Origin of the sequence: Desulfovibrio sp. DV (assembly GCF_001936595.1) — a bacterium.
In the GTDB taxonomy this organism is placed as follows: Bacteria; Desulfobacterota; Desulfovibrionia; order Desulfovibrionales; family Desulfovibrionaceae; genus Solidesulfovibrio.
The window spans coordinates 1-56,576 of the sequence record NZ_MLBG01000009.1 but is presented as its reverse complement, the minus strand read 5'-3'; the positions used below and the strand labels follow the sequence as shown (position 1 = coordinate 56,576).

56 protein-coding genes (1 of these 56 running past the window's edge) are annotated in these 56,576 nt (G+C 58.9%); 29 read left to right on the top strand and 27 right to left on the bottom strand.

Annotated features, from left to right (window positions below; all coding sequences use genetic code 11):
* The 14 genes in view from DVDV_RS04115 to DVDV_RS04055 are tightly spaced (at most 34 nt apart) and all read left to right on the top strand, a layout consistent with a single transcriptional unit that may run on beyond the window.
* Positions 1–988, top strand: the 3' portion of a protein-coding gene (locus tag DVDV_RS04115) for a type II secretion system F family protein (RefSeq protein WP_075353441.1). 80 nt of this gene lie to the left of the window's left edge; 988 of the gene's 1,068 nt are visible here — the last part of the coding sequence; the start codon falls outside the window, past its left edge; it ends in the stop codon at positions 986–988.
* Position 989: 1 nt separating this feature from the next.
* Positions 990–1,469 (top strand): type 4 pilus major pilin, encoded by a 480-nt coding sequence (locus DVDV_RS04110; protein ID WP_075353440.1) that lies wholly within the window; start codon positions 990–992, stop codon positions 1,467–1,469.
* A complete protein-coding gene (locus tag DVDV_RS04105) occupies positions 1,430–2,491 on the top strand; it encodes an ATPase, T2SS/T4P/T4SS family (RefSeq protein ID WP_254845238.1) in 1,062 nt (353 codons plus the stop codon). The genes DVDV_RS04110 and DVDV_RS04105 overlap by 40 nt, the downstream gene beginning before the upstream one ends.
* Positions 2,488–2,916, top strand: coding sequence for a type IV pilus biogenesis protein PilM (pilM, locus tag DVDV_RS04100; protein ID WP_075353439.1), 429 nt, complete (start codon positions 2,488–2,490; stop codon positions 2,914–2,916). The genes DVDV_RS04105 and pilM overlap by 4 nt, the downstream gene beginning before the upstream one ends.
* A gap of 4 nt (positions 2,917–2,920) precedes the next feature.
* Entirely contained in the window at positions 2,921–4,033 is a 1,113-nt protein-coding gene (gene pilV, locus DVDV_RS04095) for a shufflon system plasmid conjugative transfer pilus tip adhesin PilV (protein ID WP_075353438.1), read from the top strand.
* Positions 4,034–4,035: 2 nt separating this feature from the next.
* Positions 4,036–5,250: a TrbI/VirB10 family protein gene (locus DVDV_RS04090; RefSeq protein WP_075353437.1), complete on the top strand. Its 1,215-nt coding sequence runs from the start codon at positions 4,036–4,038 to the stop codon at positions 5,248–5,250.
* Positions 5,240–7,258, top strand: a complete 2,019-nt coding sequence (locus DVDV_RS04085) for a type IV secretory system conjugative DNA transfer family protein (RefSeq protein ID WP_075353436.1) — start codon at positions 5,240–5,242, stop codon at positions 7,256–7,258. The genes DVDV_RS04090 and DVDV_RS04085 overlap by 11 nt, the downstream gene beginning before the upstream one ends.
* Positions 7,255–7,788: a conjugative transfer signal peptidase TraF gene (gene traF, locus DVDV_RS04080; RefSeq protein WP_075353435.1), complete on the top strand. Its 534-nt coding sequence runs from the start codon at positions 7,255–7,257 to the stop codon at positions 7,786–7,788. The genes DVDV_RS04085 and traF overlap by 4 nt, the downstream gene beginning before the upstream one ends.
* Positions 7,789–7,974, top strand: coding sequence for a hypothetical protein (locus tag DVDV_RS04075; protein WP_075353434.1), 186 nt, complete (start codon positions 7,789–7,791; stop codon positions 7,972–7,974).
* Positions 7,964–10,207, top strand: a complete 2,244-nt coding sequence (locus DVDV_RS04070; RefSeq protein WP_075353433.1) for a zincin-like metallopeptidase domain-containing protein — start codon at positions 7,964–7,966, stop codon at positions 10,205–10,207. The genes DVDV_RS04075 and DVDV_RS04070 overlap by 11 nt, the downstream gene beginning before the upstream one ends.
* Positions 10,204–10,824 carry a lytic transglycosylase domain-containing protein gene (locus DVDV_RS04065; RefSeq protein WP_075353432.1) on the top strand — a complete coding sequence of 207 codons (621 nt, stop codon included), beginning with the start codon at positions 10,204–10,206 and terminating at the stop codon, positions 10,822–10,824. Before DVDV_RS04070 ends, DVDV_RS04065 begins: the two co-directional genes overlap by 4 nt.
* 8 nt (positions 10,825–10,832) lie before the next feature.
* Positions 10,833–12,839 (top strand): type I DNA topoisomerase, encoded by a 2,007-nt coding sequence (gene topA, locus DVDV_RS04060; protein WP_075353431.1) that lies wholly within the window; start codon positions 10,833–10,835, stop codon positions 12,837–12,839.
* A 1-nt stretch (position 12,840) separates the two neighbouring features.
* The gene (locus DVDV_RS21805) at positions 12,841–13,530 is read left to right on the top strand and encodes a tail fiber protein (RefSeq protein ID WP_254845237.1); all 690 of its coding nucleotides are present in this window, start codon (positions 12,841–12,843) and stop codon (positions 13,528–13,530) included.
* Positions 13,531–13,564: 34 nt separating this feature from the next.
* Positions 13,565–14,362, top strand: a complete 798-nt coding sequence (locus DVDV_RS04055) for a family 16 glycoside hydrolase (RefSeq protein ID WP_075353430.1) — start codon at positions 13,565–13,567, stop codon at positions 14,360–14,362.
* Between the two features lie 63 nt (positions 14,363–14,425).
* Here the strand turns inward: DVDV_RS04055 and DVDV_RS04050 are convergent, their stop codons facing one another.
* The 8 genes from DVDV_RS04050 to DVDV_RS22660 all read right to left on the bottom strand — a co-directional run bounded on the left by DVDV_RS04050 (position 14,426) and on the right by DVDV_RS22660 (position 19,795).
* Positions 14,426–15,667, bottom strand: a complete 1,242-nt coding sequence (locus DVDV_RS04050; RefSeq protein ID WP_075353429.1) for an ISL3 family transposase — start codon at positions 15,665–15,667, stop codon at positions 14,426–14,428.
* A gap of 74 nt (positions 15,668–15,741) precedes the next feature.
* A complete protein-coding gene (locus DVDV_RS23190) occupies positions 15,742–15,981 on the bottom strand; it encodes a hypothetical protein (protein WP_254845244.1) in 240 nt (79 codons plus the stop codon).
* A gap of 240 nt (positions 15,982–16,221) precedes the next feature.
* The gene (locus DVDV_RS22095) at positions 16,222–16,848 is read right to left on the bottom strand and encodes an AsnC family protein (RefSeq protein WP_139311516.1); all 627 of its coding nucleotides are present in this window, start codon (positions 16,846–16,848) and stop codon (positions 16,222–16,224) included.
* Between the two features lie 150 nt (positions 16,849–16,998).
* Positions 16,999–17,271, bottom strand: coding sequence for a hypothetical protein (locus tag DVDV_RS04040; protein WP_075353428.1), 273 nt, complete (start codon positions 17,269–17,271; stop codon positions 16,999–17,001).
* 15 nt (positions 17,272–17,286) lie between these two features.
* Positions 17,287–17,922: a ParA family protein gene (locus DVDV_RS04035; protein ID WP_075353427.1), complete on the bottom strand. Its 636-nt coding sequence runs from the start codon at positions 17,920–17,922 to the stop codon at positions 17,287–17,289.
* Between the two features lie 18 nt (positions 17,923–17,940).
* Complete coding sequence (locus tag DVDV_RS04030) at positions 17,941–18,153, bottom strand: hypothetical protein (protein WP_075353426.1); 213 nt, start codon at positions 18,151–18,153, stop codon at positions 17,941–17,943.
* A gap of 344 nt (positions 18,154–18,497) precedes the next feature.
* Complete coding sequence (locus DVDV_RS04025; protein WP_075353425.1) at positions 18,498–19,052, bottom strand: recombinase family protein; 555 nt, start codon at positions 19,050–19,052, stop codon at positions 18,498–18,500.
* Entirely contained in the window at positions 19,052–19,795 is a 744-nt protein-coding gene (locus DVDV_RS22660) for a hypothetical protein (protein WP_175577058.1), read from the bottom strand. The genes DVDV_RS04025 and DVDV_RS22660 overlap by 1 nt, the downstream gene beginning before the upstream one ends.
* A 1,370-nt stretch (positions 19,796–21,165) precedes the next feature.
* On the opposite strand from DVDV_RS22660, the gene DVDV_RS23750 reads away from it, so the two are divergent.
* The 7 genes from DVDV_RS23750 (at position 21,166) to DVDV_RS03995 (ending at position 27,132) form a co-directional block, all read left to right on the top strand.
* Complete coding sequence (locus tag DVDV_RS23750; RefSeq protein WP_303046323.1) at positions 21,166–21,297, top strand: hypothetical protein; 132 nt, start codon at positions 21,166–21,168, stop codon at positions 21,295–21,297.
* A gap of 166 nt (positions 21,298–21,463) precedes the next feature.
* A complete protein-coding gene (locus tag DVDV_RS23745; RefSeq protein WP_303046322.1) occupies positions 21,464–21,598 on the top strand; it encodes a hypothetical protein in 135 nt (44 codons plus the stop codon).
* Complete coding sequence (locus tag DVDV_RS04015) at positions 21,570–21,962, top strand: zf-TFIIB domain-containing protein (protein ID WP_368482906.1); 393 nt, start codon at positions 21,570–21,572, stop codon at positions 21,960–21,962. The genes DVDV_RS23745 and DVDV_RS04015 overlap by 29 nt, the downstream gene beginning before the upstream one ends.
* A gap of 67 nt (positions 21,963–22,029) precedes the next feature.
* Entirely contained in the window at positions 22,030–24,039 is a 2,010-nt protein-coding gene (locus tag DVDV_RS04010; RefSeq protein ID WP_075353423.1) for a methyl-accepting chemotaxis protein, read from the top strand.
* Positions 24,040–24,063: 24 nt separating this feature from the next.
* Positions 24,064–25,977, top strand: a complete 1,914-nt coding sequence (locus DVDV_RS04005) for a heme lyase CcmF/NrfE family subunit (protein ID WP_368482905.1) — start codon at positions 24,064–24,066, stop codon at positions 25,975–25,977.
* Positions 25,974–26,549 carry a tetratricopeptide repeat protein gene (locus DVDV_RS04000; RefSeq protein ID WP_075353421.1) on the top strand — a complete coding sequence of 192 codons (576 nt, stop codon included), beginning with the start codon at positions 25,974–25,976 and terminating at the stop codon, positions 26,547–26,549. Before DVDV_RS04005 ends, DVDV_RS04000 begins: the two co-directional genes overlap by 4 nt.
* 13 nt (positions 26,550–26,562) lie before the next feature.
* Positions 26,563–27,132: a M23 family metallopeptidase gene (locus DVDV_RS03995; RefSeq protein ID WP_083634611.1), complete on the top strand. Its 570-nt coding sequence runs from the start codon at positions 26,563–26,565 to the stop codon at positions 27,130–27,132.
* A 159-nt stretch (positions 27,133–27,291) separates the two neighbouring features.
* Here the strand turns inward: DVDV_RS03995 and DVDV_RS23870 are convergent, their stop codons facing one another.
* The 14 genes from DVDV_RS23870 to DVDV_RS03940 form a co-directional block, all read right to left on the bottom strand.
* Entirely contained in the window at positions 27,292–27,399 is a 108-nt protein-coding gene (locus DVDV_RS23870; RefSeq protein WP_368482908.1) for a hypothetical protein, read from the bottom strand.
* A gap of 22 nt (positions 27,400–27,421) precedes the next feature.
* Entirely contained in the window at positions 27,422–27,508 is an 87-nt protein-coding gene (locus DVDV_RS23865) for a hypothetical protein (RefSeq protein ID WP_368482907.1), read from the bottom strand.
* 147 nt (positions 27,509–27,655) lie between these two features.
* Positions 27,656–28,405, bottom strand: a complete 750-nt coding sequence (locus tag DVDV_RS03990; RefSeq protein ID WP_075353419.1) for a PP2C family serine/threonine-protein phosphatase — start codon at positions 28,403–28,405, stop codon at positions 27,656–27,658.
* A 13-nt stretch (positions 28,406–28,418) separates the two neighbouring features.
* Positions 28,419–30,383, bottom strand: a complete 1,965-nt coding sequence (locus tag DVDV_RS03985; RefSeq protein WP_075353418.1) for a bifunctional serine/threonine-protein kinase/formylglycine-generating enzyme family protein — start codon at positions 30,381–30,383, stop codon at positions 28,419–28,421.
* A gap of 71 nt (positions 30,384–30,454) precedes the next feature.
* Positions 30,455–31,468 (bottom strand): ATP-binding protein, encoded by a 1,014-nt coding sequence (locus tag DVDV_RS03980; protein ID WP_075353417.1) that lies wholly within the window; start codon positions 31,466–31,468, stop codon positions 30,455–30,457.
* A 182-nt stretch (positions 31,469–31,650) separates the two neighbouring features.
* Entirely contained in the window at positions 31,651–31,800 is a 150-nt protein-coding gene (locus DVDV_RS23185) for a hypothetical protein (protein ID WP_254845236.1), read from the bottom strand.
* A gap of 639 nt (positions 31,801–32,439) precedes the next feature.
* The gene (gene feoB / locus DVDV_RS03970; protein WP_075353415.1) at positions 32,440–34,629 is read right to left on the bottom strand and encodes a ferrous iron transport protein B; all 2,190 of its coding nucleotides are present in this window, start codon (positions 34,627–34,629) and stop codon (positions 32,440–32,442) included.
* A 1-nt stretch (position 34,630) separates the two neighbouring features.
* Positions 34,631–34,873: a FeoA family protein gene (locus DVDV_RS03965; protein ID WP_075353414.1), complete on the bottom strand. Its 243-nt coding sequence runs from the start codon at positions 34,871–34,873 to the stop codon at positions 34,631–34,633.
* Positions 34,874–35,134: 261 nt separating this feature from the next.
* Positions 35,135–35,629 (bottom strand): MotA/TolQ/ExbB proton channel family protein, encoded by a 495-nt coding sequence (locus DVDV_RS23180; protein ID WP_254845235.1) that lies wholly within the window; start codon positions 35,627–35,629, stop codon positions 35,135–35,137.
* A gap of 202 nt (positions 35,630–35,831) precedes the next feature.
* Positions 35,832–35,999 carry a motility-associated protein gene (locus DVDV_RS23175; protein ID WP_254845234.1) on the bottom strand — a complete coding sequence of 56 codons (168 nt, stop codon included), beginning with the start codon at positions 35,997–35,999 and terminating at the stop codon, positions 35,832–35,834.
* Positions 36,000–36,768: 769 nt separating this feature from the next.
* On the bottom strand, positions 36,769–37,218 hold the full coding sequence (locus tag DVDV_RS03955; RefSeq protein WP_139311515.1) for a periplasmic heavy metal sensor: 450 nt from the start codon (positions 37,216–37,218) through the stop codon (positions 36,769–36,771).
* 268 nt (positions 37,219–37,486) lie between these two features.
* A complete protein-coding gene (locus DVDV_RS03950) occupies positions 37,487–37,759 on the bottom strand; it encodes a hypothetical protein (RefSeq protein WP_075353412.1) in 273 nt (90 codons plus the stop codon).
* A gap of 83 nt (positions 37,760–37,842) precedes the next feature.
* Positions 37,843–38,172, bottom strand: coding sequence for a hypothetical protein (locus DVDV_RS03945; RefSeq protein ID WP_075353411.1), 330 nt, complete (start codon positions 38,170–38,172; stop codon positions 37,843–37,845).
* 42 nt (positions 38,173–38,214) lie between these two features.
* Positions 38,215–38,460, bottom strand: coding sequence for an SHOCT domain-containing protein (locus DVDV_RS03940; RefSeq protein WP_075353410.1), 246 nt, complete (start codon positions 38,458–38,460; stop codon positions 38,215–38,217).
* A gap of 295 nt (positions 38,461–38,755) precedes the next feature.
* Between DVDV_RS03940 and DVDV_RS03935 the strand changes: the two genes are divergently transcribed.
* The gene (locus tag DVDV_RS03935) at positions 38,756–40,522 is read left to right on the top strand and encodes an ATP-binding protein (RefSeq protein WP_254845233.1); all 1,767 of its coding nucleotides are present in this window, start codon (positions 38,756–38,758) and stop codon (positions 40,520–40,522) included.
* Entirely contained in the window at positions 40,506–41,876 is a 1,371-nt protein-coding gene (locus DVDV_RS03930) for a sigma 54-interacting transcriptional regulator (protein WP_075353408.1), read from the top strand. The genes DVDV_RS03935 and DVDV_RS03930 overlap by 17 nt, the downstream gene beginning before the upstream one ends.
* 307 nt (positions 41,877–42,183) lie before the next feature.
* On the opposite strand, the gene traI is transcribed toward DVDV_RS03930, so the two are convergent.
* Entirely contained in the window at positions 42,184–43,815 is a 1,632-nt protein-coding gene (gene traI, locus DVDV_RS03925) for a TraI/MobA(P) family conjugative relaxase (protein ID WP_075353407.1), read from the bottom strand.
* A gap of 18 nt (positions 43,816–43,833) precedes the next feature.
* Positions 43,834–44,292, bottom strand: coding sequence for a pirin (locus DVDV_RS03920; protein WP_254845232.1), 459 nt, complete (start codon positions 44,290–44,292; stop codon positions 43,834–43,836).
* Between the two features lie 368 nt (positions 44,293–44,660).
* Between DVDV_RS03920 and DVDV_RS22080 the strand changes: the two genes are divergently transcribed.
* The gene (locus DVDV_RS22080) at positions 44,661–45,005 is read left to right on the top strand and encodes a hypothetical protein (protein ID WP_139311514.1); all 345 of its coding nucleotides are present in this window, start codon (positions 44,661–44,663) and stop codon (positions 45,003–45,005) included.
* 77 nt (positions 45,006–45,082) lie between these two features.
* On the opposite strand, the gene DVDV_RS03915 is transcribed toward DVDV_RS22080, so the two are convergent.
* Positions 45,083–45,985: a site-specific integrase gene (locus tag DVDV_RS03915; RefSeq protein WP_075353406.1), complete on the bottom strand. Its 903-nt coding sequence runs from the start codon at positions 45,983–45,985 to the stop codon at positions 45,083–45,085.
* Here DVDV_RS03915 and DVDV_RS22075 point away from each other — a divergent pair.
* From DVDV_RS22075 to DVDV_RS03895, 5 genes are all read left to right on the top strand, one after another.
* The gene (locus DVDV_RS22075; protein WP_139311513.1) at positions 45,975–46,385 is read left to right on the top strand and encodes a hypothetical protein; all 411 of its coding nucleotides are present in this window, start codon (positions 45,975–45,977) and stop codon (positions 46,383–46,385) included. The two genes, DVDV_RS03915 and DVDV_RS22075, sit on opposite strands and share 11 nt — an antisense overlap.
* Before the next feature lie 245 nt (positions 46,386–46,630).
* The gene (locus tag DVDV_RS03910; RefSeq protein ID WP_303046321.1) at positions 46,631–48,316 is read left to right on the top strand and encodes a sulfatase-like hydrolase/transferase; all 1,686 of its coding nucleotides are present in this window, start codon (positions 46,631–46,633) and stop codon (positions 48,314–48,316) included.
* A gap of 194 nt (positions 48,317–48,510) precedes the next feature.
* The gene (locus DVDV_RS23740) at positions 48,511–50,514 is read left to right on the top strand and encodes an ammonia-forming cytochrome c nitrite reductase subunit c552 (RefSeq protein ID WP_175577057.1); all 2,004 of its coding nucleotides are present in this window, start codon (positions 48,511–48,513) and stop codon (positions 50,512–50,514) included.
* A 122-nt stretch (positions 50,515–50,636) separates the two neighbouring features.
* Positions 50,637–51,515 carry a hypothetical protein gene (locus DVDV_RS22655; protein ID WP_075353404.1) on the top strand — a complete coding sequence of 293 codons (879 nt, stop codon included), beginning with the start codon at positions 50,637–50,639 and terminating at the stop codon, positions 51,513–51,515.
* 142 nt (positions 51,516–51,657) lie between these two features.
* Positions 51,658–53,346 (top strand): SulP family inorganic anion transporter, encoded by a 1,689-nt coding sequence (locus DVDV_RS03895; RefSeq protein WP_175577056.1) that lies wholly within the window; start codon positions 51,658–51,660, stop codon positions 53,344–53,346.
* Here the strand turns inward: DVDV_RS03895 and DVDV_RS03890 are convergent.
* A complete protein-coding gene (locus DVDV_RS03890; protein WP_075353403.1) occupies positions 53,343–54,302 on the bottom strand; it encodes a glycyl-radical enzyme activating protein in 960 nt (319 codons plus the stop codon). The two genes, DVDV_RS03895 and DVDV_RS03890, sit on opposite strands and share 4 nt — an antisense overlap.
* Positions 54,303–54,360: 58 nt before the next feature.
* Positions 54,361–56,576: choline trimethylamine-lyase (gene cutC, locus DVDV_RS03885; RefSeq protein ID WP_075353402.1), on the bottom strand; the 2,216-nt coding region annotated here is incomplete at its 5' end.

Here is a 56,576-nt window from a genome sequence, read left to right as displayed (position 1 = left end):
AGCCCAGGCCCGACATGGCATGAGCTTGGACCAAAGTCTGCGCCAGATGCAACTCCGGGCGACAAGTCGTCGATCCCCTGCGGCATTGGTGTTCGCCCGAGTGCTGGAGCACTTGGGTTTGGGACACAATTTGGGAGCGAGCCTGAGCGACTTCGTCACTCCGGAAGAGGTCATGCTCATCTCCAGTGGTCAGCGCTCGGGTCGATTTCCTGAAGGGCTGGAGCTGGCGGCCGGCCTGCTGGCTGCCCGTCAGAAGATCCTTGGGGCCGTGGTGAGCGCGTTGGCTTATCCCGTGTTTCTCTTTGGTATTTGTATCCTGCTTTTGGGTGTCGTCTCCGTCATGGTGATGCCGAAGTTCGCCATGCTTTCCGATCCCGCCAAATGGCATGGCGCGGCGGCGGCATTCTACAAGATGACCTCATTTGTGGCTTCGTTTGCCGGTGCGGTCACATTGCTTGTTATTCTCGGCCTCATTGCTACGGCGCTGCTGACTCTACCAATCTGGACAGGTCGGTTACGTCTCTATGTGGAAAGCTTGCCTCCGTGGTCAATATACCGCCTGACGGTGGGCTCGGTCTGGCTCTACACACTGTCCACATTGATGCATTCTGGCGTACAGCTCTCGCATATTCTGGAATCAATGATCAACTCTGAGACAGTAAGCCCTTATTTGCGAGAACGCATTTTAGCAATCTCCATTGAAAACGGTCATGGAAAAAACCTTGGCGATTCGATGTATGATTGCCGAATGAATTTTCCAGATCAAGAGCTTATTGATGACTTGCGTGTTTATGCCGTTCTTCCGGGATTTCACCGTCAGATGCACGAATTAGCAACAGAATGGATGCATGAAGGCGTGGAGTTGGTGAAGCAGCAATCCAGGATAATGAATTTGGTTGGAATTGTCCTGATTACAGTTTTGATTTGCATTTTGGCAATGGCGATAGGTTCCTTGCAATCTCAACTCTTACAATCTGGAGGATACTAGGATGACGCTTCTTGAAACTCTTGGCGCTATTTTAGTTGGGTTGATTGTCTTAGCCGGGGCCGCCTTGGGTCTCAGCGGAGCATTTTCCTCGTCCAAGCTGGGTGAGACAGAACAAAATCTCGTCACCCTGCGTATGCAGGTGCAGCATATGTTCTCCGGTTCGGCAGATTACACTGGCCTGGACAACGCGTTGGCTCTGAAAGCCGGGGTGGTGCCCAAATCATTTATTAAGGGCGAAGTGCTCAAAAATGCCTTTGGTGGCGATATTACCTTGGCCCCGGTGACTGCGGATGCGGCGTTTTCCATCGAACTCACAACCATTCCCCAGGAAGAGTGCACTAAGCTGGCAAAATTCCAGACGGATGCTTGGCTTGCCGTTGATGTGAACGGCCATGCCGTGGATCGGCTCTCGGAGTCTATTGTCACGGATATCGTGTCCTATTGCAACGACACCAACAACATCATCTTTACGGCGAGATGACCGTGTCGTTGGCGGAACTGTTCTTTTCAGACCTGATCATCTTGCCGGACGGGTCTGCGCGGCTCAAAGGCTGCCCCGAGTCAGGACAGCAGCTCATCCCCGTCCCGCCGGATTGCGCGGACGAGGTGAAGGAGCTGCCCAAGAAACTGATCGATGCCGTCTTGGCCAGACGCCAGACGGACCCGGCCACGGGGCTCCGCGTGGAGCCCCGAACGATCCGGTATTCCCATAACGGAGTGTATTACCGGGTGGCCGAAATCCAGGATGTCGATGCCGGCCAGACATGGTTCATGCGTCGGCTGCCATCAGAGGTGCCTCAGCTCTCGAAATTGGGGCTGCCGCCGTATCTCAGCGAATGGCTACTCCTCGCGGAGCAACGGCAAGGCCTCGTTTTGGTGGCCGGCGCGCAGGCCTCGGGAAAGACAACGACGGCCAGTGCTTTGGTGGCCAGCCGGCTACAGCAACATGGCGGGCACGCCGTGACGTTTGAGAACCCGGCGGAATTGCCCCTCGGCGGTAGTTGGGGAGAGCACGGCCACTGCTTTCAGACGGAGATTCAAGGGGAGCATGAGCTCCCCATGCAAATCGAACGGGCGCACCTGTACGCCTCGCCCAACGTCATCTTCATCGGAGAGATTCACACCAAGTTCGCGGCGTTGGAAGCCCTGCGCGTGGCCCTGGGCTCCAGACAACAACTGGTGGTGGCCACCATCCATGGCTTCGATGTGCTCGCAGCCTTGGAGCGACTCATTAATTGGGCGCAGGAACTCGATGGAGCGAACGCCTGCGAGAATCTTGCCAATTCCCTCCTTGCCATTCTGTTGCAGGATTTGGAAAGCGAGCCAAAGTGGCAGAAGTGTCCTCAATATCTGTTGCTCCCGTTTACTGCTTCCAATCCAGAAAACGCGATGCGCGTGAAAGGCATTCGAGCGAAATTACGTGAGCGGCAACTACAATCGCTTGGTGATGACATGAGAGATTTGCGTAACCGCATAGCAGACCATGGACTCAAAGCGATATGAAAGCATTGGCTGTCCTCATGTTTGTTTTAGGTGTTTTGGCTATGTTTCGTTTTGGAAGCATGGATTCACAAGACACCCACCGAGCAGAGTCAATAGCCGCTAACTTCGCGATCTACCGGAATGAAGTGCATCGGTATGTTTTCAACGGCCACAAAACGCCTGGAGATATTGCGACAGCATCCCTGGGCCTGCCGACAGGTTGGGTGATGCTGCGCCCGTGGCACGCCCGCATCGAGGCGGGTTGCCTCTATGTCTGGGGGGAAGCCTCGCCCGAAGAGATAGCGCTCGTCCGGGATTTATATTGGGGGAGCTACGCCATCGGCCGCGCGGCTGCTGGCCAGCTCCTCCCCAGCTACGGCGGCGTTACGCCGGTCCCGGCCTTCGTCTCCGAGGGCGACATCGTAAGCGTGGTCAGCGTGGAGTAATCGCATGAAACTAGTTGAAACTATTGGCGCGCTGCTGGTCCTTTTCATCATGATTCCGCTTCTTTTGAACTTGTGGACGTTGGGCTCAAATGAACTCGAAAAACGGCAAGCCGCTGACCAGCTCTCTGCGGTGACGAAGGCAGCTTCCGCCTATGTTCGCAAGCACCAGACCGACTTGGTGACGCAGGCCTCGGCCAATAGCGGACCAATGATCGGCACCGCTCCGCTGGTCACGGAAGGCTTTTTGGCGGCCGGCTTTCAGGGACACAACGTCTGGGGCCAGACGTATCAAATATATTTCAGGCAACCCGAAGCGAACACGTTGCAGGCGGTGGTGCTGACTACGGGTGGGCGCGGACAGGAAGCCAAGGATGTCCGGTTCGCTACTGCGGTCGTCCCCTCAGCGGCTGCGATGGCAGGTGGAGCCGGCGGATTCATTCCCACTGGGGATATTCCGGACCAGCCGTCGAGTTCGCTACGCGGAGCTTTCGGCGGGTGGACTCTCAACCTGGCCAGCGTCGGGATCACATCCCCAGGCCCTGGCCACCTTGGGGCGCTGAGCACGTTCGACAGCTCCAGCCTCGGCCAGGATTTTCTCTACCGGGTGTCCGTCCCGGGCCACCCGGAACTTAATCAGATGCAAACCGAACTGGATATGACGGATCACGCGATCCGAAATCTTTATGAGGTCCAATTTACGGAACGAACCTTTGGCAGTGAAACCTGTGATTCCTCTGCGGAAGGCAAGGTCTTTTTCGATGCGGCCCAGGGACTTTACATTTGCCGGAACAGCAACATGGAAATCCTGGCCGACACAGGAAACAGCACACTTTTTAAAAACGCCACCTTGGCCAAGGACGGGGACCTTATCAATAAACCGGCCTGCCCGCTTGGCACCGATACCACCCCACAAATTTTCGTGGCTCCAACCATCGTCGCTGCCGGCGCACAGGCTCCTCCTATTACCTCGTTTCAAGCCTGGGCGGTCAGCCGCAACGATAGGCAATGGCAGGTGCATCTGCGGCTGTTGACCACAGACGACACCTTGGGCTGGGTCAACCCTGCTTCTGATTATGGTCGTGTCATGGTCTATACAATCTGCGTCAAAGGAAGCTGATCATGTTAAATGACCCCAATGAATATATAGAAACCCAACGGATGCGGAAATGGCCGCTTTATGCTTCTATCGTAGTCGGAGCCATCTTGCTTGGCGTCCTGGTCTACTCTGTGGAGTTTACCAGCAAGGCCAAGAAGGATGTAAAAGAAAAACCGACGATAGTTGTTCGGGATGACAAGCCCCTTGTAAGTGACAACGCTGGCGGGATGGGCATGGCGACGCCTCCACCGCCGCCAACGCCGACAACGCCACCCAAGCCCATCGTGCAAGTGGTTACCAGCAACGAGCCGCCGGAATATAAACGCGAATTGGAAGAATTGCGCAGGCAGCGGCATCAAGCCGCCATGACCGCGCTTTCTTCGCCGCTGGTCATTCGCAAGGTCAAGGACGACTCGACGGCGAAGATCGGGCTCCCGGGTGAGAACAATCCGCTGAAGCCCGAAAAAGAGTCGACCGGTGACCATCTTGACCGACTTGAGCGGCTCGCGGGAGCGCCCCGGGAGGGGGACTACAACCCGGCGGCGGACAAAGACAAGGAAGCGTTCTTTGACCGAGCGAAGAAGACAGATAAGCAGTGGATTTCCCCCAACACTCGGATGGCGGGGCAGCGGTTTGAGGTCAAAACCGGTGCCGTGATCCCGGCGGTGATGATCGGCGGCATCAACTCGGATTTGCCCGGCCAAATCATCGCCCAGGTCAGCCAGAATGTCTTCGACACGGCCAATGGCCACTTCCTGCTCATTCCTCAAGGAGCCAGGCTGTACGGGGTCTATGATTCCCGGATCATCTATGGCCAATCCCGGGTGCTCGTGGCCTGGAACCGCATCATCTTTCCCGACGGTTCGGCCATCACCCTGGAATCCATGCCCGGCACGGACAGCGCCGGCTATTCGGGCTTCAACGATGAGGTGAACAATCACTATTTCCGGACTTTTGGCGGCGCGCTGCTCATGTCGCTCATCACCGGGACCACTTCTTGGGCCGTGGACAGCATGACCCCGACATCCAATAGCTCCAATTCCACAAACAGTTCCTCGACGCCGACGCTCCAGCAGGAAATGGCCTCGGCCCTGGCCACGCAGTTCGGCCAGACTACCTCCAAGCTTCTCGAAAAAAACATGAACATCAAGCCGACGCTGGAAATCCGGCCTGGCTACCGGTTCAACGTCATCGTGACCAAGGACCTGGTTTTCAAGGAGCCGTATCGTGAGCAGTGAGATCATTCAGCATGGCCTGGGCGGCATCAAGACGCGCCGTAAGCTTTTGCGATGGGGGTACCTCCTTTTCATGGTGCTCTTGGCCGGGGTCAGCTTGTCCTTGGCAACCCAGCAGGTGGCGGCTTCCTTCGGCAACCACCAATCTCTGGGCACCCCCTGGGGCTCGGCCTTCGGCATGGTCTGGTACGCGCCCTGGAAGATCCTTTCATGGCACCAGTGGAGCAACGAATACGAGGCCGTGCGCCGGGCCGAGTTCCATGGGCAGATGCTCTTTATCGTCCCCCAATTTCTGATCCTGGGATTTGCTCTGCTGTCCATGCGCAAACCCAAAGACACGTCCGATATTCATGGCTCCGCCCACTGGGCCTCGGAGGATGAGATCAAGGAGATGGGTCTTTGTGGCGGTCAAGGCATCTATGTCGGCGGTTGGCTCAAGAAATTCCATGGGTGGCAGGCCGTCAGGCAATGGCTACGGGGTCGTCGCGCGCAGACGCAACGCTATCTGCGCCATGATGGCCCCGAGCACGTGCTCCTCTATGCGCCAACCAGGTCCGGCAAAGGCGTGGGCGTCATCCTGCCGACGTTGCTTTCCTACCCCGATTCAACGGTCAACTTGGACATCAAAGGGGAAAACTGGGCGCTGACTGCGGGGTGGCGACGGTCCCAGGGGCACAAGGTCCTGCGCTTTGATCCGTCAGATGCCAGCCTTGGCGATGACAGACTCGGCACCTGCTTCAACCCCCTGGATGAGGTGCGGCTGGATACGCTCAAGGCCATCCCGGACGTGCAAAACATCGCCACCATGATCGTGGACCCCGAGGGCAAGGGACTCCAAGACTATTGGGCCAAAGCGGGTTTTGCCTTCATTGCCGGCGCGCTGCTCCATTGCTTGGTGACGGTGCGCCACAAGGCAAAAAGGACGGCCACCCTCAGCGATCTGGGCAACATGCTTGCCGACAAGGACCGCACGATTGAGGAGCTCTTTGAGGAGATGCTCAAAACCGATCATGCGGCCCTGGTCGCGGAATGCTTTCCCTCGGGAGCCATAGGCGGCCAGGACATTCATACGTTTATCGCCTCCTCGGCCCGGGAGATGCTCAACAAGAGCGCCAACGAGTGCTCGGGCGTCGTGGGAACGGCCGTTTCCAACCTGGCGCTTTACCGCGATCCCGTGGTGGCCATGAACACGGCCCGCTCGGACTTTCGGGTGCGCGATCTTCTTCATCATGAAAAGCCGGTGAGTCTTTATCTCGTTGTGAGCCCCACGGATGTGAACCGAGTGCGGCCACTGCTCCGGCTGATCCTCAACATCATCATCAGTCGTATTTGCGAACGCATGGACTTCGAGAACGGTGAGCAAAAGAAACCGCCTCGCCGTTTGCTCATGCTTATGGATGAGTTCACTTCCATCGGCAAGATGGAAGTCATTAACAAATCCATCGCCTATGCCGCTGGATACGGCATCAACTATCTGCTCGTTATTCAAAACATCGAGCAACTTAATGAGACCTACGGCAAGGAAAATGGCATCAAGGGCAACTGTCACGTCCGGATCGCCTACGCACCGAATACCCTGGAGACGGCCAAGGAACTCTCGGAAATGACAGGCAAGACGACGGTCGTGACCGAAAGAACTTCCTTGTCAGGCTCTCGCAGTGGGCACTTGAAAAACGCCTCGGTCAGCATCTCCGAGACCGCTCGGCCGCTTCTGACGCCCGACGAATGTATGCGCCTTCCGGGCCTCACGAAAACGGGCGAGAAAGCCAAAAAGCCCGGCGACATGCTCATTTTCGTTGCCGGCCAGTCTCCAATCTACGGCCATCAAATCCTGTATTTTCGAGACCCGGCATTTTCCGAACGGGTTAAAATACCGGCTCCAGTCCAATCCGATTCCCTCGGTGCGGCCACCAGCGCCAACCCTAAAGCCAATCCTAAGGCCACAACCGCCCTTGAGAAGCAAAGTGGCTACGCTGCCTACCTCAAAAAAGCGCAGGGGGCGCAAGTATGAGGCCCAGCGTCGTCTTTCTCGTGTGCGTCATGGGGTGCGCGGGAGTCGTTCTTTTTGAGGGTGGGTTTCGGTTCAACGCCACCGCCTCGATGCCCAGGGGGTTTTATCAGCTTGTCCCTGGCCAGGCTGTGGTGATCGAGCACGGCGCCCTCGTCAGCTTCTGCCTGGAAGACGCAACCTTCACGCCTTTGGCTCTGGAGCGGGGTTACCTGCGGCCCGGGTCATGTCCGGGTGGGCTCCAGCCATTGCTCAAGGTCGTAGCGGGGCTCCCTGGTGACGAGGTGAGCCTGGCTACGGACGGCATCCGAATAAACGGCCAGCTCCAGCCGGAGAGCCAGGCTCATTCGCAAGACAGCTCCGGCAGGCCGCTGCCGCTCGCACTCCGCTCTGGCCGGATTCCCCAGGGCATGGCCCTGATCCTTTCTTCTGGGCATCCAGGCGGTTTTGACGGCCGATACTTTGGCTTGGTCCCCCTCACTTCGCTTCAACTGGTGAAGCCGGTTCAACTCTTCGACACAGGAGAAAAATGAATGGAACGAGAAGCACTCAAAGCGGCGGCTCGGGCGGTGGACGTCCAGGCCTCGGAAAATCCCAGCCTTGGCATCCCGGCCGATCCCGAGGTGGCGGATTTCCTGGGCGCGTTTGAGGAACAGGCCATCGGCCTCGATGATCTGGACGAACTTCAAGAGGGCGAGGAGGGCGGCCGTGGCGCATAAAGACCGCAAACCCTTCCACGAGGAATTTGCCGCACAGCTCATTGAGGACCTCAAAAAGGGCACAGCTCCTTGGCAAAAGCCTTGGCAGCCCGGGGAACTGCACGCGCCGCTGAATCCGGTCTCCGGCACGGTCTACAGCGGCATCAATCGGGTGATGCTCTCCCGCAAAGGGTACGAGGACCCGCGCTGGATGTCGTTGAAGCAGGCCAACTCCCTGGATTGCCGGGTTCGGAAGGGCGAAAAAGCCCAGACCATCGTTTATTGGCAGTTCTCCAAGGAGGAGCCGGCCCGGGACGATGACGGGAAGCCGAAGCTTGATGGCGAGGGCAACCAGGTCATGGAAAAGGTGGAGCTGAGCCGTCCGATTGTGCGCTTCTCTTCGGTTTTCCACATCAGCCAGTTGGAGGGGAACATCCCGCCGTTGGACCCGTCCACGGTCAGCTTGGCTTGGGACCCGAATCAAAAGGCGGAGACGATCCTCGAAAACTCGGGCGCGACCATCAAACACAATCAGCGCAACCGGGCGTATTACAGCCTGCGCTCCGATGAAATCTGCCTGCCCCCCAAAGACCATTTCCCCTCTGCTGATGGCTACTACGTCACGGCGCTCCACGAACTTGGCCATTGGACCGGCCATCCTTCCCGGATGGACCGGGAGTTCGGTCCCTTCGGTTCCGAGCCCTATGCCCGCGAGGAACTGCGGGCAGAAATCGCCTCTTGGATGCTCGGCCAGGATTTGGGCATCGGCCATGATCCTGGGCAGCATCTGGCCTACGTGGATTCGTGGGTTTCGGTGCTCGAAAAGGACCCCTATGAAATCGTCCGCGCCTGCCGCGATGCGGAGAAAATCAAGCAGCACGTGCTCAATATGGAACAGAAGCAGGATCTCCCTCAGGAAGTGGCTGCCGGCATCTTCCCGGCCGAGAAGAAAGAGGCCCTCGATGACCGTGTTCATTTTTGGCACGAAAATGAGACCGGCAAATCCCTCAAAGAATTTCTGGGGCTCAATGATGGTGAATTTTCCGCCTTTCTTCGCGGCGAGGGTGTGGTTGAAAAGACGCCCTCCGCTCCAGCAAAGGAAAAAACCTTCCTGGCCGTGCCGTTTCGCGAAAAAGACAGGGCGAAAGCGGCTGGGGCCAAGTGGGATGGCAAAGCCAAGCTCTGGTATGCGCCCGAGGGAGCAGACATGACCACGCTCGGTACCTGGCTGCCGTCCAAAGAGCCGAGTCCGACCCAAACCATGGACCCCAAGGAAGAGTTCGCCCAGGCCTTGCGTGCAGCCGGCCTGGAGCTTCAGGGCGCGCCCGTCATGGATGGGAAGATTCACCGGGTCCCAATCGCCGGCCGACCGAACGCTCTGGATGGAGCCTACCAAGGTTTCCTCGATGGCCATCCCGCCGGCTGGTACCAAAACTATGTGACCGGTGAAAAAACCACGTGGAAAGCCCATGGCCACACCTTAACCGAAGATCAGAAGGCTGCTCTCAAGCTGGAAGCGGCGGAACGCGGTCAGCGCCGGGAGCGTGAACGGCTCCATGAGCAGGATCGAGTAGCCCACCAGTGCAGCCAAGCCTTTGCCGAACGCACTCTCGCATCCGCCGATCACCCTTATCTCCTGAAAAAGGGCGTACTCCCGCTTGGAATCAAAGAATCCCGGACTGACGAACGGGCAGGTGAGTTATTGCTCGTTCCCCTCTGCAATACGGACGGGGAACTGCGCAATGTCCAGGAAATCCATCCGGACGGCAGCAAGCGGTTCCAGCCTGGTGGGCAGAAAAAAGGCTGCTTCCACTTGATCGACCCTGAACGGAAGCTTGATCAAGGGGAAATCCTGTTGACCGAAGGTTACGCCACCGGTGCCAGCGTGCACATGGCCACGGAAAAGCCTGTGGCCGTGGCGTTTGACGCCGGCAATCTGGAGCCGGTGGCCCAGGCGCTGCGTGAAAAGTATCCCGCTGCCAAAATCACGATCTGCGCGGATAACGACTATCGAAATCCCAACTCCAACGTCGGGGTCGAGAAAGCCAAGCAGGCCGCCCAGAGCATTGGTGGAAATGTCGTCGTCCCTGTCTTCAACAAAGAGGAAATGGCCGTTGGGTTAAAGGATTTCAACGATCTCCATCTTTCTCGGGGGCTCAAGGAAGTGGCCGCGCAAGTGTCCAAGGCCCGGGGGGTGACCCGGGGCCACGACCAGCATCTTGGTCGTGAACTGAGCTGCGAGATGACCCGATGAGCACGATCCGCCAAGTCTGCGCCGGCATGGCCCTGATCGTGCTGCTTGCCGCGGGCTCCCCTGTCTGGGCTCAATCTTCCGAAGACCTGGTCAGCCTCTTCGATGGTCCCTGCGAACGCTACGGCGTGCCGAAGCCGTTGGCCCTGGCCATCGCTGGTCAGGAAAGCGGCGGACGGCCATGGGTCATGAACATAGCCGGCCGACCGATCCTCCACGCTTCGAAGGAGGAGGCTTTGGCGGTGGCCCGGGCCGCGCTTGCCGCCGGGCTCTCCTTCGACATCGGCCTCATGCAAATCAATGCGCAGTGGCTTCGGCGCTACCACCTCCCCCTGGAGCTGGTGTTCGAGCCTCGCGGCAACGTCCAGGTGGGCGTCTGGATACTGGCCCAAGCCATCAAGCGTTATGGCCTGACCTGGGAGGCCGTGGCCACCTATCACACCCCCTTGGAACGAAACCCTGAACGCGGGCGGGCCTACGCCGCCGCTGTCCTGGCCAGACTCGGCAGCAAAGCTCCTGCGATGGTGTCGTCTTCCTCTTCGAGTCCGCGACAGACGGTGTCACCGGCAGCTTCGCCAATGGTCGTCAAACGTCGCGAAATGGCCAGCAACGAAAAGTGAGGTAGTACATGAACCTTTTGATTGTTGAATCCCCTGGCAAGATCAAAAAAATACAAGGGTTCCTGGGTGAAGGATGGCAGGTCATGGCCAGCGTCGGCCACGTGCGCGATCTGCCCAGGGATGACATCGGCGTCAACGAGACCTCCTACCGGCCGCGCTATCTGCCCACCGAACGGGGGAGAGGCGTGATCGCCAAACTGGCCAAGGCCGTACAAGGTGCCCAGGCCGTGTATCTGGCCACGGACCCCGACCGGGAGGGAGAGGCTATCGCCTGGCATCTGGCCGACGCCTTGCAGCTCAAAGACCCGAAGCGCGTCACCTACGCCGAAATAACCGAACAGGCGGTCAAAAAGGCGCTGGCAAGCCCGCGTGGCCTGGACATGAACTTGGTTGCGGCCCAGGAAGGTCGGCGCGTCCTGGACCGCCTTGTGGGCTACAAGGTCTCCGGCCCCCTTTCGCGCGTTGTGGGCGGCAAAAAGTCGGCCGGGCGCGTCCAGAGCCCGGCTCTGCGTCTGGTCGTGGATCGTGAGCGCGAAATTCGAGCGTTTACGGTCACGACACATTACGGGGTCGATCTCATTTTTGACCATGTCGAAAACATCACCCCCGGCTGGGTGGCCACCTGGTTGGTCAAGGATTGGCTGGAACCAGGTCAAAGCTACTTGCTGGACAAGGAACTGGCCACCCGGGTCGCCACCGAGACTCGTAAAGTCACGGTCCTGAGCTGCGAGGAAACGGAGAGCCGGTCCGCGCCGCCGGCTCCGTTCACCACATCGACGCTCCAGCAGGCGGCTTCGGCGGCCCTCAAGATATCCCCGAAGGAAACCATGGGACTCGCGCAGCGGCTCTATGAGGCTGGCCATATCACCTACATGCGAACGGATTCGCCAAACATCAGTGACGAAGCTGTGGCCGCTATCCAGGAGTATTGCCGCAGCCGGGATTGGCCGGTGGTGGCCAAGCCCCGGCGGTGGAAGAGCAAGGATGGCGCGCAGGAGGCCCACGAAGCCATCCGCCCCACCCACATCGAGGTCGAAGAGGTTGGAGAGAGCGATGGAGAGAAGGCCCTCTATACGCTGATCCGCCGACGTACTCTGGCCAGCCAGCTCGATGACGCGACCTATGCCGTACGCACGGTCCAATTGGCCGGCAATGTCATTTCGGATCAAGGCCCTGTCTTTCAGGCCAAAGGGCGAACCTTGGTCAAGCCGGGCTGGAAGGTGGTGCTGGAAAAAGATGATGCCATGGAAGGCGAGCCGGAAAAAGAGAATCTCGTGCCCCGTCTCCAGGTCGGCAGCCAACTGACGGTGGGAGCCGGCTTTGTGACGGTGCACAGGACCAAACCGCCGGCACGGTATACCGAGGCGTCGCTCGTCAAGGCTTTGGAGGAGCGCGGCATCGGTCGGCCGTCCACCTATGCCGCCATTTTGGAAAACATCATGGCCAGGGAGTACGTGTGCCTGGAAAAACGCAACTTGGTGCCAACGGAAGCCGGCGAGATCGTGGTGGATGCGCTACTCAGCCACTTCGGCTTTCTGGACTACTCCTATACCCAGGGCATGGAAGAAAGCCTCGATGCCCTGGCGGCCGGTAAAGCTCGCTATGTCGAGGTCATGCGCCAATTCCACACGAGCCTCGAAGGCGAGCTGAAAGGCTTCGTGTCCCTCACCTCCCATGCGTGTCCGGCCTGCGGCAAGCCTTTGCGCCGGATCACCAAGCCAGCGGGCAAGAAAGACCGAGGCTACGATTTCTGGGGATGCTCGGGCTATCCGGATTGCTCTGCGACATTCGCCAACGCAGGCGGCAAGCCTGGGGAACGCCTGGAGGCCCGTCAAAAGGCTCCTCTTAGCAACTACCTGTGTCCGAAATGCAAGAAGCCCTTGATCCATCGCATAAAGGATGGTGCCGGAGGCTACAATTTCTGGGGATGCTCGGGATATCCGAAATGCAAAGAGTCCTTTCCGGATGCCGGCGGGCAGCCTACTTTTGACGCCAAGAAGAACGGAGGCAATTAGCGTGACCGCTATCCTGCGCATCATCTTCTTACTGGCCCTGGGCCTCGTGGGCCACGGCCAGTACAGCGTGGCCGCTGATGGAACAAGTTTTAACCCCACCCCGATCACGGTAACCAGCCAGGGGACCTATCCCGTAGGGGCCGTCATCCCGTGGACGTCTAGGTCATTTCCACCCGACGCCAGCCGGTGGCTGGAGTGCAACGGCCAGGCCGTGCCGTCCGGAACGCAATATGACAAACTGCGTGCGATCGTTGGAAGCAATGTTCCTGACTATAACAATCAATTTTTACGAGGGACTACGTCAAAAACTTTCTTAGGCACTAAATTTTCGGATACCATCAAGACCCATACAGTAAATGTACCAGGACAGAATGCTCCTGTAAGTGGAAACTTAAGCTCATTAGGTGTTTCAGGATCAGCTTCGCCGCAAAGCTATTCTTATCAGGCTGTTACTGGGTCATCTACTGTTCTTACGTGGGTCGACGGCGCACCTAATATGGGACAAACGCAATCTCCAAATATGGGGTGGTCCAACGGATCGACGAGTGGCGGCAGCATTTCTGCCTCACTCAACAGCGGAGCTTTGACAGGTACAGCGTATGTGGCCGGCCAAACAGGATCGTATTTTGGTGATACGGAGACTGCCCCAGTGCATACAATGGTGCGATATTTAATCCGTGCTGTCCAATGACGATCAGAAGTGATAAGTAATAAGGGGTAGATGTATGAATATAATGCGTGTATCGTCTGGTGTGGTTTGGTTGATGCTTTTAATTGTTTCGATATTGCTGTGTTTGGTTCAACGGGCACATGGGCAGCAAGGTGGCTGTGTATCTCTTTTGACTTTGGATATTCCAGCTACTATTTGTGCTAAGGGAAACAGTAACTTTAAGTTCAATGAGCAATTTACGGCTGATTTAAGCAACTGGAATCAGGCTTATGGATCATGGTCAGTCGTTAATGGAAGCGCCTATGTGGCAGGGTCGTCTTCGCAAGCGTGGTACAGCATTGCATACAAAAATGGCTCCTACGACAATTTTGATTACAATGTGAAACTACGAACGACAGGGGCAAATGATGTAGGTCTGTATTTGCGCGGCGATACATCATCTCTTTCGAGTTCAAAAGACTGGTATTCAGGGTATTGGTTTGGATACCAAAATTCAGGAGATTTTTATATTGGTTACATGTATCATGGAAAGTGGACAAATTTATACTTTGGCAACGCAAGCTCTGTTGTTAAGCCAAATGACTGGAATATCCTTCGGGCTGTTTTTGTAGGATCGCATTTAGATTTTTACATCAACGGAACTTTAGTATATTTCACCGATGACAATACCATGTCTTCAGGGCAGGTCGGTATTGAATTTTTTGATGGAAGTGGTGGGACACTGGAGGTCGATTACGCTACCTTGAGCAATCCACCAGGTGTTCCTGCAAACGATGTGTCCCGGAATGCCGCTGTATTTAACCGGGAATCTTCTTCTGTCGACCATGTCCGGCCTGGCTACTCTGAGGACTAGGTTCGACATAAGCGCGAGATGCCCCACCGTCCAAAAGGGGTTCTTCGACGCCCGACGTGGAATTCACATGACGAAGAGGTCCCCGAGCGGGGCGGCAATTAGGTAGATCATGGTAATGAAGTTGGCGACGTTCCTGTATCCCCTCGCCCTGGCGCGGGCCGCCTGAAAGAGCCCGTTGAGCCCCTCCAGCCGGGCGTTGGTATGCCAGGATCGCCAGCGAAAGAGGATGCGGTCGAGGTGCTTCTCAAAGCTTCTCAGCGCCTTGGCCATCGGTGAGAGCAACGGCTCGCAGCCGATCTGCTCGCGGGCATAGTTCAGGAAGTTCGTGGCCCTCCACTTGGCGGCCTGGCCCGTCTCGGCGCGGCGAATCCAGCGCAGTTGTTCCTTGATGCGGTAGGCGATGCCCGTGGCAAAGGCTTCGCCCTCAAGTTCCTGCAACGCCTCGGCCTGGGTTTGCGTCTTGGCGGTCTCCCTACCTTTGAGCACTCCCCAGCGCGTCCCCTTGGGCAACGCCCGCTCCCTCGCCTCAGCCTTGCGCACTTCCTCCACGGCCTTGGTGAAGAGTTGGACCACGTGGAACCAGTCCACGGTCACCTCGGCCTTAGGGAAATGCTCTCCGACGGCGGCCACAAAGCTCCCCGACATGTCGCTTACGACCTCCAGCACCCGCTCCGGCTGGCCGCCCTTGACCAGGAGGTGGTCCCGGAAACGCCGCACCGTCTCCTTGCCTTTGCCCTCGGTGACGAAGATCACAGGGCGCTCCTCCCGGTCCAGGTCGATAAAGATGGTCACGTAGCGATGCCCGCGCTTGCAGGCCGTCTCATCCAGGCCGAACGCCTCAAGCCCGCTGATGTCCAGGCGCTGCATGGCCTCGGCCACGTAGTGGTTGATGACCCGCCACAGCCGCTTATCGGTCGTGCCCACAAAGTCAGCGATGGTGGCCACGGGCATCTCCCTGGCAAGCGTCATGACCACCTGCTCGAAGAGCAGGGTGAAGTTGCTGCCAGGCCGCGCCCAGGGCACCTCGACTCGGCGGATGCCGTGCTCGGGGCACTCGATCCTGGGCACCCGACCGGTCAGGTAGCAATGATGCTGGAAGAAATTGAGATGTCGCCAGGTGAAGTCTTGGAAGTCATGGGCCTTGCAGGTCTTGCCGCAGCGGGGGCACGGATAGCCGGTGCCCCTGTCCGCGCCGATCTCCAGATGGAGCTCGTGAGGAATCTTCTCGGTGTCGAGCCGCTGGTTCAGGAGTTTCCAAGGCTGGGCCAGCCCAAGGCCCAAGGCAAAGATGTCTTCTGTACGCATGTCAGCCCTCCCGAAAGGAGGACTACCTGTCGCTCCTCGGCTCGGTCAATTACACAGACGATGTCGAAGGACCACTAGAGCGTCACTTTAGGAGAGATTGGAGTGATACCTTTGTCACTCACCGCCTTGTCCACCACCTGGCGGACGTCGAAGAGGCATCAACGACCTTTAGGATTCATTTCCTTACATTGGCAGCCACCAGCTTTTTTCTCGTCCAAAATGCGTTCTATGATGGTAGATCTTCCATTATTAAGAATATCACGCTCAATATCAGCCGCACTGTAGCCGAAGCAGTAACAAATTAGTTCCGACACCATTCAAGCTCCCTGGGGAAATGGATTTCAGCCGAGGGGTGATGGCCCCCATCAGTTTACTACCGCTTGGACATCGCCAAGGTCAATTCCACGTCGGGCGTCGAAGAACCCCAAAAGGAAGGTGGGGCGTTTCGCATCTGCCTGGCCAGATGCGTGGCAAAACTGATTTCAAAGGAGCGGAAAAGGCGAAGCCCCGCGAGGGCGGGGCTTGAGAGGTGAGTGGGGGAGGGCGACAGGGGGCTACATCGTGGCCGCGTCCGTACCGGCCTGGGTCGGATAGTATTTATCGCCCTGAAGCTCCACCAATCCCCTGTGGCATAGGCCGTCTAATATTTTTCTCGTCCTGGATTCGGTGCCATAGACCCAACCGACTTCTCGTGATCGCCCGTAAGCCCACCCCGGACACCGGCAAAGCGTCTTGAGCACTTCTTTTGGCGACTCACCAAGAGCACGTTGAATTCCCAACTTCTTGCGTCTACGCCTTACAGCGGTTTCCGCGCACCCAATTTTTTTAGCCAAATCGCCATCATTCATTGTTCCAAGTAATTTGTCAAAATCTTGCCATTGTATTGATTCAGGACGATCCTGATATGGTTGAATACCAAATTTAACTCGCCTTTGGTGTATTGTGCAGTGTGTACATCCAGCCTTTTCCGCTAAAGCATAATCGCTCATGGTGCCTAACAGCGGATCAACTAAATCCCAGTTGGCTTTTTCCACAAGAATCGAATACGTTGCAATCGAGTTAGCACCAGGCCAATAGGCCCATTCGAGGCCGTTTTTACAAGTATATAGTTCGCAATAGCCGTCTCCCTTGTTGCCATGCCGAAGAATAAATCCGCTCTGATCTTCGCTTACTTCCGACACTACCCCTCCCGTATGCGGTATCAGGTCGCCTTGCAAACGAAGCACTACGAATTGGCCTTCACTGGGCAAGGATTCTGCGCAAAAGGGATGAAATACGATCTCATTCTTATGGATAGGCATGGGCGTTCTCTCGCGGTCATGAATCCGGATTTATTCGGTTTTTATGCCCTGTTTTTCTTCCCACGCATCCAAGGACTGGCGTAACAGCTCGTTGAGCTTCAAGTCTGCCTCTGCTGCCCGCAGCCGAAATCTTCGGCGAAATACCTCATCCACTTTGAAGTTTAATGGAGAAGAGGCCTTGGAAGGTACCCCAGCGGGCTCATTCTCAAGGTGCCTTGCAGGCGCGTTGGGGTCGACTCCGGCCTGACCTTTGACGGCAACTAACCCGGGGGACAAAGCAGCGGTTTTTTTCTTTGTGCTCATTGCGGCATCCTCTTGCTATCGTGTTTTCTTGCTTCCATTCATTCGTGTTCTAACGAAAGTCCATAGCTCGCCAATCTCCAAAGCTGAACGTCCTCGTTGATCGATTTCCATGACTGTCCGCCCGTCGATCATGGACGAGGCGAAGTCCACACGATCATGGATGATCGAAGGGGCGACCACCCCATGCTCTGATAAGGCGGCCATGGCCTGGACGGTCAGTCGTGAGTTAGCCTTGGCCTGAGTCAGGGCAAAGGCAAATTGGCGGCCTGAGCCAGAAGCCAATTCAACAGTGCTGCCCACGGCGCGTAGATCGTGGGGGCTCGGCCTGGTCGGGATTAAGACGAAATCCGCCAAGGAGACCACCGCTTGGATCGCCTCGGTGATTGCTGGAGGGGTGTCAACGAAGGCGTATCGGAACTTGGCCTTTGCCAAAGCCTCTAGTTTGCCCGAAAGTTCTTTCAAGGCTGTGGGTGCGAAGGCAGGCGCTTCCGCTTCGCGTCCGTTCCACCAGGCCGCAAGGCTCGCCTGCGGGTCTGTGTCGATCAGGACGCATGGGCCGTCTCCAGCCCGCTCTGCCATCACGGCCAGGTGTGCGGCCAGGGTGGTCTTTCCCGCGCCACCTTTCTGGCTAGCAAGAACTATGGTTTTCATGGTCGCGTCCCTCTTTTCTTAAGGTCTGGTTCCAGCTTCGGTCGAATAGACCTTGGACACCCTCTTGCCCTCGTCGTCCTCCACCCACGCCTCAAGATGTGGAACTCGATTTGGTTGCCAGGGCGCTACGCTCTTGGCCATGCGCTTGGCAGATGCTAGGGATTTATACCCGGCATAGCCTAACTTTGCCTTTTCGCCGTTCGTGCTGACCATGATGTTGTATTCGGTCATGTCTGCCTCCGGGGGGTGTGCTTTCGTTCAAGCACGAAAACACTATTGCACGAAGAAAAAAAGAACGCAAGCACGAAAAGACGAAAAAAAGAATCCAGGTATTGCCAGCGTTCTAGCCGGCCCGACGAACGAGGATATAAGCCTGTTTGAGCCGACGGAGGAAGGTGAACTGGCTGAAGCCTGTCTCCCCAACAAGGTAATCCGCGGACTCTTTTATTTTAGCCGTATGCCAATTGGTAAAATAAGCAGGAGCCTAGGGCCTGAGTGATGCGGAGGACTAAAATATGCGGGCAGGAGATTATCTACCTCAGCCGGGGGCTTACGTGCCTTCTCCCCGGCCCCATTTATTCGGATGCGACACTCTTGAGATGGCGAGATAGAGAGGAGAGGCTGATACCCACAGTCCTGGCCGCCGAAGCCTTGGAAGAGCCGCCGGCAATAAGGAGTTGTGCTTGCGTTATCTTGGCGGTTTCGATCTTAGGCCGGCCCGGCATATGGCCCTTGGCCATGGCCACGGCCAGACCGTCCCGGGTGCGTTCAGCTATGAGGCGGCGCTCAAAGTCGGTCAATGCGGCGAAGACGTGAAAGATCAGGAAGCCCGCCGCTGTGGTGGTATCCAATTGCTCTTCCAGAGAGCGGAATTCCACCTGGCGTGCTTTGAGATGGTCCATGATCTCCAGGAGTTCTTTCCTGGATCGCCCGAGGCGATCCAGGCGTACCACGCACAGGGTGTCGCCCTCGCGCGCGAAGGACATCATTTCGGAAAGGCCGGGACGGTCAAAGCGCTTCCCGCTTATGACATCAGAAAAGATTTTATCAGCGCCAGCATCTTTTAGGCGCTGTATTTGGGATTCAAGTTCTTGTTTGCTAGTGGAGACTCGCGCATAACCGAGAATCATCAAAGGCCCTTGTCTTGTTCTATTTGAATAGTTTTTTTGATTTTTTGCGATCTATCTCCAAATTCTCTATCAAGAAGATGGAATAGTTGTCTCTCCCCAGATTGACGCGTACACTTATCCACTGCTTTCATAAGATTTTTAACAACCACCTGCGGAACTTTTCTTGTGTTTCCGCACTCGGATAGGCTTTCCAGAAAGTTCCTTGCAGCGAAAATCAAGTCTTTGTCGTTGGGAGTAAGGCTATGTGTTGCTGAAATTTCTTTGATTGCAGCTTCAATTATTACTGCATCAGCTTGATCCTTCGGGCGCATTGTCCTTTTTGTTTTCAAAAGCCCTGGGAGGTCGAGAACGGGAATCATTTCGCCCTGTATTTCTTTGTATTGGCGGTGGTCCTTCAGTTCATTAAATGGAATTCCCGCCACTGAAGGCATGATGTCAATCGTGATTTCATCGTTGATCCTAATTGCGTGTAATGTATCACCTTCAAAAGGATCGTGTTCTCCTATAAGTTCTTTTGTTGCTTCTTCTGGAAGATGAGACAAAGCAAGTACCCAGCGTTTTGAATTTTCAGGACTGGGCGAGACGGCAATGTCAACATCCAGAGTGTTCCTAACTAGGTCATGTGCTGCAAGCGCATAACCGCCAACAATAAAAAAGTCGACTTCATATTGGTTTAATAATTTTACAATGCGAACAACATCGCCCCATGTGGCGGGACGGGTATATTCAGTGTTTTGAGTCATGCCGATTGCCTGTCGCCTTTACTTTGCGAGTGTTTGAGAAAGCCAATATTCCATATCGCGATTAGCTTCCTCATGGCTTTTATACCGAAATATTCCCTTGGGAACACGTGTTTCGTACTGATTCATATCATCCATCCATTTGATAGTGTCGATTGAAATGGTTCCTGGAGTAGTCCCCAAAGTTTTTCGACGGCCAATGACCCGGGAAAATTCCATATTGTTTTCAACCTCCAGGGTTCGTTAACCCTTATTTCTTGCCTCTATATCCTACCGCCTCAAAAACGACCGGTTTTGGTCTTTCTCCAATACCACCTCTGAATGCGGGTTGAGGCCGAGTCAAAAACGTATCAAAAATCTACGCTCGCATCAAAATCCCAGCAATCCTTTTTGACGCGGGAGAAGACATGCATGCTTCGCATATTTTAGCCGTTGGCCATCTAGTACAATAAGCAGTGGCGTGGAGTCTCACTACTTCGGAGGGCTAGAATATGCGGGAGATGATTCTCAACCCAGCCTGGGGGGCGAGCCTTCTCGCCGGCCCCGTTGCCCTCGGCAACCTTCCATCAAGGAGACCACTGCACAATTCTTTGAGGTTTCTGAATTCCGTCTTTCTGGTCTTTTTCGAGCGTATAATCGCCAGTTTTACGCACTTTCCACAGGTATTAGGCGATTATCCACCTCCTTTGGCAGCTTTTGCCGCCAAAGGAGGCTCTTATCCTCAGTAGGCCGCCTTTAGAACGCCTTTTTTCAGATTGAAAATTATGGTGTTGAGGAGAAACTCCAGTTCGACCTTGGCCCGTCCGAGATCCTCGCGCGGTCAAATCTATAGCCGCGCTTGAGGGTGCCGAAAGCTCGCTCGACTTTCGCCCGCGGACGCTGCTGATTTGACGGTTGTCGATTTTTTCCAAGGGAGTCAGCTCCCGGTTGCGAGCGGCCTTGTACATGATGCCGTCGGTAAGGCCTCGAACCTGATCCCCTCGACGCTTTGAAAATGGAATTGGAAGCCAGCAGTATGAAGTACCAGGGAAACCGAGAGAGCCAGGGAGGGCGTTCGCCAAAAACTGATGTCCTGGCCCGGATGGCTTCGCCATGTCTGCCTTCCTCATGGACGAATTTGAGGGAGTTTGGCCGCCCTGAAGGTTAGAATAGAACACCTGCGTAAAAAGTAAACACATCCAGAGGGGCGATTCGAGTAGAAATTACTCGCAGTTCTCTGTCTGGATTGACTCAACTCCTACGCCTTTAAACTTTAATACTTTAAAATTAGCCTGTTAACTAGGGCATCGTTTTTGGCACGCCTGTTGCGTAAGTCAAGTTCAATCGGAGCGCTGTAAACGCTGGACTATCCCACGCCGACCAGGAGGTCGTCCATGATGTGGGAATGCGAAGTCCCCGCCGTCGCTTCCTGGGGACGCTGGCATCTCTTCTGGGGACTGGGCGCGACGATGCTGCTGGCGGCCGCGCTCATGGGAGTCTTTCTGCCCGGTTCCAGGAAAGCCTAAAAGACCCGCCGGGCTGACAGGGACACGTCTTTGGGCATCATCAAAGCCCGACTGGCCGGGGGGGAGATCGACCAGGAAGAGTACCTGAAAATGGAAAAGATCCTAGAACTAACGTAAGCCAACAGGCTCCCCCGATGACAAGAAGGTCCAGCCCCTGACCAAAGACGTGTCCGACCTGAGCGCCAAGCTCTTCAAAGCCCAGGTCGATCTGCAGGGGCAGTTGACCAAGCTCGGCCTGCCGTCCGGCGCTATGGGGTGCGGCATGATGGGCGATGGCATGGGCATGCACCACACCCTCTAAGGCGGACTTAAGTCCAAGACACAGAGCGGAGCGCCAAGGCTCCGCTCCGCTTCCCGAGAAACAGTACCCACTGAGGAGAACCGCCATGCAATGTCCCAAATGCGCCATCCCCCTCCATATGGCGGAGCGATGCGGCATCGAGATCGACTACTGTCCGCAATGTCGCGGCGTCTGGCTCGACCGAGGCGAGCTGGACAAGATTATCGAACGCTCCGGCCTGCCCCCGGCCCAAGACGCCGGCCCCAGGCCCTACGATTATCAAGCTGGCCAACCCGTGCACGCATCCCGACATCACGACGGACAGCGCAGGCATAGCTACCATAAAAAGAAATCTTTCCTCGGAGAACTGTTCGATTTTGACTAAACGCCGGCCCCAGGGCGGCACGTTTCCGAAACGCTCCATCAGAGAAGACAGGATAGGCGTAAAAACGATGCAGATGAAACTTAATGCCAAGCTTTCGGCGGCCTTCGGCGTCATGGCGTTGCTCTTTATTTTCAATGGAACTCTTGGCTTCATCCTCCTTGGCAAAATAGACCGTACCCTCATGCGCTTCGTGGACGAGTTGCTGCCCAATGCCCAACATGCCGATAAGATGGGTGACAACCTCCTGCGGGCGCAGCAACTTATAAACAACCTCTCGACGCAGCACGATGATCGTGCCTCCGTAGAAGACAATATCGCCAAGCTCCGAGAGGAATTCGCGTCCAGCGTCACCCGCTTGTCCGCGATGTTCAACCAAGCGGACAACCAAGCCGGCCTGCGGCAGATGCGTGACATTGAGGTCGGGTACCGCTTCTTCATCGAAACCGGGCTCGCGGCCGCACGGGTAGGCAACGACCGGGGTGCGGAACAAAACCATGCCGCCATGCTTAAGGTCGACTCCTTACGGGAGACCCTGGAAGGGCAAGTCGGCGCGGTCAAAGAAACCCAGACCGCCCTGGCCCACTCGGCCGGCTCGGCGTCGGACGACCTCATCGACCTGATGCGCTGGACCATGGTGATCACCGGCGGCGTCATCCTGACCCTTTGCCTGCTTGTCATGTGGCTGGTCCGGCGCGGCGTGGTGCGACCCCTGGTTGAAATCGCAGCCGTGGCCGGCCGGATAGCCAACGGAGAACTGCGGTTGCGCCTGCGTCGTACCGAAACCGACGAAGTCGGCGAACTCTCCCGAGCCATCGACCACCTGCTTGATCGCATCGCCGGCAGCTTGGCTCTCAACGCCGCCGTACTCGGAGCCGTCCCGGACCCGGTGTTCATGACCGACGACGACGACATCATCCTGTTGGCCAATGACGCCGCCGCACGACTGGCCGGTATTGCTCGCGAGGAACTCACGGGGCAGCCCTGCACACAGGTTGTCAAGCCGGGGCTTTGCGGCACGGCCCTGCGCCCGGCGCGCCAATGCGGCCAGGATATCGGGCTCATTGAATACGCGACTTCGGCCGGCACGCTCGTCCTGCAACCCAGTGCCATTCCCGTCCTGGACGACCAGGGCAACGCCCTCGGCTACCTGGAACTCGCCCGAGACGTCACGGCCATGGCCCGCAAGGAACGTGAAACCATCCGCCATATGGAACAGCTTGAGCAAGTCAGCGCCGCAGTGGACCAGGCCGCTTGGCATATTGCCGAGGCTACGGACAGCATCGCCTGCCAGATGGAACAAGTCGCAGCCGGAGCCGTAGTCCAGACAGAACGCGTTGGCGAGGCCGTGGTTTCCATGGGCCAGGTCAGCGCCAGTATTGAGGAGGTGGCGACCAACGCCGCCAAGGCCGCCCGGCTGGCCGGCGACGCCCGAGAAAAAGCCCGCGACGGCGCGTCGGTGGTCGCGGACTCCGTGGCCGCCATTGGCACGGTCCAGGAACTGTCCGAGGTCCTCAAGGAAAGCCTGGGGCATCTTGGCGGACAGGCTGAAGCGATCGGACGGATTATGGGCGTCATCTCTGACATCGCCGACCAAACCAACCTGCTCGCGCTCAACGCCGCCATCGAGGCGGCCAGGGCAGGCGAGGCCGGACGCGGTTTCGCCGTCGTGGCCGACGAGGTCCGCAAGCTTGCCGAGAAGACCATGGCCGCCACAAAGGAGGTCGGCCAAGCCGTGGAGCGTATTCAGTCGGGCGTCGACACAAGCATAAGCGGCATGGATGAGGCCTCCTCGGCTGTGCGCCACGCCGCCGGACTGGCTGCCCTTTCCGGCCTAGCCTTGGAAGGCATCGTCCCCCTGGTCGAGGAGACCTCACGCCAGGTGGAGCGCATCGCCCTGGCGGCCGAGGAACAAAGCACGGCTAACGCGGCCATTAACAAACACATCCGCGACGTCGATGCCGTGTCGCGCGAAACAGCCTCGGGCGTGGAAGGCTCAAAACAGGCCTCGGCCGCCCTGGCGGCCATGGCCCGCGATCTCAAGGAACTGGCCCAGGCGGGCGTCCCGGCCGCCGCATAAAACAACCAACGTCACCTTGGAGGAATGATGTATCTGGCAGCGCACTTGGCCCTGCTCCTGGCGATGCTGGCCTCGCTTCTCGGCGGGGCCTTGGCCTGCATGGAAGCCTGGCACGGGCAACGACAGAAACTTCCCTGGCTGGAACGCTGCCAGGACGCGGCCGTTTTCCTGATGGCCTGCGCCTCGACGGCGCTTCTGGGCGGCCTGCTTTCCCGGGACTTTTCCCTGGCCTACGTCGCGGACTACACCGACAGCCTGTTGCCGGTTTTCTATACGGTCACCGCTTTTTGGGCCGGACAGGCCGGTTCCCTGCTGTTCTGGGGCCTGGCCATGGGGCTGGCCGGGGCTATCTTTGCCCGCACGGGCCGCTACAAGCGCTTGGCTCCGGCCACCAAGACGCTGTTCTGGCTTTTTTTCCTGGCGCTCCAGGGCTTTTTCCTAGTGCTCCTGACCGGCCCGAACAACCCCTTCGTCTCCCTCGCCTCGCCGCCCCCGGACGGCAAGGGGCTCAATCCGCTGCTGCGCAACGTGGGCATGATCTTCCACCCGCCCCTGCTTTTCATCGGCTATGCCGGATTTGCCGTCCCTGCCTGTCTGGCCCTGGCGGCCACGCTCTCCGGCGAGGGGCGGGCCTGGCTTGAGGCGGCCCGCAACTGGATTCTCGGCTCCTGGGCGTTTCTGACCGCCGGCATCCTCCTTGGCGGCTGGTGGTCCTACATGGAACTGGGGTGGGGCGGCTACTGGGCCTGGGACCCGGTGGAAAACGCCTCGCTCATTCCCTGGTTCGCCGCCACGGCCCTGGTGCACACCGCCCTGCTGGAGCGGCGTTTCGGCCTGCTGCCGCGCACCAATGTCTGTCTGGCCTGTCTGACGTTGATCCTGTGTCTTTTCGCCACCTACCTCGTGCGCAGCGGCGTGGTGGAATCCCTCCACGCCTTCGGCGACGGCGGCGTGGGCGGCCCGCTGCTGGCCGGCGTCCTGTTCGCCGTCGCCCTGACCGTCCTTGTGGCCGCGACCCGGCCGCGCCGCGACGATCCGCCGCTGCCGGAACTCGGCAGCCGTCCGGGACTCATAGTCGTGTCGGTCTGGTTGCTCCTGGCGTTGGGGCTGGTGGTCCTGCTCGGCACTATCTGGCCAGTGCTTAGCCAACTATGGGAAGTCAGCCCCAAAGGAGCAGAACAGGGCTTTTACAACACGGTCTGCCTACCCCTGTTTACGCTCCTCACCGTGGTCATGACCCTGGCCCCCTGGTTCGGCTGGACCGGCGGCCCCAAGCGCCGGGACGTGCCGGCCGGCCTGGCCGGCCTGTGGCTGGCCCTGACCATCATCGGCGCGTTCCAGGGCATACGGCCCATCCTGGCCGTGGCTGGGGTCTCGGCCGCCGTGGTCGCCGGCCTGTCCGTGGCCCTGCTGCTGGCCCTGGTTCCGGGGGCGTCACGAAGCCGCCGATTCTGGGCCAGCCATGGCAGCCATCTCGGCCTGGCCGTCATCGTCCTTGGCGTAGCTGTGTCCGGGCCGTTCCAGCGCAGCCACGAACAGGCCCTGTCTCCGGGAGAATCCTTCGAATTTGGCGGCTACCGCTTCACCTACCAGGATCTGGGCGCGACCGACACGCCCGGCCAGGAGATCACCCGCACGGAAGAGGCCCGCATCGCGGTCAGCCGCGACGGCAAACCCGTAGGCGTGCTTGCGCCCCAACGCTTGACCTACCGCAACTATGACCATCCCCACACCGAGGTCTCAACCCTGCCCGGCCTTGGCGATGAGCTTTACGCCACAGTCCACGACCTCGACGGCCAGCGCCTGACGCCGCTTAAGGTCAGCGTCAACCCCATGGTCAACTGGGTCTGGATCGGCAGCATCATGGTCTGTCTGCTGCCGCTTATGGCCATTCGCCGCGCAGTTGGGCCGACAAACCCCAAGGGAGGTGCGGCATGACACGCAAGCCCACAAACGCCGTTCTTGACCATCCCTTGCGTAAGCTCATCCTGGCCGTGATGGCTACGGCCCTTGCCGCCCTGTTTCTGACCTCATTTCTCGACCGCACCATGGTCCAAGGGACCAGAACGGCCCGTACCCAGGCTAAAAGCAAAGGTCCCATGGCCGTCGTGCCGGAACTCATGGCCAAGCTCCAACAGAACCCCAATGACGAGGAAACCATTCTGAAGCTGGCTGACGCCTTCATGCGCGGCAAAGACTGGCAGCGGGCCGAGCACTTCTACGGCGAGGCTCTCAAGATTGATCCCAAGAATCTGGGAGCCTTGTTCCACCGCGCCATCGTCAACCTGGAGCAGGCGCGCTTCCCCGAGGCGGTCGGGGATTTTAAGGCCGTGCTCGCTCTCAAGCCCGACGCGGCCGAAGCCCATTACTACATCGGCATGCTCTCCAAGTATGAACTCAAAGATCCACAGTCTGCCAAGGAGCATTTGGAAAAGGCCCTAGCCCTTGCGCCCAAGGGCAAGGAACTGGCCGCCGAAACGCAAAAGGAACTGGAGAATCTGCAACCGTGAAGCGAAAGGAGGCATGATGCGGCAAGGAAAGCGGACAACTTCGCTCCTGGCCAAGTCCTTGGGGCGGTGCGCCGTTGGCCTGTGCCTGGCGGCGCTGGCCCTGGGCTTAGCCGCCCCGGCCGATGCCGGCAAGCCGGGGCCGTCCATGGCTGCCGCCAAGGCCACCAAAGCCAAGAAACCACATAAACGCGTTTCCTCGGGTTTCGGCACGCGAAGCGACCCCTTGGGCAAGGCCAAGCGGTTCCACAAAGGCCTGGACATCACCGGCCAGGCCGGCCTGCCTGTGCTTTCCTACCGGGAAGGAACCGTGGTGTTCGCCGGTTGGAAGGGAGCCTACGGCCGCGTGGTGGACATCGACCACGGCCAGGGCGTCAAGTCGCGTTACGCCCACCTGCAGGCCATCGCCGTCAAACGCGGAGAGCGTGTAGGGAAGGGCTTCGTTGTCGGCCAGTTGGGGCGGACCGGACGCGCCACGGGCAACAACCTGCACTTTGAGATGCGGATCAACGGCAAGCCGGTCGACCCTGACAGCCACCTCACCGATGCCGGGGCCTTGCTGCGTAAGGGAAGCCGGGGCGGCTGAGCAATACGCATTTTGCTCAGTGCATTATCTTCCCTCTGAGATATGAGTTCCGGGGGCCAGCTCCCCCGGAAATCATATCAGGTTCTCATCTTACTCACTTTCCCAAAAGCTGGGTAATAATAACGGGTAAACCCCCGGCTTTACTCTGACCATGGGATTCTAGAGTCGCGCGAGACGACGAAGGAAGGTGGCTCGGCTGGTGCCTGCGGCCCAGGCCGCTTCTGCCTTGGGATGCCCTTCAGCTAGGAGGCGTTGAGCAAGCTTGATCTTGGCTTCGTCGATCTTGGGCCTACCAGGTATATTGCCCTTTGACTCTGGTCACGGCCAGGCCATCACGAGCACGCTCGGCTATAAGGCAGTGCTCAAAGTCGGCCAATGCGACAAAAACATGAAAGACCAAGGAACCGGCTGCTGAAGTGGTGTCGAGTGCGGATTTTGGAGCAGAGCATCGACCATGGGCATCGTCCAGAGATCTTGTGTTGGTGAGGCAGGCCGTTCGGTCGTTGCTTGTTCGAAGTGGGACTCAGAGGTTTTGCTGAACCCGTTTGCTGCGGCTGGATGACGGAGCAGATTGCATCACGATAACGGTGATGTTGTCACGCCCGCCGGCCGCCAGAGCCTGGTTGAGCAAGGTGGTCGCCGTTTTCTGCGGCGTTGCGCCCAAGGCCATGACAGCGGCGATGGCCACCTCGTGAAGCTCCTTGAATAACCCGTCGGTGCACAAAAGCAGGGCATCGCCCTCGCGCAAGGCGATGCTTCCAGTGTCCGGCTCGGACCCGTCGCAGCCCACGCACTTGTCCAATATGTTCCGGAACGGATGCGTCCTGGCTTGCTCTGGCGTGAGACTGCCATCGTCCAAAAAATCCTGGAGAAAGGTATGGTCCGTGGTGATCCTGGACAAAACGCTGTTGCGCCACAGGTAGAGGCGGCTGTCGCCGATGTGGGCGTAGACGGCAAAATTGTTTTGTACCCAAACAATGGTGGCGGTGGAACCCATGCCGGCCAGCTTCGGGTCGGACAAGATTTTTTTTTGGATATCGTTCTCAGCCGTTTTCACGGCCAAGGCCAATAGCCACTCGGGCGGGCCGTCGCTTGGCTCCAGGCGGGTAAGGGCATCTACCACCGTCTGGGCCGCTACGTCTCCCGCCGCCGCGCCGCCAAGACCATCAGCCACGGCCAGGAGTACGGAACCGTCCGGAAGTTGCCTGACCAGGAAGCGATCTTGGTTTTGGCGTCTGACTCGGCCTTGATCACTTATTCCGAATGCTTGCACGGTTGGCCTTCGTTCACAAGGAGGGTTTGAGTTGGGGCAAGGGTATGACCGTGCGAAAACCCACGTCAGCGAAACCTTCCCAGGCCTGCCGCCTGAGCGGCTCGATGAGGAATGGGCCACTCGGCGGGCCACCGGTGACAAAGTAATGCGTCTCCGTGCCGATCTCCATGGTGCTCCACTCGTTGATGCTGGTCCCAAGCCCCCTGATGCCAAGCCGGTTGGCCGGCGCTTCGGCCACCGAAATAATCTTGCGTTCCTGAATGTCCGGTTTAACCTGTTTGGGTTTGGCCGGAACGGCTGGCTTGACCTGTTTCTGCTTGGGCGGGGTTCTCTCTTGCCACCATCCGTCCATTTCCATGCCCTGGGCAAGCACGATAGGGATCGGGGAGGGTGAAAGGGAGTTGACCTTCCCGGCCTCTTCCCCCAACCGCTGCGCCAACCGCCATTCGGCCACAGTGGGTAGGCGGAAACCGTAGTACTCGGCGAAAGCCCGTGCTCCCTTGACGGAAACCCTGACCACGGGGTTCATGGACGCGGCCGGGTCCATGACGAACATGCCCTGCCGATAGGTAATGGGCTCATACCAAGGGGTAGCCTCCCCCAACAGCAGCCATATGCCATCAGCGCCAGAAACCGCGCCTTTCTCGACCGTGACGCGGTCGCGCACCAGGTTCAGGAACATGACGAACTGGTGATTGGTCACCTGGGTTTCCTGCATATAAAAGGACGGCACACGCACCGTTTCCGGCGCTCCATCGACCCCAGGGGAAGTCTTGCCGCCCGAAATTAGGATAAATGTCGAGCCGTCTCGCGCCGAAAAGCGTGGAGGCGGCGTCTCGCCCGGGGCCAGGGAAGGCTGGGGAGTGGTTTCACCCTCATGATGCCCGGCCGGGGGCTCCGCTGTTGGCGATGCTTGCGGCGCGACGGAGGCCGCAGGAGGCGACGGAGCCTTCTCCGCCTTCGCCGCTACCGGTCCATCCTGCCGCGACGGTATTTGCCAGAGGAAGTGGTAGAGCAAGCCCGCTCCAGAAAGGACAGCCAGGATGACAGCGGCGACAAGCCAGAGCGTGTGGTGCGTGGAGGCCTTTTGAGGCTCTTTTGTCGGAGCTTCGGCCACAAGTTCTTCCAGGGCTTGGCGCAGGGTTCTGACCGACGGCAAGCGCTTGGCCACATTTTTGGCCGAGGCCTGCCGGATGATCCGGTCCAGGCGCTTTTGGAAGGCGGAAGCCGGATGCTCCAGCCCTACCGTTTCAAACGGCTTGGCTTTTTTCAGGGCTTTTTTTCCGACCGTGGCCTCGAACAATACCCGGCCTAGGGAGAATACGTCAGCCCTGGTGTCGGCCAGGTTCAAGTCCAGGAACTGTTCCTCGGCCATGTAGGGCAACGTGCCGAGGATATGGTGGTCCCGAGTCACGCAGTCGCGCACATTGCCCCCGGCCAGACCGAAGTCGGCGATCTTGGGCGTCCCGTCGTCGATGAGTACATTGGCGGGTTTGACGTCGCGGTGGATGACGCCCTGGGCATGCACGGCCTCCATGCCGTTGCAGACGGGCAGGAAGTATTGCCGAATCCAACTTTTAACGGTCTCCTCGTTGTTTCCAAGGCCCTCTTCAGGCATGGTCAGGGCCAGGGTCGGGCCGGGCACGTATTCCATGACGAGATAGTTCAGGGGGGAACCGTCGATATTCACCTGGTCGTAGTCAAACACCTGGAGGATGTTGGGGTGGCGCAGCCGGGCCATGACCTGCACTTCCCGGCGAAACCGTTCCAGCTCCACCGCCACTTCGGACTCGTCGTCCGCCAGGCTTTCCAGAAAGGCCCGGGATATGATCTTCAGGGCAACCCGGCGCTCCAGGTCACGCTGCTTGGCAAGGTATACCTCGCCTTTACCGCCGGTGGCGATATGATCCAAGATCGTCCACTTGCCGTTGATTACGGCCCCCTCTGTGAGGAGGGGCTTTTTCTCGTCCTCGGCCATCCAAACCTCCCGGACGGTCCTGTCGGGTTACCACGCCAAGCTGAAGGACTGGTTCTTCCAGGCGAATCGCATCAGGCCGCAAACCCTTTGAGAGGTTCATCGCCCGCCCGTTCCCGGGGAATGTGCATGTGGAAGGCGGCCCCCTTGCCGGGCTCGCTCTCCACGGTCATATTTCCGCCGATATCCTTGAGGAATTTCTTGGTCGAGGCAAGGGTCAAACCATGTCCGCCCGGCTTGGTGCTGAAAAAAGGCAGGAAAATTTTATCCATGTGTTCCGGGTGGATGCCCGGCCCACTGTCTGACACCGTGACCAGGCAGGCCTGTCCCTGTCGCCTGGAGCTGATGATGACGGCGGTCCCGGCGGGCGAAGCCTCCACAGCGTTTTTCACCACCGCGTCGATGATGCTGCCGAAGTCCTCGGCGATGGCCCTGGTGCGGCAACCTGCAGGATCGTTCTCCACCACCAGCTTGACCCCGGCCTTGTGGGCCAAACCCTGGAGCCGAGCGGCGCTGGCGATTACCAAGTCGTTGACGTCGAGGGATATGGCGGAAAACTGATGGGATGGAATAAAGCGCATCAGGGCATACAGGAGATGATCCAGACGGTCGATCTCACCCTGGACATCGGGCTCTACACCGGGATTGCGGAACCCGCCCCCCTCGCGTACCAAGCGGCGCAAGGCCACGACGACGTCCTGGACTTCCAGACCAATGGCTGCGGCGGCCCGGCCGAGAAGGGCCATCTTCTCGGCTCCGAGTAGCCGCTCCTGCTCCCTGGCCCTGCGATCCTCCAATAGCCCCACGAGCAGGGCCACCACGTTGAACATGATAAGCTGCGCTACCACCGTGGAGGGCGTGTCGTGGAGCATCTTCCCGGCCAAAATCGGCGGGAGGTAGAGCCCTGTGATGACCAGGGAGGTGAGCATGGCCACGCGCAAGCCGAACCAAAATCCAGCCAGCAGAATAGGGATGAAATAGAGTTCGCGGTGCAGCAAATGCAAGGCGGGATGGCTGGGGGCGACGCCGTAGTGCAGGGCCGTGACCATGACGATGAGGCCCACGATCATGAGCGTCTTCAGATTCATGTTGCCTCCATAGACCAGCGAATTGTTGACTCAAGTGATCCAGCCGTTGCTACTCCGAAGATCGTGTGGGACAGCCATGGCAAGCCCCTACGACTCCCATCGTGAATCCGAGAAATACTCTGCGGTACATCTCAACTGCTCTTCGTGTCCTTTCGCAGCAGGGCGCTCGCGTCAGTGACGCGTTAGTGAGGGGCCGAGGGTTCACCGTTCACCATCACTTCAAAGTGCACGTTGTTGCCGGTGATGCGGCCGGTACGTCCCAGCAGGCCGACAGCATGATCCTTGCCCACCACGGTCCCCCGGCTTGACACGAATTGACTTGAGATGGGCATATCGTGTCTTTAGGCCATCCCCATGGTCGATGTCCACCGTGCGGCCGTAGGCCCCCATCCATCCGGAGAAAACGACGATTCCCTCCTTGTGGGCCTCCTGCGGGGCCGGATACATCTATCCCCTTGTGAAAGTTCTTGAGCTTATCGATCGGATCGCGCCGCATGCCGAAACCCGAGGGAACCCGTTCGCTGGCCTTCTTTTTTCTTGATGATTTTTTCGTGATGCCATCGACGACCTGCTGCGCGCTGACGGACACACCGGACAGGTCCAGGCTCTGCTTGCGCTGTAGAAAATCAAAGCCTAGTCGTGATTCCTGGCCACAAGGGGCAGCAGGACGCGCTTGAGGATAGCGGCCTCTTCGGCGCAATCCATGTCGTTGATACGGAGTTCTAATTTATCCAGCCGCAACCCCCTCCTTGCTTGCTTTGCCAAATGAGGCAGCCGTCCAAGCCTCCCCCCATTGAGCAGATTCAGCGTTTCAGCATGACTTTTTGGTGCCGGCGCTTCCCGATGCTGTCGCAGAGGCAACTATCGCTGCAACACCCCCGCCTAGAAGCGATGCGTCTGTAAACCATGTACAGCGACCAGACGATGATAACCGTCACGATGAAATACTCAAGCATTCCCATCCCTTCCTTCTACAAGAAAGTCTTTCCAACCTGAAACACGGCGACCGCCAATCCAAAAGCCATGACCGTATCGAAAGTCATGGCAAAGGCCGCCCACTTCCAGGAGGTCTCCCGGGCCATGGTCACAACGGAAACCAAGCACGGCGAGTACAGGAGGACGAAGACGATCAGGCTCGCGGCCACCAGCGGCGACCAAGCCGGGTCTGAGGCAAGCTTCTCTGACAGGGGTTCCGGTTCGTCGGACTTCACCTCGCCCAGGGAATAGGCCGTGCCAAGGGTGGCCACCACGACCTCTTTCGCCGCGAAACCGCCGATAAGGGCAATGTTCGTGCGCCAGTCAAAGCCCGCGAGCTTGGAAACAGGCTCAAGAGCGATGCCGAACCGGCCGGCCAGGGAATGCCGCAACGCCGCCTGAGCCTGCTCGTTCTCGATGCCCGTCGCCTTCTCCTCAAGGGCCTTGATTTCCCCCGATTCGCTGTCGCTGCCCGCCTTGTGCGAAGCAATTCGTTCCTCAATCGCCGCCTTGTCGGCTTCAAATCCCTGAAGCGTTTCGCCCGGCAGCGTCGGGAAGGTCATTGCCGCCCAGAGAAGGATTGAGATGGCCAGGATGATGGTGCCAGCCTTGCGCAGGTATTGCGAGGTTTTTTCCCAGGTGTGAATGCACATGCTGCGCAGTGTGGGTATCCGATACGGGGGAAGCTCCATCACGAAAGGGGTGGCCGGTCCTTTTATGATCGTTGAACGCAGTGCTTTGGCCACGAGGAGGGCCATGATCCAGCCGAGCATGGTGATAAGGAACATGGCCATGGCCGAATCATCGGGGAAAAACGCCGCAACGAGCAGGATGAAGACAGGGAGCTTGGCCCCGCAGGCCATGAGCGTGGAAGTGAGGATGGTGGCGAGTTTCTCCTTGGGGCTCCGAAGCGTGCGGGTGGACATAATGCCAGGCACGGCGCATCCCCCGGCGATTCCACCGGAAACAACGTAGGGCATGACCGAACTGCCGTGCAGGCCGAATATGCGGAGTACCCGGTCGAGCATATAGGCCATTCTTGCCATGTAGCCTGAATCTTCCAAAAAAGAAAGGAGGAAGAACATTATCATGATGAGTGGCACAAAGACCATGATGCCGCCCACACCATGGATCACGCCGGAAACAACCAGGGACTTGAGAAGCCCTTCCGGGATCACCGCCCCCGCGAATTGTCCCAGGGCGTCAAAGCCATCCTGAACCCAGGTCAAGGGTGTTTTCCCCAGCCCAAAGGTTATCTTGTAGACAGTGTACAGGATGAGGGCCATGAGCGGCGGACCGACATAGGGATGGGTAAGCACACGATCCAGACGGTCAGAAGCCTGAATTCCTTCGTTCGCCTTTTCCCGCGTGACAACACCATTGTTCAATGCTGACGTGATATACTGGTAACGATGGTCGGTGATGACCGCCTCGGGGTAGGTATTCAGCATTGTTTTACAGTGTCCGGTCACCCTGGCCGCCAGCTCTTCGAGCTTGGAAGCGGCCGGGCTCGCCGAACGCCCCAGACGTTGGACTTCCTCATCCCCCTCAAGGTACTTAAGCGCGACCCATCTGGCCGGGTAACGATCCGTCAGCAGGGCTTCTCGTTCGATCAGGGCGCTCATTTCCTCCAGGGCGGGATCAAGGACGGGGCCGTAGGAGAGGGCCAGCGGACGCCACTCACGCTGTTTTTCCGCCACTGCGACCGCTTTCCCGAGGAGTTCCTTTTTCCCCGCGCCGGTTCTGGCCACGGTTTCGATGACCGGCACGTTCATGAGCTTGGCCAGACGCGCACTGTCGATTGTGATGTTTCTTTTGCGCACTTCATCGATCATGTTGAGCGCGAGGATGACCGGGACTCCCAGTTCCATAAACTGGACGGCGAGATAGAGGTTGCGCTCAAGCGCCCCAGTGTTGATGATATCCACGACCACGTTCGGCCGTTGGTCCACGATGAAATTGCGCGCGACCAGTTCTTCTTGCGAATAGGCAGTCAGGGAATACGTACCTGGCAAGTCAATGACACGCACCGACTTACCATCCTCAATTTCCAAGACTCCTTCCTTCTTCTCCACGGTAATCCCAGGATAGTTTCCAACGCGTTGACGCGCACCGGTAAGGGCGTTGAACATCGTGGTCTTTCCGGAGTTTGGGTTGCCAGCCAAGGCGATGGCAATCTGTCGCATGTTATATACCTCCCATCTCGACCGTAATGTAGTCGGCCTCGTTGTTTCGCAAGGTGAGCGTAAAATCCCTGAGCCTGAGAGCAACCGGATCCTTGAGCGGTGCCCTGCCCGTCAGTTCGACCTCAACGCCGGGAACCAAGCCCATATCCCGAATCCTGCGCCCCAGCTCGCCTTCGGCTGCAACCGATACGATGCGCCCTTTCCCCTTAAGCGGCATACGCCGCAGACAAAGATGTCCTGTCATCACAAACCCCTTCGCATCAATTGATATTGAAAGCCATCATCACTGCGCTGGGTTTGGCCAATACCCGAGGAGTCTTCTTGAGTCAACGAAAATCATACTAACAAGGTCGAGTTATTGAGGGGCGCAAAACCGCTGTCTCCCAGGTCTAGGATCAGCAATGCATGCATAAGGTTGCTCAGTTCCCTTTCGTCCCCTTTTAGCCTGTCGGCGTTGGCTACCCAAGGAGGGGAACTTCATAACGGTAGGTGCGAAGAGTACGTTTTACTTGCCCTTGGCAGCCTTTATGGCTTCTTCGAGTTCCACGAACGTAGGACGTTCGTCAGGGGGGACAGCCCGCCTGCCGGCTTCCAGGGCCATGGGGGGTGGGGTGCCACCCACAAAAGCGGTCAGCGACGCTTTGGCAACCAGTAAAACAGCTTCTATTTCTTTGGCACGATGTTCAATATTGGTGGCAACAGGGCCAACAAAGCCATAGGCCAGCAAAACCCCCATAAACGTGCCGACTAGTGCCGCGCCAATGCTGTGGCCGAGAACTGCCGGCGGTTCGTTAATTTTTGACATGGTAAGGACAACGCCCAATACACAGACCACAATGCCAAGGCCTGGCAAAGCATCGGCTACCTTGGCAACGCTGTGGGCCGGCACTAGGGCCTCATGCACGGTGGCCTCGATATCGGCGTCCATGACGGCCTCAAATTCATGTGCCTCAACGTTGACTGTGGCAAAAATCCGCATCGTGTCGCAGATAAATGTCATTACCTCATGATTTTTTTGTTCTTTGCGAAGTTGCCGAAAATAAGGCTTTCTGCAGGTCTTTCAACATCCTTTTCAATGGCTACTAACCCTTCGCGACGAATCTTCATGTACAATCCTGAAAGAGTGACCAATAGCTCTGTGTAATAGGCCTTGGTGGTCTTCATGCTGCCAAATACAGAAAGTGAGCCCTTGAATGTAATTTTCAATATTTTTTTGGACAACTGATGACCAGAGCGCCGAATGCACCACCAACAATCATGAGTAGTTCTGCAGGTGCAGCTGAAATTATTATACCAAAATTTCCGTTCTCTAGCAAAAATCCGGCTAATAGGCAGCCTATAACGATAAATGCGCCAATCATTACTAGCATTGATGACTCCTATTGTATTGCTTGGCTGTGATTAAGGAACATCATGGGTAGTTCGCGTTGGGCTAAATTCATAGACTTAACACTTTTCAGCTAAAGAAAATTAGTTGTAATGCGTTTGTCAAGATATCGGCTGCGAACAGGCAAAGTCACAGCTGGTTGTTCAACATTGAAGCATTCATTGTGGCCATGCTCAGAATAAAGTTCCAGGTATTCCTTTGTTAAGCTAGGCAGCTCGCGCGGAAGCGCCAATTCACCAGGGAATATTATCTGCAGTGATTCTTGTTCGCCAGCGTAAGATCTAAAATACTATGACGAACGTTTTGTGCTTAAAGCAGGGCATGGTCTCAAAGGGTGAGAGTTTAGGCGGAGCGGGTATCAAAAGCTAAATATGGTATTTGTTTACAACTTGCCATAATATTAGAATACTTGGTAGCTTGCAAGTTTTTCGCACAAGTTCGTGGACTCGCAAGGCCAAATAGTCCTGAAGAATCTTACGGCAAGATATTGTTGCCCCCATAAAGTGATACTTGATCTTGTGCCTACTGTAACTGTGACGGCGGTAGCCCATGGTCACCCTCTTGAGGCAACTGCTCGTTGAAAGCTACTAGGCTAAAGGGCATCGACCTTTGGTGGGGCAGCGTGGCTTACTTCCTGTTCCTGAGTATGGAAGTTGGTTACGGCATCGAACCCGACAGATAGGAAGAGGCGATATGAACATTATGGGGCGGAGCTTTCTTGCTCCGCCCCATGCAGCATCAGGCTGTTTGGCTTAGTACCCCATGCCGTGGTGCATGCCCATGCCGCCACCCATCATGCCGCAGCAGCCCATGCCACCCATGCCCATACCGCCCATATTGCTGGAGGGGACGCCTTCCTTGGTCAGTCGACTCTGGAGGTTTACCTGGGCCTCGAAGAGCTTGGCGCGAAGGTCGGAGACCTCCTTGGTCAGGGTCAGGACCTTCTTGTCGTCCGGCGTGGCGCTGTAGAGTTGCGCATCCAGTTCGTACTGCTTGGAGGTGAATTGCTGCTGCAGGGAGGCCGTGGCCGCATTGAAATCGGCGTAGATCTTCTGAACGGCCGCTTGCTTTTCCGGGCTCAAGCCCGTCATCATGTTGCCATGCATCATGCCTTGCCCGCCCATCATGCCGGAACCCATCATCTGGGCATTGGCCAGACCGCTCAGGCCGAGAAAGGCCACCAGAGCGAGGGCGGCGACCATAGAGTGCCTTGCCGTGAACGAACGCTTAGTCTTCATCACTGTGTCTCCTTGATTTTAGGTTGATTCGTTACCGCCAGTACCCCATAGGGCCGGCGTATTGATTCGTGTTCATGCTCGCTGGTGACGGTCCCCAATAACCGCCCCCGCAATTCCAGCCGGCATACCCTCCTGGGCCGGGGTACGGGGCGCAGGCGGCCACGAGCAGCAAGACCAGAAGAGCCAGTACCATCTTGGTCATGTTGCCTCCTCAAGGACAGGGTTTAGGCTCCTACCACCAGCCCCAGCAGCCCCAACCGTCGCCGTAGCCGTAGGACGAGCCGTAGCCGGTGGCCGGGGTGGCGCTGGTCGTCGGGGGCGTCCAGCCCATCATGTTGCCCCAAGCCCCCCCGGAGGTGTACGTGTTCGGTTGCGTCGCCTGCGCCGTTTGCCCCGTGGGCATGCCCTGGTTGGTGGTCTGGGCCTGGGCGCTGATCCCGGCCAGCAGGGTGAGGCCGAGCACGGCCGAGACCGCAAGGATCGAGGTCTTCTTCAGAATTCTCATGATGTTACTCCCCATATTTGATTGTTGTTGGCGTTGGTGAAACAGGTCGGCATGTCAGGTCAGCCGCGCCGACGCTAGGGTTGTTACCAACAGGGGTAGCCGTAAGAGCGGCCGGGATACCGATTCCCGTAATAGCGCCCGGGGGCGTTGGCATAGCCAGGTGCCGCCTGCCGGTAGCCCGGCTGGCCAGACTGGACGTACCCGGCACCGGTCATCCAGGGGCAGGGGGAGCCATAGCCGTTGCCGTAATAGCCAGGCTGGCCATAAACGGCCGAAGTGTTTGTCTGGTTCGCGGCCTGGTTCGGGTTGGTGCCCTGGGCGCGGGCGGTGTCGGCACCGATAAGGGTCAAGGAGCCGACGACGAGCGCGGCAGCCAGGCCGACGGACAGACGACACGTGATTTGCTTGAACATGGTGGACTCCTCGGTTGCTTTTGTGGGCTTAAGCCCGTTATTTTACGCCTGTTCCAAGACCTTCTTTATTTCCTGGTAATCCTCTTGGCTCAATTCCCCCCTTGCCAGCCGCATCTTGATGATTCCCAGGGAATCTTCCCGGTCGGCGGTGCGGGTTTTGTCGGCTCTCCTTGAGCCGAAGAGGAAAAAACCCAAGAGCGCGGTCAGCAACAGAATCGCTCCCAGTCCCCAGAAGGTGATGCCCCCCATCCAGGGAGAGAAGAGGGGGAATCCGCAGTCCCACATCATGGACGACCTCCTGGCTTGGCGTGGGATGTTGTCATCTTTCAAAACGCCTCGGTTGATTCCCTTAAAGCAAGTGACGTGCCAAAGCGCTTAGATTTATATAATATGCTGAAATTAAATGATTATATTTTGATTATGTCAGGAAGTGCTGACTGGCGTGATGCAGATACGAGTAAAATTCACTCGCATCTCTTCTCTCTGTCCGTTTACTTTTTACTCGGAAAGCTTCATATTTTTCTAGCCGACGGCTATTGGCCGGTTTGTTTGGAGAGAGGTGACTATGCAAAAAAGACCAAAGGTGTGGCGCAAGGTCGTGGCGAACGTTCCTCCCTGGCTCTACCTCGGTTCGGTTCTTATTTTGGTTGGAATCGTCGTCGTCATGGCCATGAGGAACACCCATCGAGAGAAAAGCCTCGCCGCTCAGACGCTTCTTGAAAAGGGAGCGGCCCTTATCAAGGCCTTTGAGTCGGGAGCGCGAACCGGCATGGGGATGCACTGGAGGGGTGACCAGTTCCAGGTGCTCCTAGAGGAGATGGCGAACCAGCCCGGTATCTTCTATCTGGCCGTAACGGGTGAGGATGGCCTGATCCTGGCCGATAGCGACAAAGGCAAGATCGGCTCAAGGCTTCACGGCCCCGAGGAAATGAAGGCGCTCGCCATCGGGGCGAAGGAAAAATGGCGGATCACAAACCTAGCGGATGGGCGGAAGGCCTTTGAGGTCTACCGCTCCTTCGAGCCATTGGTCAGCCGCAATGCAACGGATGCTTGCGAGGAACAGGGGTGGCTGGATTCGTGCCCCTGGAGCGGGCTGGGTTCCTCGGGAGGGACCGGAAGGCAGGTCATCTTCATCGCGTTTGATGTCGAACCCTTTGATGCGGCCCTGGCTGAGGATATGCGCAACACAGTCATTTTGTCCGCCATCCTTCTCCTGCTTGGCGTGGGCGGCGTCATGACCCTGTTTTGGGCGCAAAGTTACCGCTTCTCTAAGCGGCAACTTAAGGACACGAGGGCCTTTGCCTCGGAGATCGTAAGTAACCTTCCCGTAGGGCTCATCACCACGGACAGCGATGGCAAGCTGGCCGTGGTCAACGGCGCGGCCGAGAGGATTTCGGGGCTTAAGGCAGCCGACATTGTCGGCAAGTTCCCCGAGGATGTTCTGCCCGCAGTCTGGTGCAGCCTCAAGGATGTCATCGGCCAGGGAAAACCTGTCATGGAGCACGAGACGGAGTGTTCCTTTGACGGAGAAATGAATCTTCCATTGAGCCTAAGCGCCTCGAAGATCCTCAACGAGGAAGGAAGTTACCTCGGCAACCTCTTTATCTTCCGCGACCTGGGGGAGGTGAGAAGGCTCCAGGAAGAGGTACGCCGCAAGGAAAAGCTCGCCGCCCTAGGCAGCCTGGCCGCCGGCGTCGCCCACGAGATCAGAAACCCGCTTTCCTCGATCAAAGGCATCGCCAAATACTTCGAGGGGCAGTGCGCCGAGGGTAGTCAGGGGCGGGAGCTTGCCGCCGTCATGGCCCAGGAGGTGGACAGGCTGAACCGCGTCATCACGGAACTCCTGGACTTTGCCCGGCCATCGGACCTGAAGACGCGGTTGACGGACGTGGGCGGTCTCATCGAGCATTCCCTGCGCCTGGTCCGCCAGGACGCCGAAGGGAAAATGATTACAGTCGCCTTCCACCGGGACGAGAGCCTGCCCCTCGTCGCCATCGACCCCGATCGCCTCACCCAGGCGCTGCTCAACCTCTACCTCAACGCCATCCAGGCCATGGAAGGCGGCGGGGCGCTTTCCGTCAGGGCGTCAGCCGACGGCCGGGGGGGTATTCGGATCGAGGTCGAAGACTCGGGCAAGGGGATTGCGCCCGAGAGCCTTTCGAACATCTTTAACCCCTATTTTACCACAAAATCCTCCGGCACCGGTCTTGGCTTAGCCATTGTGCAAAAGATCATTGAGGCCCACCGGGGAGAGGTCAAGGTCAAGAGCACGCCCGACCGGGGCACCACCTTCAACATCCTCCTGCCCGTAGACCGGCCGGAAGGAGGGTTTCATGACCGAAAAGCATAAAGCGAACGTTCTGGTCGTTGACGACGACCAGGGGCACCGCACCATTCTCTTGGCCCTCATCAATGGCTGGGGATACAAGGCGGCAGGGGCCGACGACGGGGCAAAGGCCGTTACGCTGGCCAGGGAAAAGCCCTTCGATCTCATTCTCATGGACGTGCGCATGGCGGTCATGAGCGGCATCGAGGCGCTGAAGGAAATCAAGGCGTACAACCCCTCCATCCCCATCCTCATCATGACCGCCTATTCGAATGTTGAATCGGCGGTGGAGGCGATCAAGGCTGGGGCATACGACTACCTGACCAAGCCGCTGGACTTCGACCTGCTCCGGATGACCATGGAGCGAGCCTTGGAGCATGTCTCGCTCAAGGCCGAGAACCAGGAACTCCGGGAACGTCTTGTCTCCTCCTTTGACCCACGGAACATCGTTGGCCGTAGCGAAGCCATGCGCCGGCTCATGGAGATGGTGGCCATGGTCGCCCCCTCCGAGGCCACGGTGCTCATCACCGGTTCGTCTGGCACGGGTAAGGAACTCATCGCCAAAGCCATCCACTTCAACAGTTCCCGTAAAAGCGGTCCGCTCGTCACCGTCAATTGCGCGGCCTTAAGCGAAACGCTTCTTGAATCGGAACTGTTCGGCCATGAGAAAGGAGCCTTCACGGGTGCCGACAAGCGGCGTGAAGGTCGGTTCATGCAGGCCAACAAGGGGACGATTTTTCTCGACGAAATCGGGGAAATATCCGCCGCTATGCAGGCGAAACTCCTCCGGGTGATCCAAGAGCGGGAAATTCAGCGGGTGGGAAGCGACAATGCCCTTCGGGTGGACGTACGCATCGTGGCGGCGACCAACCGGGACCTGAAGGCGGAGGTTGGGGGGGGAAGGTTCCGTGAGGACCTCTATTACCGTCTCAACGTCATGACCATAGCTGTCCCACCGCTTCGGGAGCGCAGGGAGGATGTCCCGCTTCTGGCCGCGTATTTCCTGCATAAGTTCGCCGAGGCGAACCGGAAGGTCGCCAAGGGATTTACCCCCCAGGCCATGGACATGTTTCTTAAATATGATTGGCCAGGCAATGTCCGCGAATTGGAAAACGCCGTGGAACGTGCGGTCGTGCTCATGCCGGGGGATTTCGTCACCGAAAAGGAACTGCCCTTGAGCATCAGCCAGGCGCGAGCCCCGGAGGGGCAGCCTTCAGAGCAGCCGACGCACCGGGGGGCAGGGGAGATTTTGCCCTTGGAGGAGGTGGAGCGCGAGGCCATACTGGCGGCGCTGGAGGCGACAGGCGGCAACAAGACCGAAGCCGCCAAGCAACTTGGCATCACCAGGAAGACCTTGTTGGCGAAATTGCAGCGATAGCGGATTGCATGAGAGTTTTGTCGGGCAAGATGGCCCCCGGGGGGAGGGTGTTAGCTGTTGGAGCCCGACCCAAGCGTGGGCTTTGGGCCTTGCCAGGGAAGCTCTGGGGGGATGTTAGAAGAACCAGGGTGGCCATTGCAACGCTCCTTGTCCGGCTCATCTTTCCGATCCTGCCCGTGCCCTTAGCTCTTCTGGCCACTGGTCCTTTCTCGCCAGCTTCGAAGCGCTGAACTGATCCAACCTGGTGCTCGTTCCAGCGTCCAAGTGGCCAGACCGGGGTTGCCATAGACGTGGCGTTTGTTTGACATTAACAATTGATCTCAAGGAGTTGTTTTTGATTTCTCCCTGGCGGGCTAAGGACATTATCCTTTAGCTTGATGGCCTTTCCCCATTTGGCCTTTGCGTAAAGTAACGCTGCTTCGCGGGTAACTTCATCAGCTGAAAAAATAATCTGCTTTCCTGTGTCGCGGATCGATCCGCCGCTAGCCAGCCTGATAAAAACTGTTCCCTTGGTGTCAATTGAGCTTGAGAATCCCGAAAATAGCCGTCTTCCATCGGGGGCCGAGGTCTCCAGTTCGGCAAGCTCGCTGGCCTTGGCCACGGCCAAGAGGCCTCGGCGAGCCTGCGAACTCACGCCAGCGGAAGTCGCTATTTTCAGTTGTTCCTTGAGCCACTTCTCCTGGATGTTCTCCCGTTGACCCCGTTGAGAAAGTACCCTCTCCTGTTTGATGAGTCGGCCTTTTGACCGAAGGATGGCCAGGGCCGTTTCGTTGCCCTGATCAGCTTTCCACCTCAAAAAATCCGTCCAGCTCGCATAGGGTGTCTCCTGCCTGACCTTCTCTCGTTCGACATGGATTCGTTTTTGAACCTGGAGCCGGTTCTCCGCTTCATGCAGGCGCGCAATCTTGAGCAGCTCAAAGCGATGACGCCCGAAAAACTCTCGGGAAATATTTTGGCGCTCCAGCTCCCACCTGATCCGGACGACTTCAAGCTTTGCCTGGGCACGGGTATTGAGGTCCTCCAGGGCCGTTTTCCGAGTAGCGATCCCGGCTTGATATTCTTCATAGAGGGCACCGCGATTGGGCTCGCGCTGTACGGGCTTGGCCGTGTACCGCTCATCCTCGGGATAGTGTTCTTTCGCCTGACCAGGCGGGACGTAGGCCCCAAACCGGCGGACCAGGTTCCCCATGGACAAGGATCGGTCCAGCGAGCTGGCTTTGATGGCATGTTTGCCGTTGCGGTCCTTGATGACCAGGCCATTGCCGTGCGGCCTGATCTCAAGGCCGTACCGAGCGAAGGCGGTATGTACCTGCTGCCATTCGGCGGCCTGCCCCAGGGCTTCAAGGATTGCCCCCCGCCGCTCCTTGACATAGCCATCAAAGGATTGCTGACCCGTCTGGGCCTCAACTGTGGCCGCTACTGGTATCAGCTTCGGCTCCGTGCTCTCCACGGAACGGCCATTGTCGATGGTCAGGCCAAAACGTCTTTCCAGCTCACGGCAAACGCGATCCCGGATGTGGTAATCACGGAAGGGCTCATGCCGAGACAGCTTCTCCGGGTGGATCATGTTGTAGGCCACGTGCATGTGCAGGTTGTTGGTGTTTTTGTGGACCCCGCAATGCCGTTGGTGCTCCTCGAATCCCAAGGCCTTGGCAAACTCCAGTTCGATTTCCTTGAGCATCTCCGGCGTGAGCTTGGCCTCGTCCTCGGGTCGGAAGCTCACAATGAGATGGTAGGTTTTCTCCCGGGTGGTCCTGGTGTTGAGCGCCTGGGTGTCGGCGACTTCGCGGATGGCCAACTCGAAGTCGTCGCCGGCCCAACATCCAGCGCACCAGCTCATGAGAGATTTCTCATCTTCATGGTCGGCAGCCCGAATATACCTGGCCAGCCGTCGATAATCGTCGTTTTCAACCTTCCGTGATATTCGCCGACTAATCATAGAGTTGATGTGTTTTGATCAGATTTTCGAAATGAGTGTTTTCATTTCGAGCTGCCTTGCCTCGATCTCTCGAAGCACGCGGCGCACCTGAGGATGCAATGTCTGGAGAGGGGTTTCTTTCTCGGACAGACACAGCTTGAAAAGGCCTCCCAGCCGGCCGAGGTCAGCGTTAATCTTGAGCAGTTCAATTCGGCATTGCTGCTTCTCAAGGCTGGGCGTCGGCAACCCCAGGCAAACGCGTTTCATGTAGGTTGAGCACGATAGTCCAGCGCGTTTGGCATTTGCCTGGATCTCGGCATGCTCATTGGCAGTTACGTAGGTCCAGAGGACAGGTTTTTTTGATGGCATTTTGGCTTTGGCTGTTAGCGTTGAGCCGATAGGCGAATAAGCTAGCCCCGCAGGGCAGGACGTAAGGTACTTGTACCTTACCTGTCCTGCCTCCGCTGCCTCTGTCATTCTTTGATGATTTAATGTCAAGGTACGATAATTTCCATACGTTGACAAAACTTGCTGCTATAGTGACATAACGTCAAGCGTGTTTCCCAGGTAAATTATGGCCAATGGTGTGGTTTAACAGGAGAAAACTGTTGACATATAGTGACATATAGTGACATGGTGCATCTATTGTAGGTCGCACAAGGTGGAAAATGGCTCAAGGATATTTTACGCCAAGGTGAAAAATCTCAGGACGAGGGAGGTGCCCAGTGTTGTTTGTGATTAATCTCTTTTCGGCGGTCGAGTCTGTCTTTAAGTTTCTAATTGTTGGCACCATTCTCTACTTTATTTCAAGGCTTGGGATGGTATGAGTTGATATAGTTTTGGTGATTTGTGTGGGATTGTTTTTCATGTTTGTTGGATTTGGTTTTGAAAGTCCGAGATTTATGCTTTTTTCGTTATATGTGACCATCTTGTGGATTGTTGCGCTTCTTCTTAAAGAATATTGTGGCGTTAATCTCGACGGATGGCCTTTGTTCGGGCGTGGAGGCTATGTCCTCTTTGGGCTATCTATCGCGATGACTTCTATTACGCGTCGATTGAATGCTTGGCCTTGGAGATTGTTTGTCGTTTTTGCTAAAGTACATGAAAGTGTTGATGAAGAAATAGCTATGCGTCTTTTGCGACGTGATGGTCGTATTAGCGACAAAGATTTCCGTCGTTACATTAAGAATAAAGCGAAGCACTGGGGGTGATTGTTGGGCGTTGTGGCTGAATTTGCAGGGGGAGTGGTGCCCCTCCGCCTGAGTTCAGGCAGGAGGGGGCTTTCAGGCTATGTTTTTGGCTGCTTTGGGATTGGGGTGTCTACGTTGACATAACTCGAAAACTGTTCTAAGATTTTTACCGCAGATGCTCCCTGGGATGGGGCTAGATGCGCGTAGCGCATTGTGATTTGAAGCGTTTTGTGACCTAGAAGTTGGCCTACTACGACCAGTGGGGTTCCAGATTGCACCAGCCAGCTTGCGAAGGTATGGCGTAATGTATGGAATACGACTTTTTGACGGCGATCTTTGATTTTTATATTTAAGCCACAAAAAGCAACTGCATCTCTGAAGATTCGGCTTACTTGGTATATCTGCTGCTCGCGCTCTTTGAAAATGAAATCGCTGCTGCGACAGTTTCGTTCTAACACTGCTAGAGACGCAGCGTTTAAGGGGACTGTTCGGTTATTCGATTTCGTGTCGAAAATATATAATGCCGAATTGTTTCTGTCGAAATGGCTGGGTCGCAAATCGAATATTTCTCCAGCTCTCAACCCCGTATGAAGAGCCAACAAACTGATGTCGTGCCAGAGTGGAGATTTAAGAGAAAGTTCTTGAAGAAGAAGGTTGGCTTCAGTTTTTGTCAAGAAGCGAACTCTCTTGTTGTCAAACTTTGGCATGTCAAAACTAGGTAACTTGCCAGTAAAAATGTCCCACTGCTGTGCGCGATGGAGTACACGGCGTAATAGTGATAGACAGTGGGCTACAGTTTGAGGACTAAGCCCTTTTTTGATAAGGTTCGTTCGGAAAAGTAGAATTTTTTTGTTTGTTATTTCTGCAACTTTGAACTCTTGCCCAAAGTATTTGACGACATGTTTTTGCCATCTTCCAGTCTCAGTAAGGATTGACCGACTTGACGTTGAGGCCAAAATCAGTTTGGAATACAAGTCCCACGCATCAGAAATGGTCGCCATTAAGTCTCTCCTTGAAAAAACGTTTGGAGAAGGACTGTATGGCCAAAAAAGCGAAGAATTAAAAGGGGTTGTCTTGACGAATCGGCCTTTCACGCCGGTAACAGGGGTTCAAATCCCCTTGGGGACGCCAAGCAAATTCAAAGAGCTTCCAGCAAAACAGCTGGAAGCTCTTTTTTTGTTGTCAACGCTATTCCCAACGTACTTTCCCGAAATTGAAAATAATATGCGCAGCCCGGAAAGGCGCTCATTGTTCCGCTCCTGTGCAAGGGGCGATGGGGCACCCGCAGCAATCCGCTTCACCAAGCTTGTTTCAATCCGTACTCCACCCATCAGAAGCTGGCTGCAGTTGACTGGCAAACGGTTTATTCAAGTCACCATGCATCAGTTTCATCGTATTTGAGTATGAAATGACGGTATAATGAAACGAACTTCGCCTGGGACTGGCCCATGCAGCCCGCTGCGTCGTCATCGCCAGGGCCGGGCACGATACGGTCTGGATGGCTCCGTCCGGCAGATATGGCGGGGAGCCATGCCAACTCACTATTGACAAACAGAGACTTCTTTTGATTCTGATAGATATACGTCTCAATGACGGCCCCTCTTTTGTTGCGCTTTGACGACTATCCCGAACAGCAGGAGGAAGACATGCCTCGACGCTTGGCATTTTCCCTGGGATCAATGGTTGTCGTCGGCTCTGTCCTGGTCTGTCTGTTGCTGGCCAGCGGCGCGGCCCTGGCCGAGAACAGGAGGGGGACCAGCACCGGCCCCACCACTGCCAAGGGCTATTCCCACCCGGATCAGTATTTACACCTGCCAGCGGTCAATATCGCCGACAATTTCGAACCGGTCATCCCCCATCCGGACCAGGACAAGGCCGCGCGCGAAAAACTCGCCGCCCTGGAACAGAAATTCGGCAAGAAACCCAACATCGTGGTCTTCCTGCTCGATGATGTCGGCTGGATGGATGTCGGATTCAACGGCGGCGGCATTGCCGTTGGCAATGACACCCCCAACCTCGACAAGTTCGCCGCCGACGGCCTGATCATGACCTCGGCCTATTCCCAGCCGAGTTGCACCCCCACCCGAGCCACCATCATGACCGGACAGTTGCCGGTGCACCACGGCCTGCAATACCCGCCCATGTACGGCCAGCCCGGGGGCCTTGAGGGTTCCATCACCATTGCCAGGCTCCTGTCCAACCAGGGCTATGTGACCCAGGGCATCGGCAAGTGGCATATGGGCGAGAACGAGGGCTCGATGCCCAACAATGTCGGCTTCGACGACTTCCGCGGTTTTCTTACGGTCTCCGACGAGTACACCGAATGGCGCGACATGTCGGTCAACCCTGAAATCGCCCTGAGCCCCGAGCGTTTCGCCCTCATGGAGAAGATGCCCTTCAGCCGCAGCGAGGTGCGCTGCGTCAAGGGGGAGAAGGCCTGCAAGGAATTGCGGGAAATCGATCTGGACGTGATCAAGGTGCTCGACCAGGACTGGGCGGCCTACGGCGAACAGTTCATCCAGGCCCAGGCCGGGGCCAAGAAGCCGTTCTTCCTGTACTACGGCACCCGGGGCTGCCATTTCGACAACTATCCCAACGACAAGTTTGCCGGAAAGTCCAGGGCCCGCACCAACTACTCCGATTGTATCGTGGAGATGGACGACGTGTTCGGCCGGATCATGAAGGCGCTTGAGGCCTCAGGCCAGCTCGAGAACACCCTGATCCTTTTCTCCTCCGACAACGGACCCGAAGGCGAAGTCGCGCCCTATGGCCGCTCGCCGTTTCGGGGCTACAAGGGCACGACCTGGGAAGGCGGGGTGCGCGTGCCAACCTTTGCCTACTTCAAGGGCGTGATCGCCCCGCGCAAGTCCGAGGGCTTGTTCGATCTGGCCGACATCCTCCCAACCGCCCTGTCCCTGGCCGGCAAGCCCGGTGCGGAACTGGCCAGGCTTCTGCCGGCCGATCGCTACGTGGACGGCATCGACCAGACTTCGTACCTGCTGGCCGACGGCGGCAACTCCAACCGCAAAAGCGTTCTGTACTGGATGGGTTCGAACTTCGCGGCCGTGCGCGTGGACGAGTTCAAGGTCCACCGGGCCGTGCAGATCACGGACCTGATCACGAAGAAGGGCTATAACGCCGGCTTCAGCGGCGGCATCGTGGACAAGACCGGAGGTCTGGTCATGTTCAACCTCTACACCAATCCCCAGGAAGACGACTCCATCGGCATTCGCCACATTCCGATGTGGAATCTGGTCAGTATGGAATTTTCGCGTTATCAGGGTGTGTTGCAGAAGTTCAAGCCGAACTTCAAGTTGCCCGGCGGATATTAAACCGCATGTGGCCGGGGACGACACGGAGGCCGGGGCTGGTTCCCTTGCTGGGGCTGGCCCTGGCTTGGCTGGGACTCGGGATTTCAGGGCCGGCGGTTGCGGGGCAAGCCCCGGGGTTTGCCGGGTCCCCCAGTTGCCGGTCCTGCCATGAGAAGTTTTATGGCCTGTGGTCCACCTCGCGCCACGGTCTGGCCATGCAGCCCTACACCGACGCCCTGGGCGCGGGCCTGCTTTCCCCCCAGGCCGAGGACCTCGTGGCCGGCGACCGCCGCTACCGGGCCTTTCTCGGTCCGGGCCAGGGGTTTGTCCGGGAAACCGGTCCGGCCGGCGAGGTGCGGGACTATCCCATGGCCCAGGTTCTGGGCGGGAAAAACGTCTGCTATTTCCTCACGCCCCTGGAGCGCGGCCGGTTGCAGACGCTGCCCGTGGCCTATGACGTGGGGGCCAGGGTCTGGTTTGACACCGTGGCCAGCGGCCGGCGCCAAGGGCCCCACGGCCCAGGGACCGATGCCGGCCGCAGCGAGTCCCTCGACTGGCGCGACCCGGCCTATACCTTCAACACCGCCTGCCATGACTGCCACGTCAGCCAGCTGTCCACCAACTACGATCCGGCCACAGACACCTACCACACCACCTGGCGGGAGCCCGGCATCAACTGTGAGACCTGCCACGGTCCCTGCGATGCCCACAACGCGGTCTGTGCCGCAGCGCCCAAGGGCACCGTGCCCGAAGACCTCAGGATCCTGCGGATCGGCAAGGATTTCACCACGGCCCAGCGCAACGACGCCTGCGCCGCCTGCCATGCCAAGATGGCTCCCATCACGTCCGGTTTCGCCCCGGGCGAGCGGTTCTTCGACCACTTCGACCTGATCCTGCTCGAAAATTCCGACTACTATCCGGATGGCCGGGATCTCGGCGAAAATTTCACCCTCACCTCCTGGCTGTCCTCGCCCTGCGCCAATTCGGGCCGGCTGGACTGCATCTTTTGCCACACCTCCAGCGGCCGGTTCCGTCAGGCCGCCGATCCGGACCGGGCCTGCCTGCCCTGCCATCAGGACAAGGCGGCCGGTCTGGACCAGCACACCCGCCACAAGGCCGACAGCCCCGGCTCACGCTGCATCGGTTGCCACATGCCCAAGACGCGCTTTGCCCGCATGGTCCGCAGCGACCACTCCATGCTGCCGCCGGCTCCGGCGGCCACGGCCCGTTTCGGCTCGCCCAACGCCTGCCAGGGCTGCCACGCCGACAAGGACGCGGCCTGGGCCAACGACCAGGTCCGGCAGTGGCGCGCCCGGGACTACCAGGCTCCGGTCCTGGCCCGGGCGGCCTTGATCGACCAGGCCCGCCGGCGCGATTTCACCGCCTTGCCGGCGATGCTCGACGCTCTGGCCGCGCCGGACCATGACGTGGTGTTCGCCGCCTCGCTGGCCCGTCTGCTGCGCGTCTGTCCCGACCCGCGCAAGTGGCCGGCCTTGCGGGCGGCTCTTGGCGATGCGTCCCCGCTGGTACGGGCCTCGGCCGCCGCCAGTCTGGGGGAAAACCGGGAACCGGCGACCCTGGCCGCCCTGGCCGGGGCCTGCGCCGACCCCTCGCGTCTGGTGCGCATCCGGGCGGCCGAAGCCCTGGCCGGCGTACTCCCCCAGGCCCTGCCGCCGGAGGGCCGGCGGGCCGTGGCCGACGCCACCGCCGAACTGGCGGCCGCGTTTTCCGTCCGGGCCGACGATTGGACGGGAAGCTACAACCGGGGCAATTTCCTGTTGCGCTCGGGCGATCCGGCCGGGGCCATCGAGGCCTACGGGACAGCCGCCCGGTTGCGCCCCGACGCGGCCGCCCCCCTCGTCAACACCGCCATGGCCAAGGCCCGGCAGGGCGACCTGGCCGGAGCCGAGGCCGCCTTGCGCAAGGCCCGGGGGCTCGATCCCCAAAACGCGGCCATCGCCTACAACCTGGGGCTGGTCCTCGCCGAAGGGGGGCAGACCGGGGAAGCGGCCGGGGCGCTGCGGGCGGCAATAACCCTCGATCCGACCCTGGCTGAAGCGGCCTACAACCTCGGCCTGCTCCTGCTGGCCACCGATCCCGGCCAGGCTCGGGACGCGCTGCGACAAGCGGCCGCCTTGCGGCCGGACAATCCAAAGTATGTCAAGGCCGCGCAACAGCCGGCCCCGGGTGCGGGGGCACCCGAGGCCGGGCGGCAGTAACCGGCCCGGGCGGCTCGGGACCGGTCCGCTCCCGGACTGGTGTGCCGGGCCGACGCTGCGGCAGCCCCCTTGCGGTTCGCTGGCGGAGAAACAGCACTCTGGTTTACCAAAAGGAGGAAGTCATGTTGCGTCGGAGTAAGCGGCCATCTGTCATCGTCTTGATCGGTTTTTTGGTCTTGTTTCTCGCCACAATCGCGCGTGCCGAGGATCACGCAGCCACCCAGGAGGAACTGCAAAAGCTGTCGCAAGAGGCCAGCAACCCGGTCGGCCAGCTGTGGATGGTCGCCAACCAGTTCAACCTCAATGTGCTCAAAAGCGACACCATCAAGCTGTTCAAGGGCCAACAGAACCAGTTCATCTGGAATTTTCAGCCGGTCATGCCCATCGGCCTTTCCGAGAGCGTGCGGGTCATCGTCCGTCCGGTGATCCCCTTCATGAATTCCCCCTATATTGCCGGCCCCCGGGACCTGAATTATACCTCCGGCATTGGGGACATCGGATTCCAGGCCCTGCTTGCACCCAACACCAACGCCCTGACCGGCTTCATGTGGGGCGTTGGCCCGAGTCTGATCATGCCCACCGCCGCCAACAACTACCTCGGCAAGGGCAAGTGGCAGCTTGGCCCGGCCGTCGCCGCACTCTATCTCTCGGAAAAGTGGGTTGTCGGCGTCTATCCGCAGCAGTGGTGGTCCTTTGCCGGCGACTCCAGCCGCAACAACGTGAGCTACGCCAATATCCAGTATTTTCTCTGGTACAGCCCGGCCCCGACCTGGCAGATCGGCATGAGCCCGAACGTGACCATCGACTGGCTCCAGGAGAAACCCGAGGATCGTCTGACCTTGCCCATCGGCCTTGGCGTTTCCAAGATGTTCCGCCTGGGCAAGCTGCCCATCAAGCTCTCCTTCGAGGCAGACTACGCGGTCATCCACCCGCGCAACGGGCCAGGGAACGAATGGACGTTCCGTCTCAATTTCACCCCGATCATCAAAAATCTGTTCTAGTGCCGCGAGACTTTGCCGCAGCGGCCGGGCAGGGGGGCCGCCATTCGGCCGACAGCCCGGTCGCAACGGGGCGGCCCCGCAGCAACAGCCGGCCGCTCCCCGGGGCCGCAGGGGCGCCCCTTGCCCCCGGAGTGGCAAGCGCGTGAACGCAACCGGCAACGCAGCAGGCGGATGGATCGGCCCCGATGCCTTTTCGCGGTCCTTTCTCCGGACAGACATCCTGGCCGGCCTGACCCTGTGGGGCGTGCTCGTCCCGGAGGGGCTGGCCTACGCGGGCATGGCGGGCCTGCCCGTCCAGGTGGGGCTCTATACCCTGGTCGCCTCGCTGCCGTTGTATTTTCTGCTGGGCCGCAGCCCGGTCCTGGTCTGCGCCGCCACCTCCGCCGAATCCATCATGCTGGCGGCCATCGTGGCCCCCCTGGCCGGTGCTGATCCGGTTCGCTACGCCGTTCTGGCCGGCCTGCTGGTGCTGCTGACCGGCACGATCTTCCTCGCAGCGGGTCTGTTGCGGCTTGGCCGCGTCTCGGCTTTCCTGTCCAAGCCCGTCATGACCGGTTTCATCTTTGGTCTGGCGATCTCCATCGCGGCCAACCAGCTGCACAAAATTCTCGGGCTGCCCCGCGGCCACGGCGACATCCCGGCCCAGCTCGCCCATCTGGCCGGCCACCTCGACCAGTGCAACCCGGCCACGGTCGCCGTCGGCGGCGGCGCCCTGGCCCTGGTTCTCCTGCTCGAACGCACCCTGCCGCGCCTTCCGGCCGGTCTGGTCATCATGGCCCTGGGCATCTGCCTGTCCAGGTTCTTCAACCTGGGGCCGGACCATGGCGTTGCGACCGTTGCGGCCTTTCCGGCCGGCCTGCCCGGGATCGTCTGGCCACATATCAACCGGCAGGACCTGTTGGCCCTGGCCCCCGCGTCGCTGGGGCTGGCCCTGGTGGCCTTCTCCCAGGCCCTGGGCGCGGTTGCGGGCTATGCCGGCAAGTCCGGCCAACCCGTCGAGGCCGACCGGGAACTCAAGGCCCTGGGGCTGGCCAACCTCGGTTCCTCGCTCCTGGGCGGTTTGCTGGCCGGCGGCAGCATGTCCTCGACCGCCGTCAATGTCGCAGCCGGGGCCAGGACCCGGTTTTCCACCCTGGTGACGGCGTTTATGGTCGTACTCACGCTGTGCTTTTTCACCCCCGCCCTCAAGGGGCTGCCCGAGGCCATCCTGGGCGCGGTGGTGCTTCATGCCGTGCTGGGGCTCATGAAGGTCGCGGAGATGCGGCGCTACTACCGCCTCAACCGCATCGAGTTCTCTCTGGCCATGGTTGCCCTGTTGGGGGTCGTGGTGCTCGACATCCTGCCCGGACTCGTCCTGGCGGTGGCCGCCTCGCTGCTGCGCCTGATTTTCTATGCCGGCAATGTGAACCTTTCCATCCTGGGCCAGCTTGACGGCTGCGCTCCGGTCTGGGTGGACACGGGCCAGTATCCCCAGGCCAGGGAAACCGCCGGCATCCGGGTCCTGCGCCTCAATATGCCGCTTTTTTTCGCCAACGCCGGAAAATTCCATGCCGTCGTCACCCAACTGTGCCGGCAACAGCCCAGCCCCCGCGCCCTGGTCTTGCATCTCCCGGCCAACCCGCGTCTGTGCATCACCGCGACGGACATGCTGCTCGCCGTGGCCAGGGAGTTGCGCGCGGCCCGGGTGGAACTGGCCTTTGTCGATCCAGCCCCGGAAACCCTTCGCATCCTGCGGGCCAGCGGCCTGTTGGCTCTGGTTGGCGAGGCCCACGTCTACCCCGGTATCGCGGAGGCGGTTGCCGCCCTGGCCCCGGGGACTCCCCGGCCTTAGGCCTGGGGCCGGACCAGGGTGACCGGCAGGTCGCTGGCCCGGGCCAGCGTTTCCAAGGCGGCCAGGGCAGCCGGCGTATGGGACCGAAGCCCGGCCAGGGGATAGGCCAGCCCCAGCCGGTCGTACTTGCCTGCGCCAAAGGCATGGTAGGGCAGGAGCTCCACGCCCTGAAAGCCCGGTGCTTGCCCGCACAGCCCGCGGATGCGGTCCAGGGCCGCGGTCAGGGCGGCCGGATCGTCGTTGTACCCCGGCACCAGGGGGAGGCGGACCAACAAAGCGGCCCCGGTCCGGGCCAGACGGCCCAGGTTATCCAGAATGGTGGCATTGGACCGGCCGGTCAGGCGCGTATGGGCCGCGTCGTTTGCGTGCTTGAGGTCATACAGGGTCAGGTCGGCCCGACCGGCCAGGGCGGCCAGGGTCGGCCAGGGCAGGCAGCCGCAGGTTTCAAGGGCCGTGTGAAAGCCCTGGTCCCGGCAGGCGGCCAGAAGCGCCCCGGCAAAGGCCGGTTGCAGGCCGGCCTCGCCGCCGCCAAGGGTCACCCCGCCGCCGGAGGTGCGATAAAAGGCCTCGTCCTGGCTGACCACGTCGAGGACCTCGGCCACGGTCATGGGCCGGCCCCAGAGGGTCAGGGCCCCGGCCGGGCAGGCTGCCACACAGGCCCCGCAGCCCAGGCAGGCTCCGGCCCGGTCGCCCCGGTGTGGCCCGATTCCATCCGGGCCGGGCCTCATGCGGTGCAACCCGGCCGGGCAGGCTGCCGCACAGGCCCCGCAGCCCAGACAAGCCCGGTTGTCCCGGCCGGTCTGGGGGACCGGGAGCAGGCCTTCGGGATTGGCGCACCACAGGCAGCGCAGGGGGCAGCCCTTGAGAAAGACGATGGTGCGGATGCCCGGACCGTCGTGCAGGGAATACTTCTGGATATTGAAAACAAGGCCGGTCCCGGCCGCAGCGGTGGGCACGCAATACCTCGAAACGGCGCAGCCGGGCCTTGGACCCGGCTGCGCCGCGCGTCGTTTTTCAGGCAAAGGCCGTCATGGTGGTGCGGCTTATAATCTCGTCCTGGACCTCGCGGCACAGCTCCACGAAAAAGGCGCTGTACCCGGCCACCCGGATAAGCAGCCCCCGGTAGTTGTCCGGGTTCTGCTGGGCCTGACGCAGGGTCTCGTTGTCCACGTAGCTGAACTGCATCTGGGCGTTGCCGAGGATGCTGGCTGTCTGCAACAGGCTTATAAGGGCCGCCTCGGCTTGGGGGGTGTCGAGCAGGCCGGCCATGAGCTTTAAATTGTGGACCTGCCCGATCTCCATGGCCTCGACATTGAGCTTGCTGATGGATTTGATTACGGCGGTGGGGCCGCTCCGGTCGCTTTGCTGGGCCGGGCTGATGCCGTCGGCCAGGGGGGTCCCGGCCAGCCGGCCGCTTGGCAGCGCGCCGATGATGCTGCCCTGGGGCGTGTTGTTGGAGATCGACAGGGTGCCGTGGCTCATGGGGCCGTAGAGCATGGCCCGGGACTTGTGGCACTGTTCGGTAAAATCCACCAGATCCTTGGCAATGAGGTCCACGCTGTCCGCATCGTTGCCGTACTTGGCCACGGCCAGACAATCCCGGCGCAGGGTTTCGTAGCCTTCAAAATTGGCAGCCAGGGCCCTGGCCAGTTCGGCCAGGGTGTATTTGCCGTCCGTAAACACCAGTTTTTTCACCGCAGCCATGGAATTGGCGTAATCGGCCAACCCGGTCCAGATAAGGCCCGGGCCGTTGTTGACCACGGCCCCGCCGTCCATGACGTTTCTGCCCGACTCCAGGCAGCCTTCCACCAGACAGGAGATGAGGGGTTTGGGGGCGTGGTCGCGGTGGATGCGTTGCAGGATGAGCGTGGCCTTTGCGGCCTGTTCGGTGATGTGGACGATCTGCCGTTTGACGGCGGCCTCAAAGGCTTCGTAATCGGCAAAGGTGTCGGGCGTGCCGGTTGGCAGGCCGTGGCGCTGGCCGTCGTAGGGAAACACGCCGTCGTTTAGGGCGAATTCAATGGCCACGGGCCAGTTGGTATAGCCCACCGAGGTCCACTGGTAGATGCGCCCGGATTTTTGCGGCTCAACGCAGCCCATGAGGCAGTAGTCGCGGGCGTCCTCGTAATCAAAGCCCTTGCGCAGCATCATCTTGATGTGGGCGTCGTCGAAATGGCAGGCTGGAAAGCCGATGCCCGAGCGGATGACGTCCACGACCTGTTTGAGCAACGCCCGGGGCGTGGTGTTGTGGATGCGCACGGCCAGGGAGGGCTGGTAGAGGCCCAGGGTCTTGGAGCAGTCCATGAAAAGATAGGTCAGTTCGTTGGTGGCGTCGCCGCCCCGGCGCTTCTGGCCGCCCACCACCAGATTGATGAAGGGCTGGTAGCCGGCGAAGTACATGGCCGATTCCTTGCTGATCAGCCACATGAGTTCAGCCATCTTGATCAGCCAGCAGCAGACCAGTTCCCTGGCCCCGGCCTCGGTCAGGCGGCCGGAGTCGATGTCGGCCCGGTAAAACGGGTAGAGGTACTGGTCGGCCCGGCCCAGGGAAATGCCGGTCTGGTTCTCCTCCAGGGTAAACAGCGACTGGGCGAACCAGACCGATTGCAGGGCTTCCTCGAAGGTGCGCGGCGGCAGGGCCGGCACCCGGCGGCACACGGCGGCGATGCGGGCCAGCTCGGCCTTGCGTCCCGGAGCCGGCTCCAGCCGGGACAGCGTCTCGGCCAGCCGGGCGTAGCGTTCGGCGTAGGCGATGACGCCCTGGCAGGTCAGCACCGTGCCGGTGTAGAAGTGGATCTTGTCGATGTCGTCCCTGTTGCCCATGGACAGGCTTTCCAGGCTGGCCCTGGCCTCGGCCATGATGCCGGCAAAGCCTTTGACGAGCAGGATGTTGTCGTAGCCCGGACAGGTGTCGCCGCCGCCGTTTTGGGTCTTGACCGACACGTCGCAGATGAAGCTCTCGCTGGTAAAGGCCCACAGGCCGGCCTGGCGCAACTGGGTCTCGGCGATCTCGTCCACGGACCGGCCCTGCCAGAAGGGGAAGATCTCGTCGCGAAGGGTCTGCTTGTCTTCCTCGCGGATGGCGTAGGGGTCCTGGGGGCGGGTGGACAGGGTGTCAAGCTCGTCGCGCACCCAGCGCCAGGCGATGTCCGGGGCGATCTCCCCGGCCCGGCGGGCCCCGGCCGGATGGCTGACGATCCGTTCGCCGTCGAAGATGGACAGGGGCGCGG

Excerpts from the sequence above, each read along its gene's own strand:
- DVDV_RS04110 (WP_075353440.1), top strand. The coding sequence starts at position 990 with ATGACGCTTCTTGAAACTCTTGGCGCTATTTTAGTTGGGTTGATTGTC.
- pilM (WP_075353439.1), top strand. The coding sequence starts at position 2,488 with ATGAAAGCATTGGCTGTCCTCATGTTTGTTTTAGGTGTTTTGGCTATG.
- pilV (WP_075353438.1), top strand. The coding sequence starts at position 2,921 with ATGAAACTAGTTGAAACTATTGGCGCGCTGCTGGTCCTTTTCATCATG.
- DVDV_RS04090 (WP_075353437.1), top strand. The coding sequence starts at position 4,036 with ATGTTAAATGACCCCAATGAATATATAGAAACCCAACGGATGCGGAAA.
- traF (WP_075353435.1), top strand. The coding sequence starts at position 7,255 with ATGAGGCCCAGCGTCGTCTTTCTCGTGTGCGTCATGGGGTGCGCGGGA.
- DVDV_RS04075 (WP_075353434.1), top strand. The coding sequence starts at position 7,789 with ATGGAACGAGAAGCACTCAAAGCGGCGGCTCGGGCGGTGGACGTCCAG.
- DVDV_RS04065 (WP_075353432.1), top strand. The coding sequence starts at position 10,204 with ATGAGCACGATCCGCCAAGTCTGCGCCGGCATGGCCCTGATCGTGCTG.
- topA (WP_075353431.1), top strand. The coding sequence starts at position 10,833 with ATGAACCTTTTGATTGTTGAATCCCCTGGCAAGATCAAAAAAATACAA.
- DVDV_RS04055 (WP_075353430.1), top strand. The coding sequence starts at position 13,565 with ATGAATATAATGCGTGTATCGTCTGGTGTGGTTTGGTTGATGCTTTTA.
- DVDV_RS04050 (WP_075353429.1), bottom strand. The coding sequence starts at position 15,667 with ATGCGTACAGAAGACATCTTTGCCTTGGGCCTTGGGCTGGCCCAGCCT.
- DVDV_RS04040 (WP_075353428.1), bottom strand. The coding sequence starts at position 17,271 with ATGAGCACAAAGAAAAAAACCGCTGCTTTGTCCCCCGGGTTAGTTGCC.
- DVDV_RS04035 (WP_075353427.1), bottom strand. The coding sequence starts at position 17,922 with ATGAAAACCATAGTTCTTGCTAGCCAGAAAGGTGGCGCGGGAAAGACC.
- DVDV_RS04030 (WP_075353426.1), bottom strand. The coding sequence starts at position 18,153 with ATGACCGAATACAACATCATGGTCAGCACGAACGGCGAAAAGGCAAAG.
- DVDV_RS04025 (WP_075353425.1), bottom strand. The coding sequence starts at position 19,052 with ATGATTCTCGGTTATGCGCGAGTCTCCACTAGCAAACAAGAACTTGAA.
- DVDV_RS22660 (WP_175577058.1), bottom strand. The coding sequence starts at position 19,795 with ATGACTCAAAACACTGAATATACCCGTCCCGCCACATGGGGCGATGTT.
- DVDV_RS23750 (WP_303046323.1), top strand. The coding sequence starts at position 21,166 with ATGATGTGGGAATGCGAAGTCCCCGCCGTCGCTTCCTGGGGACGCTGG.
- DVDV_RS04015 (WP_368482906.1), top strand. The coding sequence starts at position 21,570 with ATGGCATGGGCATGCACCACACCCTCTAAGGCGGACTTAAGTCCAAGA.
- DVDV_RS04010 (WP_075353423.1), top strand. The coding sequence starts at position 22,030 with ATGCAGATGAAACTTAATGCCAAGCTTTCGGCGGCCTTCGGCGTCATG.
- DVDV_RS04005 (WP_368482905.1), top strand. The coding sequence starts at position 24,064 with ATGATGTATCTGGCAGCGCACTTGGCCCTGCTCCTGGCGATGCTGGCC.
- DVDV_RS04000 (WP_075353421.1), top strand. The coding sequence starts at position 25,974 with ATGACACGCAAGCCCACAAACGCCGTTCTTGACCATCCCTTGCGTAAG.
- DVDV_RS03995 (WP_083634611.1), top strand. The coding sequence starts at position 26,563 with ATGATGCGGCAAGGAAAGCGGACAACTTCGCTCCTGGCCAAGTCCTTG.
- DVDV_RS03985 (WP_075353418.1), bottom strand. The coding sequence starts at position 30,383 with ATGGCCGAGGACGAGAAAAAGCCCCTCCTCACAGAGGGGGCCGTAATC.
- DVDV_RS03980 (WP_075353417.1), bottom strand. The coding sequence starts at position 31,468 with ATGAATCTGAAGACGCTCATGATCGTGGGCCTCATCGTCATGGTCACG.
- DVDV_RS23185 (WP_254845236.1), bottom strand. The coding sequence starts at position 31,800 with ATGCCCATCTCAAGTCAATTCGTGTCAAGCCGGGGGACCGTGGTGGGC.
- feoB (WP_075353415.1), bottom strand. The coding sequence starts at position 34,629 with ATGCGACAGATTGCCATCGCCTTGGCTGGCAACCCAAACTCCGGAAAG.
- DVDV_RS03965 (WP_075353414.1), bottom strand. The coding sequence starts at position 34,873 with ATGACAGGACATCTTTGTCTGCGGCGTATGCCGCTTAAGGGGAAAGGG.
- DVDV_RS23180 (WP_254845235.1), bottom strand. The coding sequence starts at position 35,629 with ATGACATTTATCTGCGACACGATGCGGATTTTTGCCACAGTCAACGTT.
- DVDV_RS23175 (WP_254845234.1), bottom strand. The coding sequence starts at position 35,999 with ATGCTAGTAATGATTGGCGCATTTATCGTTATAGGCTGCCTATTAGCC.
- DVDV_RS03955 (WP_139311515.1), bottom strand. The coding sequence starts at position 37,218 with ATGGTCGCCGCCCTCGCTCTGGTGGCCTTTCTCGGCCTGAGCGGTCTG.
- DVDV_RS03950 (WP_075353412.1), bottom strand. The coding sequence starts at position 37,759 with ATGAGAATTCTGAAGAAGACCTCGATCCTTGCGGTCTCGGCCGTGCTC.
- DVDV_RS03945 (WP_075353411.1), bottom strand. The coding sequence starts at position 38,172 with ATGTTCAAGCAAATCACGTGTCGTCTGTCCGTCGGCCTGGCTGCCGCG.
- DVDV_RS03940 (WP_075353410.1), bottom strand. The coding sequence starts at position 38,460 with ATGATGTGGGACTGCGGATTCCCCCTCTTCTCTCCCTGGATGGGGGGC.
- DVDV_RS03930 (WP_075353408.1), top strand. The coding sequence starts at position 40,506 with ATGACCGAAAAGCATAAAGCGAACGTTCTGGTCGTTGACGACGACCAG.
- traI (WP_075353407.1), bottom strand. The coding sequence starts at position 43,815 with ATGATTAGTCGGCGAATATCACGGAAGGTTGAAAACGACGATTATCGA.
- DVDV_RS22080 (WP_139311514.1), top strand. The coding sequence starts at position 44,661 with ATGTTTGTTGGATTTGGTTTTGAAAGTCCGAGATTTATGCTTTTTTCG.
- DVDV_RS22075 (WP_139311513.1), top strand. The coding sequence starts at position 45,975 with ATGGTCGCCATTAAGTCTCTCCTTGAAAAAACGTTTGGAGAAGGACTG.
- DVDV_RS03915 (WP_075353406.1), bottom strand. The coding sequence starts at position 45,985 with ATGGCGACCATTTCTGATGCGTGGGACTTGTATTCCAAACTGATTTTG.
- DVDV_RS03910 (WP_303046321.1), top strand. The coding sequence starts at position 46,631 with ATGCCTCGACGCTTGGCATTTTCCCTGGGATCAATGGTTGTCGTCGGC.
- DVDV_RS23740 (WP_175577057.1), top strand. The coding sequence starts at position 48,511 with ATGCAGCCCTACACCGACGCCCTGGGCGCGGGCCTGCTTTCCCCCCAG.
- DVDV_RS22655 (WP_075353404.1), top strand. The coding sequence starts at position 50,637 with ATGTTGCGTCGGAGTAAGCGGCCATCTGTCATCGTCTTGATCGGTTTT.